The organism is Paenibacillus sp. VCA1 (assembly GCF_031583795.1).
In the GTDB taxonomy this organism is placed as follows: domain Bacteria; phylum Bacillota; class Bacilli; order Paenibacillales; family Paenibacillaceae; genus Paenibacillus_AQ; species Paenibacillus_AQ albilobatus.
On sequence record NZ_JAVLSX010000005.1, the window covers coordinates 403,700 to 459,638 of the forward strand.

Below are 55,939 nucleotides of genomic sequence, written 5' to 3' on the forward strand. Positions count from 1 at the left end.
CGGACGATGAAATCGCCGCCCGCCGCGGCATCGAAGGTTTGCATGCCGGCGATGCCGTCGCGAAAAACAAGCCGTTCATGGCCGACCCGAAACCGCAGGGAGGGCTCTTTCTCCAAAGCTTTGCGGGCGGCTTCCTCGCTGCTTAAATTCCGGCATGTGCCCGGATAAGCCGGGCCTTCCGAGGATAAGCCGTGGGGAGCGCGCGCCGCCGCAAGCAGGTCCGCCCGGCTGCAAAAGCAGCGGTACAAATATCCTTTTTCATCAAGCTGACTGAGCGCGTGTTCGTAATACTCCGTGCGTTCGCTTTGCGTATACGGGCCGAACGGGCCGCCGACATCCGGGCCTTCGTCCCAATCGAGCCCAAGCCAATATAAATCGTCGAGGATTTGTTTGGCGAGATGGGGTCTGGAGCGCTGGGTATCGATGTCTTCCATCCGCAATATGAAGGTCCCGTTTGCGCTTCGGATTTGCAGCCAGGAAAGCAGCGCCGTCCAGGCGTTGCCGATGTGCAGCTCGCCTGAAGGCGTAGGCGCGAATCTGCCTCGTACCGGACGTGGGTTCTGGCTCAAAGTCATCGTCTCCTTTATACGCGCTTTGTACATTTTAATCCAATCGGGCGTGGATATCCAGTACTCCGAGACTCTATAATGGAAGTAGACAACAACTTATGACGAAAGACATGGTGAGGGAAAAAATGAACGAATTACCGATACGGCGGGTGCTGCCGGAGCTGTTGGAGCGAATGCGTTCGGGCACGTCCGCCGTTCTTGTCGCCGAGCCTGGAGCGGGCAAGACGACGCAAGTTCCGCTTGCGTTTCTAAATGAGGCATGGCTGTCCGGGCGAAAAATCGTCATGCTGGAGCCGCGCCGCCTCGCCGCCCGCTCGGCGGCCGAATACATGTCCCGGATGCTTGGCGAGCAACCGGGGGAAACGGTCGGCTACCGCGTCAGAATGGATAGCCGGACAAGCCGCAGGACCAAAATCGAAGTCGTCACCGAAGGCATTTTGACCCGAATGCTGCAAAGCGATGCCGGTCTGGAAGACGTCGGCATGGTCATTTTCGACGAATTCCACGAGCGGAATCTGCAGGGAGATCTAGGCCTGGCGCTCGCTTTGGAATCGAAGGCCGTGCTGCGGGAAGATCTCCGCATCCTGGTCATGTCCGCGACGCTTGAAGCCGAACCCGTGGCGGCTCTGCTGGGCGATGCGCCGGTCGTGAACTGTCCCGGGAGGCAGTTCCCGGTCGAAACGGTTTACCGGCCGCCGGCCGCAGGGTTGGCGCTGGAGAAGCATATGGCGGCCGTCATCCGGGAGGCTTCGGCCGGCCATCCCGGCGACGTGCTTGCCTTTCTGCCGGGCAAGGGGGAAATCCGCAAGGTGCAGGCCGAGCTGGAGAGCGGAGGGGTTCCCGCCGGGTTCGTCATTCGGCCGCTGTATGGCCAGCTGCCGCAAAAAGAGCAGGATGCGGCCGTGCAGCCCGATCCGGAAGGGCGGCGCAAATGGATATTGGCGACATCGATCGCCGAGACGAGCTTGACGATCGACGGCGTCCGCATCGTCGTAGACAGCGGTTATATGCGTACGCAGCTGTTTTCGGCCCGGACCGGCATGCCGTATTTGGCAACGGACCGGGTGTCGCGGGCATCCGCGGACCAGCGCAGGGGGCGCGCCGGCCGCACGGCTCCCGGCATCGCGTACAGGCTTTGGAGCCATGAAGCGCAAAACCATCTGCGTTCGCGGAACGCACCGGAAATATTGCAAACCGACCTGACGCCGCTTGCGCTGGAATTGGCCGCTTGGGGCGTTCAAAACCCCGGCGGCATGGCTTGGCTCGATCCGCCGCCGGAAGCCGCTTATGAACGGGGCCGGGAGCTGCTGCAGCGTCTCGGAGCGGTTCGCCGGGACGGTTCCGTTACGGATAAAGGCAAACGCATGGCGGAGATTGGTTTGCATCCCCGCCTCTCCGCGATGATGCTTCAAGCGGAGAAGCTCGGACAAAGCGGGCTCGCGGCTGTGCTGGCGGCCATTTTGCAGGAGCGGGATATTTTCCGCTCCGGTGCCGGCGCCCCGCCGGACTCGGATATCCGGAGCCGGGTGCAGGCGGTCCGCTTGTGGGAGCAGAAAGGCTTCGCCGGCCCGAACGCGGATGAGGCCGGATTGAAACGGATCGTACAGGAAAGCCGCTATATGCAAAAGCAGCTTGAAGCGGAATTAAGCGGCCCGGGCGATATTGAAAAAAGCGGATTGCTGCTTTCGTTTGCTTATCCGGACCGGATCGGCCAAAGCCGCGGCGGCGGCAAATTTCTGCTGACCTCCGGACGGGGCGTGGAGCTGCCGCGGGAGCAGCCGTTAAGCCGCGCAGCTTACGTGACGGTCGCTGCGGTCGACGACAAAAAAGGCGCGGAAGGGAAGATTCTGCTTGCCGCTCCGTTAAGCCTGGAAGACCTGCAGCAGCATCATCGGGAGGACATCGTGGAGGAAACGACGGTCGAATGGGATCCGTCGCTCGGCGGGGTAAAAGCCCGCCGTCAAGTATGCCTCGGGGCGGTTGTCCTTCGCGAATCTCCCGCCGGTCAGCCGCCGGCGGAAGCGGTCGCGCGGGCTTTGCTTGACGGGATTCGGGCCGAAGGGCTTGGCCTCCTGCCATGGACCAAGCAAGCCGCACAGCTGCGCCAGCGCCTTCAGCTCATGCATGAGGCGGACCCGGATTGGCCCGACATGGGGGATGATGCGCTCTTAAGCCGGTTGGAAGAGTGGCTGCTGCCGTACCTCGACGGCTTGAAAAACCGCTCCGACCTGCAGAAGCTGCAGCTTGTTCCGATCCTGGAGCAGATGGTCGGATGGGATAAAAAGACCCGGCTCGACAAAGAAGTCCCTACGCATATCACCGTTCCAAGCGGCTCGAGAATTGCCGTGGATTACAGCGATCCGAAGCAGCCGGTGCTGGCCGTGAAATTGCAGGAAATGTTCGGGCTTCACGAAACGCCGAAAATCGGCATGGGCAGGATTCCGCTTACGCTTCATCTGTTATCGCCTGCGCAGCGGCCGGTACAGATCACCTCCGATCTGGCGAGCTTTTGGAAGCATGGGTATTTCGAGGTGAAAAAAGATTTGAAAGGCCGATACCCGAAGCATTATTGGCCTGATGATCCGCTCGAAGCCATACCGACGAGACGCACCCGGCCGCAATAAAACCTTAAAAGGCAAGGCCCCCGCTTTACGGCTGGGACCTTGCTTTTTTTAACTTACGGCTTTATCATCTGCCGTGCCTTGCGCGCCCATTTGATGTCCTCTTTCCACTGCTCCGAAGCGTCGCCGATCAGCCAACCTTTGTCCAGGCAGAGCTTGAGCAGCCGTTCTTCCAATTGAACGGAATAAGTCAAATGGAGCAGCAATTCGTCGCACAGCTTCCCGTCTCCTGCAAGGTTCAGGCAATCCGCCAGCATGTTCATGCGCAAGCGGTTATCCTGCAGCAAATCCTGCGCAATGAAGCGGTCGTTAAATGCTTTCATGCCCAAGAGGGTTTCCATCACGGGATTCAAGCGTCAACACCTCGCTTTATTCGCTTCCATAAAGATAGGAAACCTTCAGCCAAGAGTCAGGAGTTTTCGGCTCCGCCGTTCAGCAGCTCGAGCAGGTGTCGGTTCATACCCGCATATTCTGTCGTCATTTCCGCGAGCTCCGGGCAGGAGATCAATTGAAGGAACGTGCCGGATTTGACAATCCTCAGCGTTTCATGCCGCAGCAGTGCCTGCCATGTTATACGGCCCGCTTCATCTTGGTAAGGAAGTGAGACTTGCGGCGTCGTTTTTTCCATAAAAGCACTCCATTCCTCTTTCGGCATATTATGGGCGAAAAAGAAATGAATTATGAGGGTTGACTAAAACTTATATTTCGTGTATCTTTAAATCAAGATAATTAAACGCATAGGAGTGAAAACATGTTACGGTTATCAAAAGCATAGCGATTATTTTTTTGGATATATATCTTAATATAAAGTTAAATTAAACTGAGAATAATAAAAAATGGAGGAATAAAAATCATGATTGCTTGGGGTTTGTTGATTATACGTTTGGTCGTCGGTTTGATCTTTATGGGGCACGGGGCCCAGAAATTATTCGGTTGGTTCGGGGGACCCGGCATAAAAGGCACCGCAGGATGGTTCGCTTCCATCAACGTGAAACCGGCGCTGCCGATGGCCGTTTTGGTCGGTTTGTTCGAATTTGTGGGCGGACTGCTGTTTGCGGCGGGTTTCCTGACGCCGGTCGGGGCAGCGATGATCGCAGTGACGATGCTTGGCGCCATCTTTACGGTGCATATAAAAAACGGCTTTTGGAGCACGTCGGGCGGCATCGAGCTGAACTTGATCCTGCTTGCCGTCGTTGCGGGCGTTGCTTTGACCGGTCCAGGGGCTTATCATCTGTTCTGATGAAACACAGCTGACAATCCATTTCCATAAGGAGGGAATTGCCATGAGAATTCGTTTGTATACGCCCGTTATGCAGGGGAAGGGACATTTTGACGGGGGCCGCATCACGGAGCAGAAGCCCATCGGTTTTCCGGGGGAAGGTTCCGTGATCAACCGCATCGGCCCGTTGTATTACTGGGCATGGGCCTCGACGCCGGAAGAAGGTTACATCCCGCCTCATCCTCACTACGGCTTTGAAATTCTGACGTATGTGCTTCAAGGGACCTCGGAACATGGCGATTCCCTCGGCACACGCAGCACCATCGGCGAAGGCGGAGTGCAGGTAATCAAAGCAGGCAGCGGCGTCAGCCACGAGGAGCGCTTTTTGGGACCGGATATGGAAGGCTTCCAAATCTGGTTCGAGCCGGATCTGAAGCTGGAGGCGAAAAAACAGCCCGCTTACGAGCAGTATGAGGCTGACGAATTTCCGGTGCAAGCCCAAAACGGCAGCCTCGTCAAACAGATTCTGGGCGAAGGATCGCCGATCAATCTGACGGCGGAAGCGCGGATGTGGGACGTGCAGCTTCAGCCGGGGCATCGTTACGATCACGTCCTGTCCAAAGGCAAAACGCTTGCGGCACTCGCGGTAAGGGGAGCGGGCAGCTGGCAGGAGGGTGAGGCGCATGAGGAGGCGTTTCACGAACGCGATTTCATGCTGCTGACATCGGAACACGAGGAGCAAATTTCGCTGCATGCCGGGGACGAACCCGTCAGAATGATGCTGATCGAGGTTCCGGAGCGGGTAAGCTATGGTCTTCTTCCCAAAAAATATTAAAAACGTTTGTCAAAGAGCGCGCCGGATGCTATAGTCTGGCTGGCGCTCTTTTTTTTGCGCTTTTGCTTCGAATGCAATTCAAGGGTTATATATAAAAAACTATTTCTATGCCAAAGGAGGGCGCACATGCCGAAAAAAGCCAGAATCAATGAAATCGAACTGCTGCGCGGCTTGGCCTTTCTGGCCGTTGCGCTTCAGCATGCGATCGCCCACTACGGCGGCCTGAAGGAAGCCCGGATGGAAGACGGCGTGCTGATGACCATCCTGCTGCTCGCGGCCAAATTCGCCGTGCCGGTGTTCATTTTTATTACGGGCATGGTTTTGTTTTATAACTACGACGGGCAGCTTCGGTACGGCTCGTTTTTGCGCAAGCGGTTCAGCGATATCCTGGTCCCTTATATATTGTGGTCGGCGGTTTATTTTACGGTCGGTACAGGCTGGGGAGGAGATGTCGGGCAGCGGGCCGGAACCTGGGCGGCAAACCTTGTGACGGGCAAAAACAGCTATCATTTATGGTATATCGTTATGATTTTCCAATTTTATTTGCTGTTCCCGGTGCTGCGGTTGTTGATGCGCGCATGCGCCAAACGGGTGCCGTTTAAGTGGCGTGCCGCGGCTTTGGCGGGAGCCGGCCTGTTATGCCTGCTGCTTGTATACAATTTGTTCCGGATTTCGGGAATGATGGCGGATGCCGATATCCCGTTCCTGACCCCGTTTTTTACGGCGTATGCCGACCGTAATTTTTTGTATTTCGCTTTTTATTTCATTCTCGGCGCGGCGGCCGGAATGGCCCCGGAACGGTGGACTTATTGGCTGAGCCGGGGGAAGGCGGCGTATTTGGCCGTTTTCGCCGTTTTGTTCGGATATTATACGTATGTCACGGTGCACAGCTTTTCGTCCCCGGATGGACTGCATATTTCCTTTAACGGGCTCAGCCTGCTGCGGCCGCTGATGACGCTGTTTTTGACCAGCTCGATTTTCGTGTTTTATGCCTGGTCCAAAACTTGGACGGAAGCGGCGGGCCCGATCAGCCGTAAAGTGATGAATGGGCTTGGCCGGTATTCGTACGGCGCTTATTTGGCCCATGCGCTGATGCTTCGGCAAAGCTACAAGGTCGACGCTTGGCTTTTTGCCGGATGGAACGTCACGCTGCGGATGCTGATGTCATTCCTGATCTGCGCCGTTTTGTCTTACGGGGTGACCATCGCGCTATCCTACTTGCCTTTCGGAAAATGGACGGCCGGAATCTCTTCGCTTCCCGGAAAAAAACGAATGTCCGTTCCGGCGCAAGCCCAGCAAACGGTACGCCATTTCGACGGGAACTGACAAAAATCCGTTTTTGCCTCTGCTTTGTTGGAAGCTCCCCAAACGGGAACCGGTACAAGCAGGGGCATTTTTATGCGCAGATGTTGTATAATTTCAATACATGAAAAATTCATAATAGAAAACCCAAGCTTCGATGCGCATTGCCTGCTCACCCGCATTTCGCCTTGCTTCCAGGTTGGTTCTAACGGGAATATGGCCGGTTTGCAAGCTGTAGACGTTTACGTTTTTATGCCGCCGTTTCCATGAAGTCGTCAAGTCAAGCGTTTGCGCCAAAAGGGAGGCAGTTTTTCGTCGAATGTTTCATGTCATGCAATTTTGAAAATAGTTGTTTATAATGGTATCAATGCAAGATTTGAGGGAACAGGAGTAAGGGGGGAAGCGGCGATGGCTTTTATGATTGCCCAGCGCGCTTTTATTAAAACGTATTTGATCACGATGGTGGAGCAGCATCGGGGATACGGCTATCAGATGCTCGAAGAGATGAGGCAGGAATTCAAGTCATTCGGCTACTCGCCGCCGCAAAGCGAAATATACCGCGCGCTGCATGAGCTGGTGCAGGAGGGCGTTTTTTACCGGACGAAGCAGCTGAAGGGCAACGACCCCCGGGTGGATTTTCAGGAGATCGTGTTGTACCATTTTACCGAAGACGGCCATGAAAAAGCGAAGCTGTACAAAAAACAGGTGAAAGCGGACCTGGACCGCTGCCTTGGCATGCTGAACAAAGCGGTAAAAGATAATTATTGATCCGCTCGACAAGGCCGTTTTCGATCTGCGGCGCCGGATGCTCGACCATACCGTTCGTGGAGTTCATGTACCGCCTGCTTCAGAATTGCCGTCATTGCTGCCGGAATTGCCCGCGACAAGAGGTGCGGTTAACGGGGGTTCGGTATGAATAGGGCCGGGTCCAGCCAAAAAAACGCTTGCAGCATTGAAATTTCTTCCAAAAAAGCGTCCAACCATTTTCATCTTGGCCCAGGTTGTGATATAAAAATGAATGGGGAAGTATATAATGGAACAACGACGCCCCTTTTTTGAGTCGCAACCGATTTGGAGGTATAGGCAATGGATGAACATATGCAGCGCCGACTGGACAAACAGAGAAAGCTGTTTAAGCAGCTGGGGATACATTTAGATGCACTTTCGATTCACGAAAAAGTGTTCAGCACCAAGCTTAGAGGATACGATCCCGAAGAAGTGGATTCCTACCTGGATGAAATTATTAGCGATTATGAACGATTTTACGCAACGATTTCGGACCTGATGGACAAATGGCAGGAGCAGCAGGTTGCGCTGCGCGAAATGAAGTCGAGCTCCCGCCCCGAACCCGACCGGTTCGCGATCGATCCGAAGCAAATCGAGGAGATCGTGCTCAAAATGGAGTACAATCTCAGACAGCTGAAAACGAAGATCCGTCCGGAACCCGACTTTTTTGTAGAATAATCCTTAAAGCCCTACATACGTGTGTTATCATGCCCCCTAAGAAGCGGAAGCTTTTTGGGGGTTTTGTTTTGCAGCCCACAAAAATAAGAAGTGGGAAGGGCTGTTACATGGTGGTAAAATAAGGGCAGGTATTCTGCTTGAAGTGCAGGCGAATGAACGAAAGGATGGATTGCGATTAAACCGACCGATGATTTTATTGTACAGCAGGTGAACAAAGGCAAGAAAATAGCGCTGACGCTGATCGGTTCCAATCTGCTGCTTGTTTTGCTCGTGGAAATTTTGAGGCTGGCCCAAGGCATTTTCACAAATCTTCTTGGAACCGCCGTTTGGATTGTGACGATGATTTTAATCTATTGCGGCGTTAAAAAAGCCAAATGGGCGTTCGTCATCTTCACGGTATGGAATATCGCTATGCTTATCGCGGCATGGGCGGGAAAAGCAGTCATCTCCCCTTTACCGATGAATCTTTGGATTTTTGCGACGGCAGCTTTTTTGCTTCAAATCGCGACATCCGTCGTATTTGTCTTTTCATCCAGCGTCAGCGATTTTTTATATAAGCAGGGACATTAAAAGCGCGCTCAATCAACCAATCGTTATTTTGCCCAGAAGGAGACGGAGATTGATGGATGACCCAATTCTTATCGTGCAAGCAACCGTAAAAGACCTGGAGCAACTGGCTCCCGTATTCGACCAATACCGCGTGTTTTACAAACAAGCATCGGACCTGGAGGCCGCGAAGCAATTTCTGTTCGATAAATTCGAGCACCGGGAGTCGGTCATCTTTTTGGCGAAGCATCGGCCGTCGGACCAAATCGTCGGGTTTACGCAGTTGTACCCTTCCTTTTCGTCGATTTCCTTGCAGCGGACTTGGATTTTAAACGACTTGTTCGTATGCGCCGACTATCGGAAACAGGGCATTGCCACGAAATTGTTGAATCAAGCCAAGGAATTTGCCGCATTAACCAAAGCCAAGGGCCTCGAGCTAAGCACCGCAACCGACAATGCCGCGGCCCAAAAATGTTACGAGGGGCTGGGATACAAGCGCGACGACGAATTTTTTCATTATTTCCTAAAGGTATAAATTTACGGGAGAAGAAAGGAAACCGCGGGATGAACATTTTGTGGGATTTCGACGGGACGTTGTTTGATACATATCCGGCTTTTACGAATATTTTTTATGACATATTGGGCGGGGACATTTCGAAAGAGGAGATCTACTCCCATCTCAAAATCTCGATGACCCATGCGGCCCGGCATTTTGGATTTACGGAACAGCAGATTCGCGATTGGAGAAACAGGGAAACCGTTCATCCGGGCGAGACGCCGCCTTTTTCGGGCGTGGAAGAGGTTCTGCGGTTTGCGGATCTCAACGTCATCATGACGCATAAACCGCGGAAAGAAGTGCTCGAAATCCTTGAATATTATCGATGGGAGCGCTATTTCCGGCATATCGTCGCCGGGGACGACGGTTTCCCGCGCAAGCCGGACCCGGCATCGTATCGATTTTTGCATGACGAATATGGACTCGACCTGGCCATCGGCGACCGCGAGATCGACATTTTGCCAGCAAAAGCGATCGGCATCAGTACCTGTTTGTTCCAAAATCGGACGCCGGGAGCGGACTTCTATTTGGAGCGGTATGAGGATTTTTTCGAGGTTATAAAAGATTATGGATTCAGCGGGAAGAAATCAAAGGCAAAATCCTAGATATACATGTTGATGTTTTCGTAAAACGGCTTCAAGGAGGAACCGGGCATGAGAACGATCGAATTCGATTATCCGTTGATGCAAAAAACGTACAAGTCCGCAGGACATCGCGATCTGTCGCTGTATATTTTTTATCCCGAGGAACACAGCGCGGAATCGGAGAAGCCGGCGATTTTGTTTTTTAACGGGGGAAGCTTTGGGAAAGGTCCATTGACGCCGGCGCAGTTCCAGCATCAGGCGAAATACTTTTCGTCTATCGGGCTGGTCGCGATTTGCGTCGATTACCGCAACGGGCATGACGAAGGATTTACCCCGATCCAGGCCATCTGCGACGTCAAATCCGCCGTCCGTTGGGTGAGGGACCATCATGCGGAATTAGGCGTTAATCCGAATAAAATCGCCGTTTGCGGCGCTTCGGCGGGTGGATATATCACCGTTTCCTCCCACATGTTTCCGGAGATCGACGATGAAGATAACGATACGGATCATCGCGCCAACGCGTTGATCGTGTTTTCCGCCGTGATGGATGGGGTGGACATCATGACCCGCCGTTATCCCGAGCTGCTGGACATTGCGGAAAGCTTGTCGCCGCTTCATCATATAAAACCGTGTCTGCCCCCGACGCTTTGGATGTGCGGGACAGCGGACGAAGACTGCGAACAAGACCAGGCATTCACGGCGCGGATGAACGAAGCCGGGAATGAAATTCGCTTTCTTACTTATGAAGGCATGGAGCATGGCTTTTTTAATTACGGGCGGCATGAAAACGTTTATTTTGAAAAGACGAAGCGGGAGATCGAAGGATATCTAAGAGAGATACACTTTTTGTAGGATGGCATGATAACTTTAGAAGTTCAGCATCAAAAACCTGTTGGCAGCAACAGGTTTTTTTGTCGTCCGAAAACGCCCGCCTCCCTCCCGATCCTCTGAATCTATGGATGAGGACCGGCGTTTATAGTGCCGGACAACAGGTTGAGATTTCTAAAATTGTGGTTGGAATCGAAGATTTTATATCCGGCAAAAACCGGTATAGTTAATAAATAAAGCGCTTACCAAGCGTTGAGAGATTTGCAGAATGAACATCCAAAATCCAAAAAACGGGGGAGTAGGACATGAAATTTCGCAAACGATGGTTATCTTTAACGCTGGCGGCAATGATGCTGGCTTTGGCGGCCTGTGGCGGCGCAGGGAAGGATGAGCCGCAGGCAACCGGGGCGGCAGGAGGTACCGAAGCCAAAGGCGGGGACGTTACCCTGGAGCTGCTGTATTGGGGAGACGATGCGCAAAAACAGCTGGTGGAAAAGACGATCGAGAAATATACCGCGGAAACGGGGGTCAAGGTCCATGCCCAGGTGCTGCCTGCGGATGGCACGTTCGATACGTTCATTCAGACGCGGCTGGAATCCGGCGAACTGCCGGACATCAGCTACATGGGCGAAGGCGACATCCAAAAATATTACGAAATGGGCATTTTGGCGGATATCGGCGATCTGATGGATAACGGAACCATTCCGAAAAAGCTGGATGCCATCACGATCCATTCCCCGGACCAAAAGGTGATCGGCGTCGGGTTGTCCAACCAAATGGAACTGCTTTTCTACAGCAAATCCAAATTCGACGCGGCAGGGATTCCTTATCCTCCGACCAAGGTCGAAGACGCCTGGGATTGGGATACCTTCGTGAAATACGCGAAAGCCTTGACGACGGACACGGGCGGCAAAACGGCGGCCGATACCGGCTTTGAGGCGGCCAAAACGGAAAATTACGGGATTGGGTTCACGGCGGGCCGCGAGTTCCACCATTTCTGGGCGGCCAACGCAAACGGCGGAGGCGTCGTCTCGGCGGACGGCAAGCAGTTTTTATGGGATTCGCAGGCATCCATCGACGGCATTCAGAAGTTGGCGGACCTGGTCAATAAGGACAAGGTGGCTTCCAGCTTCACCTACACATGGAATTCGGGCATCGGTTCGGCGGTGGACGCTTTGAGCGGCGGTTACGCGATGGCCATCAGCGGCTCCTGGGATCTGGCGAACATCAACGGAAACGAAGACATCGGGGTAGGCGTATTGCCGAAGATGAAGCAGGCCGTCACGATGAACTGCGGCGCGCCGCTTGTCGTCTATAAATCTTCCAAGCATATCGAAGAAGCGAAGAAGTTTTACGCTTATATGGTGAATCCGGAAAACAGCCTGGATCTGTTGAAATCCGGGGCATGGCTTCCGAACCAGGCGGATTGGTACACCGATGCCGCGTTGGTCGATAAGTGGACGGCCGATTTGCCAGTCAGCGCCAAGGAAACGATTTTGAGCTATTCCAACGCCAAAGACGCCATCGTGCAATGGCCTGCTTATTACGTGCCCGCTTATCTGCGGATGAACACGGAATACGAAAAGGCAATCGACCAGGCGTTATCCGGCCAAAAAACGGTCAAGGAAGTGTACGCGTCCGTCATGCCGGCGATTAAAAAGCTGTGGGAAAGCGGCAAGGTTTCGGAGTAGCCGGGAGTCATTCACATTCAGTAAGGAAAGGGCTATTGGATATGGAGATCAAACGCAACACCAGCCAAAACATCGTTCCGAAGCATTCGCGTCTCAAAGGGAGCGCCAAAGAAGCCGTCGCCGGTTATTTGTTTGCCGCTCCCGCGATACTGGGATTTCTCATCCTTACCTTGTACCCGATGCTGGCGAGCCTGGTGTACAGCTTCCACAAAATCACGATCATGGGCGGCCATCAAGTCATGAAATGGATCGGGCTGGACAATTTCAAAACGATTTTTTACGGTCCCGGCTCCGAATTCGGCAAGTCCATCTCCGTTACTCTGATCTATACGTTCATCAACGTGTTTTTGGTGATCGTGTTTTGCCTGGCGGTCGCGCTGCTGCTAAACCGGAAATTCGTAGGCCGAAATTTGCTGCGCGCCGTATTTTTTCTGCCCTCGGTCATCCCGATGCTGGCCACGACCATCGTCTGGCAAATGCTGCTGCAAAATCAGGCCAAGGGCGGGCTCGTCAACTGGCTGCTGCTGAAGCTCGGGGCGACGCCGTTAGATTTTTTGAACGACGCGACCAACATCTTCGGCACGTTGTTTCTGATGAGCTTATGGACCTGCGGCGGGACGATCGTCGTGTTTCTGGCAACGCTGCAGGACGTGCCGGGCGAGCTGCTCGAAGCGGTCGAAATGGACGGGGGCAATGCCTGGCATAAATTTGCCAAGGTCACGTATCCGACGATCAAACCGGTGGTGTTTTTCCAGCTTATCATGTGCATGATGACGTCGATCCAGATTTACACCCAAAGCGTGGTGCTGTCGCGGAACGGCGCGCCGGACCGGATGACTTATTTCATCAACTTGATGATCTACGACCATTCCTTCGTGCAGACGGGCATGCGCGGGCTCGCGTCGGCCGAAGCCTGGCTCGTCTTCCTCATTACGATGGTTATTACCGGCATCCTGTTTTATTTTCAAGGAGCGCTAAAAAGGGATAAGTCGACGGTGCGAAACCGAAGGGGGAGAGCATAATGGCAGCGACAGCGATTCATGGAGCGGGCATCCGCCGAACCAAAGCGCGGAAAAAGACGATTCACCGTCTGTTGATTGTCCTCTCGATTGTTCTCGGGCTTGCGATGGCATTCCCTTTGTACTGGCTGCTGCGCGGTTCGTTTGTCAGCCATGCGGAAATATTGGCGCGTCCGCCGGTGTTTTTTCCGTCGGCATTCAGCATCGACAATTTCAAGCGGGCCATCGACCGGATCGATTTTTCCCGGCAGCTGTGGAACTCGGTTTCGATCGTCGTCCCTTACGTAGTTTTTAACGTGATTACGACCAGCTTTGCGGGTTATGCTTTCGCCAAATTGCGGTTCCCGCTCCGCGGCATGTGGTTTGCGCTCGTCATCAGCACGATGATGCTGCCCAGCGCCGTGACGCTGATTCCGCAATATTCCTTGTTTACGAGCCTAGGACTCGCCGGCAAACCGGCTTTGATCATTCCGGCCATATTCTGTGCAGGGGGGAATGCCTATTTCGTCTTTTTGCTGCGGCAATTTTTCATGACCATACCGGATGAGCTGCTGGAGGCGGCCAAAATCGACGGGGCCGGATATTTCCGCATTTATTTGAAAATCATGCTGCCTTTGATCCGCCCGGCATTGATCGTGGTGGCGCTGTTCAGCTTCATCAACAATTGGAACGACTTTTTCTACACGATGATTTATTTGAAAAAAGAGGCCGATTATACGCTGCCGATGGGGCTCTATATCGTCAACGGCATGCGGATTCCGAACTACGAGCAGGTGATGGCGCTTGCGCTCATCGTCACCGCGCCGTGCCTTGCGTTCTTTTTTATCGGCAACAAGTATTTTGTTGAGGGGATTGCGTTAACGGGAATCAAAGGATAAAGGAGGCATGGATACAGTGAAAACAGGCAAAACATGGCTTGGAAAAGGGGCGGCGGCCCTCATCAGCGTGGCGCTTGCGTCCGGCGGCGCGGCATCGACCGCTATGGCGAATTATACGACGGGATTCGAGGTCCCGGGCGTAGGGCATGATTTCGGAACTGCCACATGGGACAGCGGCAACAAATTTGCAAGCGAAGGCGTGGATTTCAGCAGCGAAACCGTGGGTCAAATGATGAAAACCATCGAAAACTTCGATTTTGAAGCGTTCAAAAAGGATCATCAGGATTTGCCTTGGCTCGATTCCCTGCTCGTCAACAAGGGCGTCATCCCGGACGACATCGACGATGAGGGCGGCGCCAACACGCTGTTCAGCCGCGGGAGCGCCTTGTTCATGAAAACCCAGGACAATGCGAAGCTGGGATTTGCCGGGCAGGTGTATTACGCGGATACGCTCAACCAGGACGTGATGTATTCGGTCAGCCTGTCCACCGGGGGCGTACGGGAAGACAAAAACGCGAGGAAAAATTACCCGAGCCATGAAGATCAGACGTATATGAGCGGACCGCTGCAGGTGCAGCAGAAAAAATTCATCACCTATTACAACTCGGCGGTAACGCTGTTGGACTTTCATAATCCGACTTCGGAAGACGTCAAGCTGACGATCAAGGTGCAATCGCCGTTTGCCGCAGTCGCGGAAGGGGACGAAATGGTCGGCAAACGGGTGGCCGCTCCGCTCATGATCGGCACCGACGGCAGCAAGTTCGTCAAGGCGATGTCCTATGTCGACGTACGCCTCAGCGGGAACGGCATGAAACCGGGCGATCAAGGACTGGTGAAGGAAATCGTCGTCCCGGCCGGCGGCTCCGCCTCGCAGAAAATTACGATGGGCTGGCTGGCCGACGAGATTCCGAAATCGAAAACGCAATACGAAGAATACAAAAAGATCACCGACAACGGCGAAGCCTTCGAACGTCAGGTAAAGGAATACAACCAGTGGTGGGCCGACAACATTCCGTACATCGACATTCCGGACGAAAACGTAAAAAAGGTGCTTTATTACCGCTGGTGGTGCAACCGGTTTAACCTGCTGGAAGCCAACATCCCGGGGAACGACTGGCAGTTCCCGATGAACATGGAAGGCGTGCTCGGATACAACAACGGCATTACCGTCAGCGTCCCATGGGCGATGCAGGACCTCAAATGGCTGCGCAACCCGGTGTATGCCTACGGCACCTGGCTCGCGCAAGGGGAATATTCGGAAAACAAAAATTACAAAAACAACCCGGGGCGTCCGAACATTTGGACCTGGGACATGATGCAAAACACCTCCCAAGTGGGTTGGGAAGCTTATAAAATCTACGGCGGCGGGAATAAGCTGCTGAAGAAGTTTGCCGACATTTCCGCGAGTGACGTCGCCGGAACGCTGGAGCACTTCAAGGGCACCAATCCATACCTTGTCTATTATAATCACGCCCCGATTACGGGCAACGACGGGGATACGGTATCGATGCATTGGAACGGCGGCGGCAATTACGCCCGTTTGGACGGCACCTCAACGACGTATGCCAACGCGGTTGCTGCGGCGGAGATGTACGGCGAGCTTGGGGACCAAAGCGCGGCCAACAAGGAACGCGAACTTGCGGGCAACGTCCGCAGCAGCATTTTGGGCGAGATGTGGTTCGACAGCGCGGATTTTGACGGCGACGGGAAAGCGGACACGAAGGGAGAAGGCAGCTTCCTCCACAAAAAAATCGTAAACGGCGCCGATACCTTCGTCCCTTGGCGGGACAACAACATGTTCGTGTTTAATTTCGGGGTCGTGCCGACGGCAAAGGAAAATGGTTATCAGTCCAAATATTTGACCCAGCTGGCCGATTACGGCGATCCGCAATATTATCCGATTTTTCCGTTTTTCACGGCGGATCAGCACAGCATCATGAAAAGGGTGCAGGCTTTTGTGGACGGTAAAACGGACGCTTACGGCACGGACCAATTCGCCTGGTGCAACTTCGGCAACTACATCAATACGATTAGGGCGTCATTGAGGCATTACCCTGTGGACAACATCAACGCAGACACTTACAAAAAGCTGTTCGAATGGGGTGCATGGCTGCATACCGTAGAACCGGGGAATACCGACCACCTGGACTCCAACGAGTTCTTTTGGCTGGAAAACTACTTCTTCGGCACGCAGTGGACGAAGGACAATCCGCCGAACCCGAGCGGGGACATGGTCAGATCGTGGATTCACCACGACACGCTCGGCATGATGAATTACACGGTCATGGAGGATATTGCGGGGATTCAGCCGAGAACCGACGACAAAATCGAGCTGTGGCCGATCGGCATCGATTACGACCATTTTGCGGTGGACAACGTGCGTTACCATGACGCCAACCTGTCCATCGTATGGCAGGACCCGGCCAAATACCAAAACAATCCGTATTACAAAGGCATTCCGGCGGGTTTTTCGCTCTTTATCAACGGGGAGCGCGTGTTGACGACAAGCGAAATGTCCCATGTTATTTACGATACGAAAACGGGAAAAGCGGAGCTGCCGAAATCGGACATCGAAGGCGCGGCGGGCAATAACGCGAGCACGCAGATCTGGTACGAGAAAAAGGGTAAAAAAGAACGCGTCGCCTCGGCGAAGGACACGTCGCTTGCCGACGAGCCGCGGGTGGTGGACCTGTTCAACAAAGCCGGAATCGATCTTCAGCATCAAGGCGAAAACCTGGCCATGGCTTCCGGAACGACGATTACGTCGACTTACGTGAGCCCCGAATCCGATATCCAGCGGTTGGCCGACGGATCGACGATCGCCTCGACCGACCATACCGCCAATACGGCTTTGCTCGGAGGAAGTCCGAATGCAACCGATGCGGTAACGTTCAATTTCGGGAAAAAGAAGCCGGTAAACAACGTCAAAGTGTATTTCTATAACGACCGGCTCGAGGGGGGCTACGGCACGCCTCAGCAGTTCCTGCTCGAATATTTGGACTCGGACGGCAAAACGTGGAGACCGATTCAGGGCCAAACCCGCTATCCCGAAACGATCGCCTCCAACTATAACAACGTCGAGTTCGAAACGGTGAAAACGCAGTCCGTTCGCCTAAAGGTGACGCATGCGCTCGATGCCCAAACAGGCATCAAGGAAGTGCAAATCTATGACAACAAGCTTAAAAACGTGGCCTCGGCGGCCAACCAGGCGCCTAAGGTGTACATTGGACAGACCGAACGGACGGCTGCGCAGGATGAAACCGTATCGATCCTGCCCGCCATATACGATGACGGATTGTCGGGCAAGGAGCTCAGCTATCGTTGGAGCAAAACGTCAGGAAGCGGCAGCGTGGAAGAAATGCAGACGGATCGGGCCGAATTGAAGGCTGTTTTCCATGACGTCGGCGCATATGTGTATACGTTAACTGTAAGCGATGGCGAAAAGGAAACGGCAATTGACGTGCATATTACCGTTTCCGTTCCGACCCAGGACATCGCCGATATGATTGCCGCCTATGCACCAAGGGACAACGGGAAAATCGTCCGGAACAAGGACGATTTCACGCCGGAATCCTGGGATGCGCTGCAAATCGCTTTGACCGAAGCGAAGGAATTGCTTGCGGGCAAGGATTTCACAAGGGAGCAGGTAGAGGCGGTTCGGGCGAAATTACGGCAGGCGGCTGAGGAGCTAAATGTTAAAAACGTCGGGCTGCTTGCCAAGGCGACGACTTCCTACGTATCGCCGTGGGAATCCATTGCCGGCGTCAATGACGGATACATCCCTTACACATCCGCAAGCATCGGCAAACCGGACGCCGAGGTGCAGTATGGCAACTGGGCCGACCCGGCCGAATCCCATTGGTTGCTGTACACCTGGGATCGGCCCGTGAAGCTGTCGGCAAGCTCGATCTACTTCTACGACGACGGCGGCGGCGTCCAGGTTCCGGCCGACTATGCCTTGGAATATTGGGATGAAACGGCGAAAGCCTTCAAACCGGTAACCGGCATGTCCGACAAAACGATGAAAAAGGACCGCTTTAATGACGTAACTTTCGACGATATTACGACGACCCAGCTTCGCCTTCATCTGATCCGGCAGCCGGGAGCTTGGACCGGCGTCAAGGAATGGCGCGTGCTCGGACCGGAGGCCGTTGCCGGAAATCCGGGAAATGCCGCAAACAAGCCTGTCTTGAGCGTCGAACCGGTTGAAGTCGAAACGGTCGTCGGCGTCGCGCCGAAGCTCCCGACCACCGTAAACGTCACGTTTGCGGACCAAACGAAAGGCACCAAACCCGTTACTTGGAACGAGGTTCCGTATAACGAGCTGACGACGGCACACTCCTTTGTCGTGCTCGGACGCGTGGAAGGCACCGAACAATCGGCCAACTGCCGGATCCTCGTCACGTACGACAAGTCGGAGTTGAAAGCTTTGATCGGCCAGGCGCGCGAGGTTTTGGATCATCAGGAGCAATATGGGGCAGCGCCGGAGCAGTGGAAAGCGTTAAAGGACGCTTTCGCTTCCGCACTGACCGTGGCAGACGACAAATCGGCGACCGAAGGAGATATAAAGGCGGCTGCAGAGCGCCTAAAAACGGCATTGGAAAACGTTCAAATTCAAAAATAGTTTTGATACGACTTAGGAGGAACATCATATGCATCACTCAAAAACGACGGAAACGATGCGGCAAGCGCATCTCTCCGATGTTAACATCGACGATCCGTTTTGGAGCTATTACCTCGATCTGGTCCGCAACGTGGTCGTACCCTACCAGTGGGAAGCGCTCAATGACAGGGTGAACAGCGCCGAACCAAGCGGGGCGGTGGCCAACTTCAAAATCGCTGCTGGCATGATGGATGGAGAGTTCTACGGCATGGTTTTTCAGGACAGCGATGTCGCGAAATGGCTGGAGGCCGTTGCCTATTTGTTGGATACGCGTCCGGACCCGGAGCTAGAAGGAATTGCGGACGGCATGATCGATATTATTGAGCTGGCCCAGCAGGATGACGGGTATGTGAACACCTATTTTATGCTGAAAGAACCTGGAGCCCGGTGGACGAATCTTGCGGAATGCCACGAATTGTATTGCGCGGGTCACCTGATCGAAGCGGGCGTGGCTTATTACCGGGCAACAGGGAAACGGAAGCTGCTGGACGTCGTGATCAGGTTCGCGGATTATATCGACAGCGTGTTCGGGACAGAGCCGGGCAAGCTGCGCGGTTATGACGGCCATCAGGAAATCGAGCTTGCGCTCGTCAAGCTTTACGAAGTAACCGGAAACGAACGTTATTTGAACTTAAGCGCGTATTTCCTGAATGAACGGGGGCAAAAGCCGAGCTTTTTCGAACAGCAGCTGCATGAACGCGGGGGACAAACGCATTTTCCGGGGCTGAATATGGCGACGGACCTGGAATATAACCAAAGTCATCTTCCTGTCCGCGAGCAGGATAAGGCGGTAGGGCACGCAGTACGGCTTGTTTATATGCTGGCAGGCATGGCTGACGTGGCGGCAAGGAAACACGATCAAGAGATGCTGGACGCATGCATGCGGTTGTGGGACAACATCGTATCCCGTCAAATGTACATCACCGGCGGCATCGGATCGATGGTTCACGGCGAAGCGTTTTCGTATGACTACGATCTGCCGAACGATACCGTTTATGCGGAAACCTGCGCTTCGATCGGCCTGATCTTTTTCGCTCACCGCATGCTGCAGACGACAAAAGACGCGCAGTTTGCCGACGTCATGGAACGTGCGCTTTATAACACGGTAATCGCAGGGATGTCGCGGGACGGAAAACATTTTTTCTACGTCAATCCGCTTGAAGTGAACCCGAAATCCTGCGGCGGCAAAAACAAAAATTACGATCACGTGAAACCCGTCCGCCAGGAATGGTTCGGCTGCGCCTGCTGTCCGCCGAATATCGCCCGGCTGCTTTCTTCCTTGGGCAGCTACATTTATTCGGTTCAGGAAGATACGATTTATCATCATTTATATATCGGGGGCGAAGCCAACCTAAAGGTGAACGGCACAAACGTGGTGCTGAAGCAGGAGTCCCGGTATCCTTGGCAAGGCGACATCAAGATCGAAGTGGTTCCAGAGCAAAAGCAGGACTTTGCGGTAGCACTCCGCATCCCGAATTGGAGCGGCGGGAATGCTTCGATATGCGTGAACGGCCGGGCGATTCCTGCGGAACGGCTGAAGGTCGTGAACGGATACGCCGTCATCCAACGCGAGTGGAGCCCTTCGGACGTCATCGCGTTGTCTTTGGAAATGCCGATCATGAGGGTTCACAGCCATCCTGCAGTTCAAGCGAATGCAGGCAAAGTCGCCATCCAGCGGGGACCTTTGGTTTATTGCCTGGAGGAGGCGGATAACGGAAAACATTTGCATCAGCTCGTTCTCCCGAAAAAGGGCGGCCTCAGCCTGCTGGAAGAAGAGCTGCTCGGCGGCATGATCGCAATTGAAGCCGATGCTTTTCGCTTGAACGAGGAGACTTGGGGCGGAGCGCTTTACAGCGAACGGGAATTGCCGGAATATCGTCCCGCAAAGGCCAAGTTCATTCCGTATTATGCTTGGGCCAATCGCGGCGAAGGCGAAATGAGGGTGTGGGTCAGGGAACAATAACGGATGTAAGCGGTATGGCAGGCGAAGAAGCCGGCCATGCCGCTTTTTTTTCAATCGTGATATGACATGGAGACCTTGCAAAGGTTACCTGGGTAAGGAACGCAGCCAACCTCTCTTTTTAGGGATGTCAAGCATGCGTAATGAATTTTCGCCGGAATTCGGAAGGAGAGATTCCTTCTTTTCGGGCAAAGGCCGAGGAAAAATACGAAACCGATTGATAACCGGCTTCTTCGGCGATTTTGGCAATCGTCCATGAGGTTTGCAGCAGCAGCTTTTTCGATTGCTCGATCCGGTAATGCTGCAAATATTCCATCGGCGTCATGCCGTATACCTTCAGCATGTTTTTGGCCAAGTAGTTGGGATGGTAATTAAACGCTTCGCGCAAGGACGAATTGCTGACCTGCTCTTTGTAATGCTGGCGGATGTACCATTCGATGTTGTCGGCGATTTGGATCGCGGTCGCGTCGGATAGCGATGTCAGGTCGCGGTCCAAATGCTGCAGCAGCAATTGAAAGGTCGATTGGCGCTTCCAGTTGCGCAGCGACTTGGGTTCCTGGTCCAGCCGGAAAAACTGCTCGATGTCCTCCAGCGCTTTATCCGATATTTTGGAATATTTCGGGATGAAGATCGAGTTGACGTCGCAATGGTTTAAGTAGGCGTTTTTCTTATGATTTTCGATGAGTCCGGGTTGGCCAGCCAGACATTCGTCCATGCTGCTTCCCTCCTGCCAGCTGCCGAAGGTTTGAAAATGAATCCATGTAATTTCCGTGGCTTCCGAGCATGGCGCCAGCCCGTAATGACGGCCGTCCGGCCTCAGCACGAGAATGTCTCCTTTCCGCACGATCCATTCTTTCCCGTCTTCGCCGACGGATAAGGTACCCTTCATGCCGACGATCAGGTCGAACACGCCGATGTGGCTGCGGCTGATATGTTTTTCGCCACAGGCAAACACAGCTTTGCCGCAATCGATGAAATAGGGGATCGGCGGGGCTATAAAATGAAAGATTGGCGTATCCATATGAGCTCCTTCTATCGTTGTTAGAGGTGGGCGCAACATAATGTAAGCGCTGCAATTCATATCATTGCCATTATATTATAATAAGTACGCAATGGAAGGGAAGAAGAAGGGACAGGAATACCGCAAATAAAAGCCAAGCTGGCCCAAATTGCTGTATGCAGCGCGGCCGTTCGAAAACGGTATAATGTCAACGTTCCCGGTTCATCCTGAAAAACCCCTGAGATATCATCCCCGGGGTTAATCTTATAGCCGTGGTTTTACTTAGGCCCAAGCTTGCCGAAAACGGCAAAATCGCATGTTATGTTTGCACTTGTTAAAACTTGACCAAGTCGTCGACGTTCACCGGGAGGCCGGTGCTCATCGAAACGTTGCCCGCAATGCCGGTCAGGATCGACATCGCTCCATCGATGTGGGATGCGGCGCGTTTGTACGGATCCTCCGCCGGCACCCCGAAAATGTCGTTCAGCATGACCGGATCGCCGCCGCCGTGGCCTCCTGCGCCTTCGACGATGTCCGCTTCGTACGCTTCTCCGAACATCGGGATGACTTTAATGCTTTTGGTTTGGAGCGCCCCTTCGTCTTCCTTTTTGCCGCCGGAGTTGACGTACGATTTCTCCACGATTTTCATTTCGATGCGCCCTTTGGAGCCGTTGATGTTGACCTGGAATCCTTCCCAAGGCATGTAGCAGTTCAGCGAGTAGGTCATGATCGCTTTGTTTTTGTAGCGCACGAGGACGCCCATCGTATCTTCGATGCTGATGCCGTCGCCAAATACGCTTTGGTCGCGGTAGTAGCCGTCTTCATGTTCCGCGTCCGCATACAACCCTTTGAGCTGCGGGCTTTTTTCCAGATCGAGCGCAAACGGGTCGTTTTTGGCGATTCCGCTGCCGCGGGTCCGGCTGTAGAACTCGGTGACCCCGCGTTTTTCCGCGTTTTCCTTGCCATAGAACATTAAGGAGCCTTGCGCGTAAACCGTCTGGGGCCGGGAACCGAGCCAGAAGTTGACGAGATCGAAGTGATGCGTCGATTTATGGACGAGCAAGCCGCCGCTGTTGCGTTTGTCGCGATGCCAGCGGCGAAAATAATCCGCGCCGTGCTCCGTATTAAGCAGCCATTCGAAATGAACGGAATGCACGTCGCCGATTGCCCTGTTCATGATGAGCTCGCGGATCTTGGTGTTGTGCGGGGCGTAGCGGTAGTTGAACGTGACGCGAAGCTGCTTGCCGGTCCGTTTGACCGCATCCAATATTTCCTGGCATTTCTCTTGGTCCACGGTCATCGGTTTTTCCGAAATGACGTCGCAGCCGAGCTCCATCGCTTTCACGATGTAGGTATGATGCGTCCGGTCGATCGTCGTCACGATAACGGCGTCCGGCTGCTCGCGCAGAATCATTTTCTCGAATTCATGGGATTTATAAGTCGGGACCTCAGGGTGATTGAACCGGTCTCGCAGCAGCTTGTTTGCGTAATCCATCCGCGTTTGGTTCGTGTCGCAGAAGGCGACGAGACGGGACGTCTCGCTGAAATCTTTGGCGAGTGCGCCGTAAAAGAAAATCGCCCGGCCGCCGGTGCCGATGAGCGCGTACTTTTTTTTCATGGGAAGCCTCCTTTTTTTCGGATTGAGTTACGTCTGTTTCTTCTACTGTAACGCAGCAAATAGAGTATAATCGTCTATAAACATTGCTCATTTCGCATCAAAAGTCGCAATTCTTGCACAACAACGGAGGCGCACGCATGAACATTTTCCATAACTCCGCAGGAACGATTCAGGTCGACCACGTGGAACGAACCGGCTTTTACAGCATGATCAACGAACACATGCATCAAGGATACGAGCTTTACTATTTGTTTAGCGGGGAGCGGGATTATTTCATTCGGGACCGGACGTACCGGGTGAAACGGGGAAGCTTCGTGTTTATCGAAAAGGAGGAGCTTCACCGGACGATCGACGCGGGGGCGCCGAAACATGAGCGGGTCGTGATCAATTTCGCCGCGCCGCTGCTCGAAGGATCGGGGTTAAACGGACGCAGCGGGGTCGTCACTCTTGCTCCGCAGGATCAGTATAAGGGAGAAGCGCTCGTGAGGGAATTGATCGCGGAAGCGAAGGGGGATGCGCCGGGGCGCGACATGATGCTGGAGTCGCTGCTGAAGCAGCTGCTGGTGCACGTATTTCGCGCGCAAACGGAGCAGCTGGAACCGGAGGCCCAGCCGTCTGCCCTGCATCGGACGATGTCCGAGGTGGCCGAATACGTCGGATCTCATTACCGGGAGGAACTGCACCTGAAGGATGTGGCGGAGCGTTTTTTCGTGAGTCCGTATTACCTGAGCCGCAAGTTTAAGCTGTGCACGGGATTCGGATTTGCGGAATACGTTCAGCTTGTACGCATTCGGGAGGCGCAGCGGCTGCTCAGGGAGACCAACCTCAAAATGATCGAGGTGGCGGAACGTACCGGCATCGGGACGATTGCGAATTTCCATAAGCTGTTCAGGAAAATGAACGGCTGTTCCCCGCTGCAATACCGCAAGCTTCAGCGGACCTTGCCGGCGAGCGCCAAGGAATCGTCGACATGACGGGTACGCCGAGACATCCTATAGCATAGCGGGCATTGTCGGAACGATGATCGGGCTCAGGTTAACCTTGTAAAAGGGCTGCCGATGCGGCAGAGGATATCATTAAATCGTCGTTAATCGCCCTAAGCGACGCCGGCAAAGCCCGATGGATTTTTCCGATCCATCGGCCTTTAGTGTTTGTTTGCGGACATTAGGGTTCCGACATCCCGTAAAACGTGGAATAAAGTAGGAGCACATGCTGTAAATATGATCTTGAAAATCGAATATTTGTATTCTATAATTCAATTAATTAATTGAATATTATACTAAGGACGTGATCAAGACTTATGCCGAAGAACATGGGAAGAGACCTGGCCGGCTCCGCCAGTCAGCCGGAACATTCGCTGGCAACTTTGCGGCAGCTTCAAAGACGGACGCTGCTTATCGTCGTGATTGCGCAAATTTTTGCCGGCGCGGGGCTGGCGGCAGGCATCACGATCGGGGCGCTGCTGGCTCAGGATATGCTCGGAACGGACCGTTTTGCCGGCGTACCCTCCGCTCTCTTGACGCTTGGCTCGGCCGCCGCGGCTCTAATCATCGGCAGGCTTTCGCAACGTTTTGGCCGCCGCGCGGGACTGGCGGCTGGTTTTCTGACAGGAGGGCTCGGCGCTGCAGGCGTCGTCGTTGCGGCCGTAGCGTCGAATATTCCATTATTGTTTGTTTCGTTATTTATTTACGGCGCGGGTTCGGCTTCCAACCTGCAAGCGCGCTACGCGGGCACCGACTTGGCCAAACCGGGCGAGCGTGCCAAAGCGATCAGCATCATTTTGACTTCGACGACCTTCGGAGCCGTTGCCGGTCCAAACCTCGTTGATGCCATGGGACGTGTTGCGACCCGGATCGGCGTTCCCGCGCTGGCGGGTCCCTTCCTGCTTGCGGGAGCCGCGTTTATTGTCGCGGGTTTGGTGCTCCTGGTATTTCTGCGGCCGGATCCATTCCTGATCACCAAAGCGATGGCAAAAACGCCGCAAGCGAATCAACAGGTCGGCATTGAAAAGGATCAACCGCAGTCCATAAACTACCGGAAGACGGTTGTCGGGGCGACGGTCATGATTTTAACCCATGTCGTGATGGTGGCCATCATGACCATGACACCCGTTCATATGCAGCATCACGGGCATGGTTTGACGGAAGTCGGTTTGGTCATCGGCATCCATGTTGCGGCCATGTATCTGCCATCCTTAATTACCGGCGTGTTGGTCGATAAGTGGGGAAGAACGGTTATGGCCTATGCTTCAGGCGTTACCTTGCTCGCGGCAGGCCTTTTGGCTGCTTGGGCGCCGGCCGGTTCCTTGGCGCTCCTCATCCTTGCGTTGGCATTGCTGGGGCTCGGTTGGAACTTTGGTTTGATCAGCGGAACGGCGATCATCGTGGATGCGACGCCTGCGGCGGTCCGCGCCAAAACCCAAGGAACCATCGACGTGTTGGTCGCTTTGACGGGGGCTTCCGGAGGCGCTATGTCCGGAATGATCGTTGCGAATTCGAGCTACGCGACGCTCGCTTTAGCGGGAGGGCTGTTGTCCCTGCTGCTGATCCCGGTGGTCATCTGGTCTCGCCGGCGCTCCGTACAGCGGAAAGACACTCTGCCACTTGGGCCGCGCCAATCATTGGATCGGGAAGCTTAAGCCATGCAGCACTACTCAACGAATGAATAGGAAAATTGTTTCGTGTCCAGTCCCTTTGTATAATTGATTGAACGAACTTGAAAGGGCGGAGGAAGGGTGGAAAGTTTACCTTCAGCGAGAGAATTCAAAGACGAACTATACCGGCAATATGCGCGGATCGGAAAATGTTTGTCCAGCGACAAGCGGCTGGAAATTTTAAGCTTGCTTTCCCAAGGGCCCAAATCGGTGGAAAGACTGGCGCAGCAGTCGGAAATGAGCGTAGCGAACGTGTCCCGTCATTTGCAAATTTTGCTGGATGCCCGGCTAGTCAAGTTTCACAAACAGGGAACTTACGTCATCTATTCGCTGAGTTCCCCGGAGATTGCGGATTTTCTGCTTGCCCTATGGCGTGTTTCCGAGAGCCAGTTGGCGGAAATAACCCGAATCAAAGAAGACTTTTTGCAGCATTCCGATGATATGCAGACATTGTCGCTGGATGAAGTGATGGCGAAGTTGGAAGCCGGAACGATTATTTTGCTGGATGTGCGTCCCGCGGGAGAATACGAGGAAGGACATTTTCCGGGAGCGATTTCGGTTCCCATCGATGAAATTGACGCCTATATCCAAAATCTTGATCCGGATGTGGAAGTAGCCGCTTATTGCAGAGGACCTTATTGCGTATATTCGGCGGAGGTTGTCAAAAAATTGCAGGAAAAGGGATTTACGGCATACCGGCTTGCAGAGGAGTACCGGAACGGCGCGAGCATGGTGAAATAAGGTCACAAGGGGCTTCGCAAAGCGGAGTCCCATTTTCATTTCAGGTTCGTTGACCTCCGTCGGACGAAGACACCCGGCAATTAACTTTAAAGGCTGTCGAGTTCCCGACAGCCTGGGTAAGATGATTTCTAATGATCTGCGTATTTCAAATGTAATATAGGATAAGGGCGGCCTGCGCTGTCGGTCGCATCCTCGCGGATCACCTTAAAGCCGCTTTTCAAGTAAAATCTTACCGCATTCCCGTTTTGTTTATTGACGTCAATGGTTTGGATATGAAAATCGCGGATCAGGGAATGCAAAATTTGCCGTCCGTACCCTTGGCCGATTTTGCCAGGATCCAGGAACAGCATTTCCAAGTGGTTGTTGTTGATGCCGGAAAATCCGATGCAGGCGCCATTGGCGTACCACAGACGGACATCCACATGAGGCAAATACAAAGGGATTTCTTTTCTTATTTCCTGCCGGTCTTCGACGCTCAAAAAATGATGGGTCGCCATGACGGACCTTTCCCAAATATCGATAATCAGGCTAACGTCATTGGCGGTTGCTTTTCGGTTTTGCATTTTGGTATGCTCCTTTTTTTAGATTGATTATCACGCTCCTTTCGATTGCATATCAAAGATGGTAATGGTATATCTCCAATCCGCATAAATGTTCATATCCACCACTCATTTCCATGTCGGTGTCCGTAAGCGAGCAGACATCCATTTCGTTTAACAGCCATTATATCAGTAACTGTGGGGAGAGGGAATAAAACAAATGATCCAAGCCGTATTGTTTGATTTGGATGGCATCATCAGCAACGAATTCGGACGCTTTCAGATGAATAATGTCCATGGTTTGGGGATCGGGCATTATTTTGACGAAATTTTGATCTCCGAAACGGAAGGGATTCGGAAGCCCGATGCCGAAATATTCCAGATCGCATTGCAGCGTTTGGGAGTCAAACCCCATGAGGCGATCCGAGCAGCTAATAAAATACATAAAAACGATGAAGACTCAAAACCACTTGATACGCTGCATGGCGCAATAGGCCATCCATGGTCGCTGAAGACCGATTCCTTGGCGGGGGCGGTCTCATTTTCTTTTTGTACATCGTAAAACGCATACAAACCGAGAACCCGACCTTCTACATCCGAGATTCAAGGCCGGGTTTCGTAGTTTATGCCGTTCATGATCGGAAAGGAGGGATCTTCGGTGATCTTATTGCTCGTCGTCGTGTTGATCATCGCTTTCGCCGGAGTGATCGGAAACCAGTATTCCGGACTTCGACGAATGGAAGAGATGCAAAAATCATTGGATCAGATCAACCAAACTTTAAAAGAATTGAAAAAGGGTTAGGGGGTCGGATCTATGGAAAGCAAAATCGAAGCGGTGTTTATCGACCGTGATGGAACCATCGGCGGGACGGGCCATTTTGTTCACCCGGACGACTTTACGCTATATCCGAATGCGCAATCGGCGATTGATCTATTGAAGGCAAACCGCATCAAGGTGTTTGCTTTTACGAATCAACACCGGATTTCCCGGGGAGAAGCCACGATCGAACAATTTGAAAACCAGTTTAAAGAATTGGGATTTCATGGCGCTTATATTTGCCCGCACGGGATGTCGGAAAAATGCGAATGCAGAAAGCCGAAACCGGGGATGCTGCTTCGCGCCTCGGCAGAACATGGCCTGGATTTATCGAAATGCGTCGTGATCGGGGATGTGGGGGACACGGATCTGCTTGCCGCACATCAAGTGGGAGCCCAAAAAATATTGGTAAGAACAGGCTGGGGCGAAGGCTCATTGGGCGCTTTCCGCGACCGCTGGAAAGAAACGGAGCCGGATTTTGTGGCCGCGGATATTTTGGAGGCCGTTCAATGGATCGTAGGACGGACGAAGGACTAAACAGGAGGCGTAAATATGGGATATATCATGGACCTCAGAAAAACGGTCGGAAGCCGCCCACTCATCATGGCGGGAGCATGCGTGTTGTTGCTTCAAGATCACCATCTGCTGCTGGAGCTTCGGGAGGATAACGGATGCTGGGGGTTGCCCGGAGGTTCCCTCGAGCCCGGCGAATCGATGGAAGAAGTGGCCAAAAGGGAATTGTACGAGGAAACGGGCCTACTGGCTGAGGAGCTTGAACTGCTCGCCGTATTTTCGGGGCAGGAACTTTATTACAAATATCCGCATGGGGACGAGGTCTACAATGTCGTTGCAGCTTACGTTTGCAGCCGTTATTCCGGAGAAATTGCCGAAGACGGACAGGAAGTCGAAGAGTTAAGATTTTTTGGATTGGACAGCCTTCCGGACTCGATCAGCCCGCCGGATCGGCCTATCATCCAGAGGTTTCTGGAAATGAGGCGTGAACTAGTGCGATGAATGATGCGAAACTTTTGCAGCAAGCATCAAATTTTTTATCATAAAAATACGAGAGCCCAAATAGATGATCCTGTATGTATAAAGGCAGAATGGAGCAGACAGATGGAACAAGTCAATATTTCCGAATATAACCCGCATTGGGCTTTGGAATTCGAGCAGGAAAAGATGAAAATCGCCGAGGCGCTGGACGGAACCGTGCTTGGGATCGAGCATATCGGAAGCACTTCCGTTCCGGGCTTGGGGGCAAAACCGATCATCGACATCATGGCCGGCGTTTCTGCTCTGGACGAAATAACTCCTATGCACCGGGTCCGATTGGAACGGATCGGATACCATTTTGTCGATCATCCGCATTTTCCGGAAAGAAGGTTTTTTCGCCGGGGCGAGTGGCGGGCGGGGACGCATCATTTGCATGTCTATCGGCACGAGGGCGAACATTGGAACACGCAGCTCTTGTTTCGTAATTATTTGATCCGCCATCCGGAGGCTTTAAAGGAATATTTTCGATTGAAACAGCATCTCGCGCGGCAGTACCCGCATGACCGGGTGAAATATACCGAAGCGAAGGGTTCGTTTATCCGCAAAATCATCGAGTTGGCACGGACTGAAAATGAAAATTAAATCATCGAGGTGTTCGATATGAGTAAAGCTGTCCTTAAAAAATTGGAGCATATGCAAATTCCGGTAAAACATGTATCCGAAGCCGCTGAATGGTACGTTTCCCATCTCGGCTTTCAAGTGCTGGGCGTCTCCGAAGAACATCGCCATGCGTTTCTAAAGCTCCAAGAAGGGCCCATGCTCATGTTATGGGAGACAAATGACGAAACCGGCGCGAATTTTTCGGTGAACGGCCAAACGATGCCGGTTTTGCTGTATAACACGGACCAAATCCACGTTTTGCATGACCATCTGCATGAACTCGGCGTCGAAATTACGTTTTACCGAAATGAAGGTTTTGGATGGGTGCTAAAATTTATCGATCCAAGCGGAAACATGTGGGGCGTCATTCAACCGAATAACTAGGAATGGGGGAAATGCATATGGGATCGAGAGTGATGCATTACTGCATTTCAACGCTGCTGGCCCAGGAACTGGGCATCGATGACGATCAGTTTTTGCTGGGCGGCATCGCGCCGGACGTCCATAAATACATGAATGCACCGAAAAAGGATTCCCATTTCATCATTCTCCAAACGGAGTCAGAATTTGCCTGCGATTACCGCGGTTTTTGCCAAAAATATGAGCATCACATGAAAGATCCCTTTTTTCTCGGTTATTTTTATCATTTGATCTCGGACGACATTTGGGTGAAAGAGATCTATTACAAAAAAATCAAATGGCTGCCCCAGCCGGAAAAGAAAGAAGCGCAGGGGAAATATTACAGGGATTTTTGGCGGCTGAACGGAAAGCTAATCGACCGTTATGCCTTGACCTTGAAGCCGCTTGATGCGGAAGCCGTCCGAATGGATGAAATTGACTATACGTATCTTCCGGAATTGATCCGGGATTTAAAATCCGATTTTGCGATGAAGGATGAAGCCAAAGACGAGGCATTGGAAATTCTACGATTTGACGAGGTGATTGAGGTGCTGGAGAGCTCGGTGAAAGCATGCCTCGACGAGTCTAACGTGTAATGGATTTGAAGATGCTGAGCTTCTTATAAATGAGTCGGGCCGTTCCTAGTAGCATGGCAGGGACGGTTTTTTTTTGCCGTAAAGGCGCTGACGAGGGCACGAGACGCTTTAAATATAATTGTTCTTTATTATCTTTAGGATTGAAAATGGAACTAAAATATGAAATAGAGCCGTCATATTTTAAAAGAATCGGGGCGTTCATATGGAGAAACTTGAAAAAATAAAAGAAGCCTGGAATCGTTGGTCGGATACCGATTTTGCAAAATACCGCTCGGACGAACGGATTGCGAAGCTGATTGCCAACCCGGAATCCGCTTTTCATCATACGACCTATGACATGCTTCGGGAAATGATGCCTGACCTGCGGGGAAAAAGGGTTTGCGTTCCTTCCAGCGGGGATAACCATGCCGTTTTTGCGTTTCATCTGATGGGAGCGAACGTGACTTCGGTGGACATTTCGGAGCGGCAGCTCGAAAACGGCGCTTCGATCGCGCGAAAACATGGCTGGGGTATTGAATTTATCTGTGACGACACGATGGCATTAAGCAAAATCCCAAGCGGCGAATACGATTTGGTCTATACCTCCAATGGCGTACATGTATGGATTCACGACTTGGGTTCCATGTACCGGAATATAGCGAGAATTTTAAAGCCTGAGGGACATTATCTGATGTACGATGTACATCCGTTTACTCGTCCATTCGGAGATCGCACGGACGTGATTACCGTCGTCAAGCCGTACGATGCCATCGGCCCTTTCGGGGAAATTCCTACGTATGCGTGGCGTATGCAGGATTTCATGAATGCGCTGATATCGTCCGGGCTAAACATGAAAAGAGTCGAAGAAATGTATGCGGAATACAATACATACTGATTTGAAGTCAGCGGCGAAAGAGAGAACATGTCCCAAGAAGAGATCGACAAATTATACCAGTGGGAGCATAATCCTTTGGCTGCCATCCCTCAGTGGTTATCGATTCATGCGGTAAAAGGCGCCGGAAATTGACGTAAGATCATTTTCCAATCCGTAGTAAAGCTAATAGGTGATATGGTTCTCTCCAGTGCTTGATAAACCTCAAGCACTTCTTTAGCGTGTCTTTTTTTTTTCAATATAAACGAGTGATGATTAAAAATGTGTTGCAAATGGAGCGATGTTCCGTTTATAATCGGAACGCGGTTCCACTTAATTTTGTCTTTAGCGCACAAAGGCGGCGCCAGCCAAAAAAAATATTCATATCTCCTAAAGAAGGGAAGGAACATTATTATGGAATTGAAGATTAATACACCCTCGCCAATCGTCTCGGTGAAGCCGATCGTGTTATCAGCCCCGGGTCGTGGTGAGGATCTGCAAGTGAAAGTATCGGCGCCGACGACCGGTCGTAACTTACCTATCATTGTTTTCTCACACGGCTCCGGCTCATCGTTGGAGGGCTACGGCCCCTTGGTTGACTATTGGGCTGCACACGGCTTCGTGGTCATTCAACCCACCCATCTCGACTCGAGGACAGTGGGCCTTCCTCAGGACGATCCCCGCACACCACGGATCTGGCGTTTTCGAGTCGAGGATATGAAGCGCATCCTCGATCAGCTTGATTTCTTAGAAGCTGCCGTTCCCGGCCTCAGCGGGCGCCTTGACCGAAGCCGCATCGCCACAGCCGGACACTCCTTCGGCGGCCAAACGGCGGGCAATCTTTTGGGCTTGCGAGTCCTCAACCCGGAGACCAAGAAGGAGGAGGACCTGTCCGACTCGCGCATCAAAGCGGGCGTGCTGTTCGCCACCGCTGGGCAAGGCGGGGACAGCCTGTCACCGTTCGCGGCCGAGAACATGCCGCACCTGAACGTGAGCTTCGCACACATGACCACGCCCACCCTCGTGATCGCCGGAGAACAGGACGACGTCCCGCGTAAGTATCAGCTGACCGTCCGCGGGCCGGAATGGATGACCGACCCCTACTACCTCAGCCCGGGCGCCGAGAGCCTGCTCACCCTCTTCGGCGCAGAACACTCACTGGGCGGAATCGCCGGTTACGAGGTTAAGGAAACAACGGACGAAAACCCGGAACGAGTCGCCTTGATCCAGCGGGTCACATGGGCTTACCTTCGCCATGCACTCGATATTGAGCATGCCAGCTGGTCGGCAGTGCAAAAGATGTTGTCGGAGAGTGCCAACCCGATTGGCCGACTTGAATCCAAATAAAGTTCTATAAATGACAGTGCGCTCCCTCACCGGCATCGGCCGATGAGGGAGCGCACTGTCGAGTTCTGATTATTTCGTTATAGACAACCTCCGAGCACTTGGCGAGGCGTTAGCGGTTCGCGCGGTATCGCAATCCATCTACGAGCAGAGCTACAATATGTTGTGCATGAACAGTGTCGCCGTCGTGTACTGCCGTACAGAGGCTCGCGACCGCCCACAGCAATTCGTCCGGTTCGACATCGGCACGTACCTCACCGGCAGCTGTCGCTGCTTCAAGCAAGGTATTCAGTGCGGGACTTAGTTCCTTTACAAAGCAGACAGGCAAAGTCTCGTATGCGGGATCGTTTGAATGCAGAGCCGCGGCGAGTCCGCGTTTTGTCGCTATGAAGTCCAGGTAACGCTGCATCCAACGCTCCAGTGCCTCAACGGGTTCATATTTTGCGGCTAATTCTCCCGCAGCGTCAGCGCAAGCATCGATCTCCTGACGGAAGACTGCTTCGATCAAGTCCGAGCGTTGTGGAAAATGGCGGTACACCGTGCCGACGCCGACGCCGGCCTTCTCCGCAATCTCCCGAACCGGAGCATCTACTCCCGAAGTCGCGAACACAGTCATTGCGGATTGGAGCAAAGCATTAATGTTGCGCTGTGCATCGGCGCGCACGAACCGAACCGTGTGGTCGCGAGGCTCCGAGCCTTCACTGCGGTCTTCGGTTTTGTCGTTCATTAAGCAGCATCCCCCATAAGTTAATCACCAATTTACAAGAACGGAATCCTCCATTACTGGATTCCCGCACAATTATACTATTAACATAAATATGACTCAACCGTATAATCCGATTTCAACTCATTGTGTAGGGGGCAACCATACTTTCCGAAGATCCGGAATTGTAACGGGAACCCGAAAGCTCCATCCGTAGAACTCCCGGGTTTTTTCGTTATACTGCTTTGGTTTCGCCGGTTTTGCTGCGCTGCGGCCTGCCTTTGAACATGAGCGCTTTCAACGAATCCAGGTTGACGGCGACAATGCCGACGATAATCGTGATGCCGCCGATCACGGACAAAACGGAAATCGGCTCGCCGTACAAAACGGCGCCAAGGCAAAGGGCGATGAGCGGCGACACGTAAAGCCAGGTGGACGGGAATACGGGGTTCGTTTTGGCGATGAGCCAGTAGAAAATCGTATGGCCCGTCATGGAGCCGGCAAAGATCAAATAGAGCAGCGACAACACAGCTTTCGGCGCAAGCATGGGACCGATATCGACCGGTTCGGCGAATAAGGACAACACCAGAAGCATTGCTCCGCCATACATCATTTGGGCTGCGTTCAAAGCGATGGGGGACGTATCCTCAAACCGTTTTACGACACGGCGCGAATAGACGGTACCGGCCGAGTAAAACACTTGGCCCACCAACACGGAGATACATCCAAACACCCACAGTTTGCTGAAGTTGACTGTCAGGCCGGGCAGAAGCAGCAAAACGACGCCAACCGTGCCTATGAGACAGCCGGCGAGGGCGTGGATGGAAAGCCGCTGCCTCGCCATGGCGGTTTGAAGCCCCAAAATCATCAGGGGGGCGGTTGCCGACAAAATGGCGGCAATGCCTGAGCTTATATGCTGTTCCGCCCAGTATAGGGTGGCGAACGTGCCGAAGGTCAGCGCCGTTCCCGTCAAAAACATTTCCTTGCGAAACAGCAGGGACAACTTTGCTTTTCGTTTAATGACCATGTATGTCAAAAGGATGCTCCCTGCCAAAAGAAAACGGAGACCCGCAGAGAAAAAAGGCGGAGCCCCTGCGTCGATCCCTACTTTAATAGCCAAAAACGTCGTCCCGAACACGAGACACATCAGCGCATAATTCATAAATATCATGTCCATTCCTCCTTGTATTGCTTTATCATAAAAGAAACGGAATAGAACAGATGATATTTAACAGAACAGATAAAGGACGTATTTGATAAGATATAGCTAAAGGGAGGGAGTCTTTTGAAGAGCGGGATGCTTAAGGATGTCCATCCGGAAAAGCGGTTTGAACAAGTGTATGACTATATTTTGGAACGAATCCGCCGGGGGGAATGGAAGGAGCATGAGAAACTTCCTTCGATCCGCATGCTGGCGGCGGAATTCGGCGTGCACCGGTTGACCGTGTTCAGAGCCTACCAATTGCTGAAACAAGAGAATAAGGTGTATGTCAGGGACAAGTCCGGTTATTATGTTCAGCCGGGGAGCCTGCTGTCCCCTGCTGCGCAGCAGGACCCGATCGTCTCCGCTTACGTTCATGAAAGCCATCTTTCCGAAATTCATCAGGTGGAGGCGGCTTATCAATTTTCCAAAGCGCTGCTCGACCCGAATCTGCTGCCGAACCGTTATTTTTCCGAATATGTGAAAAACGTGTTTGATCTGTATCCCAAAGTGCTGGGCACCTACTCGACCACGCAGGGGGACTTGGAGCTAAGGGAGGCGCTAACCCGCTATTTTACGAAACGGTATCGCTTCGATCTGACCCATGACGAAGTGCTGATTACTTCCGGTTCGCAGGAAGCGATCGATCTTATCGCTAGAGTGTTGGTCAGGCCGCGGGATTCCGTATTGATTGACAGGCCGACCTACAGTCCGGCGATTGACGTGTTTCGGAGGCAGGGAGCCCATTTGGTGCCGATCGGGATTGGTCCGGACGGATACCGGCTGGATCAGGTGGAAGAGCTAATGAAGAAGCATAAACCGCGCCTTTTTTATCTCAACCCGACCTTTCAGAACCCGACGGGGTACACCGTGCCTGCGGAGCAGCGGAAGCGGCTGGCGGATCTCGCGGCCGAGTATCGGTGCTTGCTGATCGAGGACGACCCCTGCCCGGATATCTATTTCGGACACGAACCACCGCTTCCGTTTTTCGCATACGATACGGCCGGGATGACGATATATATCCGCAGCTTCAGCAAATATGTCGCGCCGGGCCTAAGCATTGCCATGATAGCCTGCCGCCCCGGTCTGATGAGCTATTTGGTGAAGGCAAAATCGCTGTCGGACAGCGGAACGCCGCTTTTGAATCAGAAGATCTTTTTGCATTATTTTTTTTCGGAGCGGATGCAGCGGCATTTGGAAAAACTTCGGACGGCGCTTGCGATCCGCAAGGACGTTATGGAGGAAGAACTGGCCGGAACGGGCTGGGAGTGGAAGAGTCCTGAAGGCGGTTTTAATTTGTGGATCAAATTGCCGGAATCAACCCCGATGGAGCGCCTTCTCGTGACAAGCAGGGAGCAATCCATCAGCTTCGTCCCGGGCTCGATCTGCGACCCGCTCAGGGAGTTGAAGTCTTGGATCCGATTGAGTTATTCCTTTTTGAACGAGCAGCAATTGCGGGAGGGATTGCGGCGATTTGCGGGGATTTATCGGGAGCTGACTACAGGAAGTAACGAAGGTTGAATATTTTTTTCAGGAATGAAAAGAAAGCCCCTTTCAGGTTCATGAAACTTGAAAGAGGCTGTTTTTATCCATGTTGCGCCTTCGTTTCCTTGCTCCCGTTTTATCTTCCCGCAGCTTTATTTCCGCGAAGAATCATGCAGGTGCTGGTTGTGCATGCAACAAGGCTTCACAAGAAATATCAAGAAAAATAAACCAATTCCTCATATTATTAAAATGTAGGAGTGAGACAATTGAATGAACAAATATAGCTTATGATGGATTGGATCGAAGTAAATTTTAAAAATAAGTTTTCATTAGATGAACTATCAAATTATGAATGGGGAGTGGTATAAAATGAATACTTCTAAAAAAATCGAAGTCGAAAAATTGCGCCATAATAGAAGTGAATTGTTTGACAAAGACGTATTGCATATTTTAAATGGTCAGGTTATGTATGAGGAATTTAAAAATAACAGATTGATGGGCGATTCTGATTATGCTCCATTTAATGAAGCGATGTGCGTGAATGCGACTACGGACCAAATATTTGATAAAGAATTTATACATATTCGGGCTGCGGGTCATCATGAATCGGTAGAGGGATATATTGAAAAGGTTATCGCTCCTTTAGCCCATCTTTTTAATAAAGAGTATAAATGTATCGTATTATGGTTTGGTGAAGACATGTTTTGTCAAATGAACCTGCTTACCCTGCTTTCCTATCTTGAACAGTCAGGTTATGAGGGGAAAGTGTTTTTAAATAGTTTCAGGGAGGATGAATTTAAAGTTAATCAAACCGAACTTAAATTAGGTCATTATGATTCAGTATATAAAGAGGTATTGGTCAATCATACGAAACCATCGAATGAACTAATTCCGGTTATGTATCAAGCAATAAACATCTATTTAGATATGCTAAGCGAAGATAATAAAGTGGTAAAATATATAAATAAAAACAGAAATCTGCCAACAAAAGAATTAATCAAGAGGTTGTTTGAACGTTTCCCGACGGTAGGTTACGGGGATTTACAATATATGGAGCTAATTAATAAAATAAGATGAAAATCCCTTGGAGAGGTAACGTGTCAAGCAATTGACGAATCCACATTTTTTCTTCTGTTTCCGTAGCAAAGTTAATGCGCGTTAAAAAAAGAAATGGAAACCAAATCAATTTGAAAGGAAAGTAAAACCAAATGTTTAGAGCCGAAATAGATGAACATACATACCTGTCTATTCTCGAGGAGAGGCATGCCCAGGAATTATTTGATTTAATTAACGAAAGTCGTGATTCGATAAGAAAATGGCTTGAATTCCCCGATAAAACGATCGCCGTCGACGATACGAGGGCTTTTATTCGCCGATCTTTAAGCAGATTTGCCGATAATAACGGATACTGGGCAGGGATTTGGCATCGTGGACAAATTGCCGGATCGATAGGTTTTTTGTGGATCGACCGGGATGCTAAAAGGACAGAAATAGGTTATTGGTTAGGTTCGAAATTCGAAGGGAACGGACTGATGACAAAAGCTTGCCATGCTTTTATTACTCATGCCTTCAATGAATTGCATTTGCGAAAAATCGAGATTGGGGTAGCCACGAACAATATCAAGAGCAGGGCAATTCCGGAACGTCTGGGATTTACTCAGGAAGGGATCATTAGAAACTATGAGCGGCTGCATGATCAATACCTTGACCGGGTGATTTACGGTCTTATTAAAGATGAATGGCATCGTTAAGGGGAGGCGTTCAATAAGCGAAGGGAAAATACGCTTGAGCTCTATTTAGTAGTATAAATCAGAGGAAAAGAGGAGTCTATAACTTTTGGGGGATATCATGTAAAGTGGTTATACCCGGCCGGGAGTTTGTGAACGCGGAGGTTCGAGAATGGTAACCCCAGAAATGTTGTCCAAAGCAGCAAAATCGTTTGCGTTTGATGTTAGCACACTTCGATTGATCAGCAACTCAACGAATGCGGTATATCGTTTTACCAAAAATAGTGAAAGCTTCATCTTGCGGTTATCCGAAAAACCCCCAGCCTATGCTGAAAAAATAAGGGGAGAACTCGATTGGCTGCAATTCTTGGGACAAAACGGGATACGCGTATCGCTGCCGGTAAGAACGATCGATCATGACATCATGGCTGTTTTTGCTGAAAATGAAACGTGTTTTATCGCAACGGTTTTTGAACCTGCACCCGGAACGTTTTTTGACAAAAATGATCCTCTTTTGTGGGGGGAAGCCGTCTTTAAACGGTGGGGAGAGACCATGGGGAAGATGCATCGGCTCTCTAGACACTTTAAACCTTCTAATGATGCTGAGAAGCGGGAGGACTGGAGCAGGTGGAAAATAGGTAACCCGTATCTGCGGCATGGCAAGTATGCTGTACTGCTCGAAAAATTAAGAAAGCTTGAAAATATCATGGATTCCCTTCCCCGTGAAGGAAACGCATACGGACTGATCCATAATGATTTTCATCCCTATAATTTTCATATCGACGGGGATTTGATGACGGTATTTGATTTTGATGACTGCCTTTACGGATGGTTTTCGCTGGATATTGCCATCGCGGCAGCGCATGCCGTTTGGTGGGGATCTCCGAAAGAGGATCGGAAGTCCAAAAACGAATTCGCCAAAAAGTTTCTGAACGATTTTCTTGAAGGATATTTCAAGCATTATCATCTCGATCGAGATTGGATTCAACGGATTCCGATGTTTATGGACTACAGGAATATATGCTCGTTTTTTTGGTGGCTCCATCATTGGAACGGGGATGAAAACAATTTAAACGACGCGCAGAAAAAAGCCATCGATCAAGCCGTACGTTTAATCGAAAACGGCCGATCTTTTGACGGCTGCGAGTTTCGGATATAGCAAACATGGGAAGGAACTGACACGATCAGATATCCAATCGGATCAAGCAGGGGGTGCTGCTTGGCGGGGATTCGCGGCTCATTTTTTGTCATTAAAGGAGATTGAGAAAGGGAGACGGGAGAAAGGAGAAAGGGGCCGATTGTTCCAGCCCCTCTTTCATGATCAACGAATTGTTTAGCGATGTTGAACAATTCGTTGATCGCAAGAAAAACATCCGTTAAACGCGGTCTGTCTTCTGTGAAAGTACATCGATAGACGTTTTTGTTATTTCTTTTTCTCCAACTCCGCTTTTAATCTTGCATTCTCTTCCAACAGCTTCTGTACGTCCGGGATATCCTTGCCGGAAACCCAGCCATACAAATCGTCTCTTGCTGCATACTTCGGCAATTGATCACGAAGCACCATTTTAATGTGCCGTACATCATCGACATAATAGATAGGGATTTGTTCCATAACCGTTTGCTTAAACGCTTGAAACTCCTGATAGTGTTCAATGGCTGAGAAATCGTATGGCAGTTGTCTTAACCTTTCATCTGTGAGAACAAAAGCAAATCTAGGTTTTCCCGTTTCTCCGGCATACTCGTATTCCCATTGCGTATAGCTTTTGGATTCATCATCAGGGAGCGTTAAACCATAGAATCCACCGAGAATCAGGATATATACGTCGGACTCGTCGATCCATCTCTTCCTAATGTTCATTGGACTTTCATTGAAAAATTGCTCGACTCCAGCAGGGATATGACCGGCTCGAAGGATGGATTCAACAGTGGCATGTCTTTCCTCAATAAGATCGTAGTAAGTAGCCGACATATAAATTTGTAATTTTTTCTCATAAGCCCACCCGTATGAAAGAATTAGTATAGATAGAATCTACTACTTTCCCGCTTCATTTGTCAAAATTTACTGGTAGTTTCATGTCAGTCTGCCCCCGGGAGTCTCATTCTGGTAGCATCTGGCTACAGCAGTTCCGGTAAATGAGCTAAGAATGTTGACGGCTAAGCACCGTGACGGATTTTTCGCCGATAGCTCCAATTAAGCGAACCGCCATAAGCAGTGTAACAGTTGGGTTTTTAGCCTAAATATATGGTCTAGAGTCTGATGTAGATGTTAGTTCGTTGTTGATAGGACTAAAACCTAATCGTTCAAGCAGGTCCGAGCCGAAGGGATGATCGATGACGTAACGCCAGCTGCCGTCCGATTGTTTTCGAACGATTTCTGAAGTATGGCCTTCCAATAGATTCTGACGTCCGTCCGGACCCTCATATAGAAGGGTGAAATGTGCCCGGAGCAAAGCGATGTTTTCAAAAGGGATGCAGTAAATATTGCGAGAAGTCATGTTCCCTTTTAATTGCAGCAGTTCCTCCAGTGTTTTTCGGATATTTTCGATGCCGTTTACTGTTCCGCCGACCGTATTAATAAGAATGCCATCGGGTTCGTACAGGGAAAGCAGGTTGTTAATATCGCCAGAATTGTAGGCTTCGGCAAATGCTGAATTCATTGCTTCGGGGTTGGATACGGAGCTGCTCTGAATCGATGGTTTCATTCGATCGCCTCTTTCTTTTCGTATTACATATTAGTTTAGACGGGTATTGTAAATAGATAAAGTACGCATAAAATGATGACATGGTCACAAAAAAATGACTTAGGGAGGTAGAAGATGCCTTATCAGGATGACGTTTTCGGTTGCCCGGTAGATGTTGGGGTTCACATGATCAGCGGTAAATGGAAACCTCGGATTCTGTATGAACTGTTCCAACAGACACGGCGTTTCGGTGAACTCTATCGGCAAATTCCCGAGGTTTCCCGGCAAGTTCTTACTGCACAGTTGCGTGAACTCGAGGAGGGCGGCATAGTGCGCCGAACCGTATATTCGACGGTGCCCCCGAAGGTGGAATACTCATTGACTGAATTCGGTAAAAGCTTGGAACCCATTCTGGAGCAACTTCTAAAAGCGGGCGAGCAATATATATCTTTTCAAAAAGAGAAGCAATAAAATTTGCCTTTACAGTCAGCACGCCCTGCCCCAAGTGATGGCGATAAAAAAGTTTTGGGCATCGTGGGAGATGGTGGCGAGCGTGTGGAAATAGAGTGGATTTGTGCTGTACCGTAAAATAGAAACCGCCCGAGTCCGAACCGCATAGCGCGGCAGGATTCGGGCGGTTTTTTCGGCATTTCTTCTTCTGCGATACGTGGCCTCTCATAACACAAGGACCTTCATGTAGGAAGACGCGGAAGCGAAAAAATGTTGTTATGGGAGCATGAACTTACTTTAGCAACTCTTCCAACTGTTCGTCGGTCCCCGAGTTTTCGAGCGGCGTAAACACCCTTATGGCAAAAGCGCTGCTTTCAGAGATTGTAAGCGTATGGTAATGGAAAGTCAGCAGGCCAGCTTGGGGTAGACGAATGATTTGATCCCCCTCCAAAGTACCGGAAACGTCTTGTCGGGCCCATAACGTCCTAAACTCCTCGTTCCTGTCATATAACTTGTCGAATAGCTCTTGATACCATAAATCGTTCATGTTCCGGGCAAACCGACTTCTGAAATGAGCCACCATCGTAGAAGCGACATTCTCCCAGTTCACGATGCGAGACTTGTTGTCCTCCACCTCGAAGACGCGCCAAAGCATATTTCTTTCAAGCTCCGGGGCTCGGCTTAAATCACCGCACAACGTACCCGATATTTGGTTCCATGCGAGAACGTTCCAGCGTTTGTCGATCATGTAGGCCGGATAGGTTCCTAACCTGTCCAGAATCTGCTGCAGGGAAGCGGGGGCGGAATCATTCTCTTTGGTCTGAGGAAGCGATGAAGGATTGGCCAATGCGAGTAGATGGTTGCGCTCGTCGCTGCTAAGCCGCAATGTTCGTGCCAAGCTCTCCAAGACTTGTTCAGACACACGAATGTCCCGGCCTTGCTCCAGTGCGGTATACCACGGCAAAGAAATGCCTGATAAACTTGCCACTTCCTCTCGTCTTAACCCCGTTGTGCGACGGCGCGATGTTCCAACCGGCAACCCCGCCTCTCTCGGGGAGAGCCGCAAGCGGCGTGAACGGAGAAAGTCAGCCAATTGTTTGCGTCTTCTTTTATCAATCATCATGAAGTTACCTCTTCCTACGGTGATAGAATTTATAGCAGTATCCATGATAATACTGTAAATGCTGACCTGTTTGTCCTTTTTATGACTCATTATAATCGGATTATCGTCCGTCGTGAAGGAGAGTCGGAGATGAAACAAGCTGTACCGAAATTCCCGCATGGATTAGCCGTTTGCGGCTGATGAGAATCGAATTGCAAGGTCAATCCAGTAACCGAATACGAAGGAGGATGATATGGTGAAAACAAAACAGATCGAACGTGAGTATAGTTTCAAGGGCAAACGTGTTGTTGTTCTTGGAGGTACGTCCGGAATCGGGTTTGCGGCAGCCGAAGCGGCTGCACGGGAAGGGGCATCCCTGGTCGTCGTGTCCAGTCGAAAAGAAAAAGTTGACCTTGCCGTTTCGCGTTTGATCGAAGGTACCGAGGGGTATGCGGTTGATCTGACGGATGAGGAACAGGTTCGTCAATTTTTCAGCGAAATCGGGGAATTCGATCACTTGGTCTTTACCGCGGGCGACCCGCTGATGGTCGAAAGTCTTGACGACACCGACATCGATGCAGCGCACCGATTGTTTAACGTTCGATATTGGGGAGCGTTTATGGCGGCCAAATACGGTAGCCGAAACATCAGACAGGGTGGTTCGATCACGTTGACTTCCGGCGTTGCCGGAGTTCGCCCGCAGAAGGGGTTTACTGTCGCAGCCAGCATATGCGGCGCTGTCGAGTCGCTCACCCGGGCGTTGGCCGTCGAGCTGAGTCCACTTCGCGTCAATGCCGTTTGCTTCGGCCTTATGCGTACCGAGCTGTGGGACGGCATTCCTGAGGAACACCGGAACGCGATGTATGAAAATGCCGGGAAATCGTTGCCGGTTGGGCGAATCGGCGAACCGGAGGACGGTGCCGAGGCGTTTCTCTACTTCATGCGTCAGAAATACGCCACCGGGCAGATCGTTGTCGTGGATGGCGGTTCTACTCTGGTTTAATTTTCTTACCGCCGGTTACGTTTGCGATGCACTCTTTTTTAAAGTACGCGGATCCCGATGAAGGCAAAAGCATTCATGCATTTAAATCCCTCCAATTCATTTGGAATTTACAAGATCTCATAAATGTTTTTGTAATCCACGAACCCTCATGTAATGACATATTTAGCGAATGGTGATACAATTCAAAAGGGAACATTTGTTCTTTTTCGTGATGGACAAGAAATTTCGCCATGCTATTTATAGGAGTGAAAAAATGCGAAGTCGAATGAACGTACGAATTGAGCCTTGGTCAGATGCCGACCTAGCTTTACTCTATCGCCTGAATGTACCAGATATGCTGGAACATTTGGGCGGCCCGGAGACCGAGGAACAGATCCTTGCACGACACAAGCGGTACCTTGAGGTTGGCACGAAGGGAACTGGACGTATGTTCAGCATCGTCCTCCTCCCGGAATTCGAAACGGTCGGCAACATCGGGTATTGGGAACGCATCTGGCAGGAGGAAACCATTTGCGAAATCGGCTGGGGCGTCTTGCCGCCTTTTCAGGGCAGAGGTATAGCTGCTGCTGCCGCTGCGGCTGCGCTCGCAAGTGCCAAAGCGGAACGTAAACATAGGTACATTCACGCATTCCCGTCAGTCGATAATCCGGCGTCAAACGCCATTTGCCGGAAGCTCGGCTTCTCGTTTATCGCAGAGTGCGCGTTCGAGTACCCGCCAGGGAACATGATGCGATGCAACGAATGGCGCATAGATCTTTATGAAAAATTCTAGAATAGCATGTCAGCATAGCAGCTTAGCAGGTAGCTCTATTCTAATTTGAATTTCTTCCATAGAGGATTGCCGCAGGTGAAGAGTTCACTTTACTTCCTAAAATGAAGCCCAAGAGCAAGTTGCTCGCTCTTGGCCTCTTTTTTAGCGGGTGTTGATATCGTCAATCTATTAAAAGGGATGCCCCTGCAGCATAAGCTGCTTTGGGCATCCCTTTTATTTAGAACGGTACGAGCGTTCGGTCGTTTATGGAAGAATGTTGCCTGCCGCGCGGTAAATTTCGTACCATTCTTCGCGGGTCAGCGTAATTTCGCTTGCTTTCACGCAGTCTTTCAGACGTTCGATGTTCATCGTGCCGATGACCGGCTGCATGTTGGCCGGATGGCGCAGCAGCCACGCGATGGCGATCGTGGTATTGCTGACGCCGTATTTGGCGGCGATTTCATCGATTTTTTGGTTCAATTCCGGGAATTTGTCATTGCCGAGGAATACCCCTTCGAAAAATCCGTATTGGAAAGGGGACCACGGCTGGATCGTAATGTCGTTCAAACGGCAGAAATCAAGCACGCTTCCGTCGCGGTTCACGGCGGACGCGTTTTCCATGTTCACGTTGATGCCGCTGGAAATCATCGTCGCATTCGTGATGCTGAGCTGCAGCTGATTGGCGACGATCGGCTGTTTCACCGCTTTTTTCAGCAGCTGGATTTGCATCGGATTTTGGTTGGACACGCCGAAATGGCGCACTTTGCCGGAGCTTTCGAGCTGATCGAACGCTTCCGCCACTTCTTCCGGTTCAACGAGCGCATCCGGACGGTGCAGCAGCAGGACGTCCAAATAATCGGTTTTCAGTCTCTTCAATATGCCGTCGACCGAATTCAAAATATGCTCTTTGGAAAAATCGAACATCCCTTGGCGGATGCCGCATTTGGATTGCAGAATGATGTTTTCGCGGATGTCGCTGTTCATATGTATCGCGTCCGCAAAAATTTCCTCGCAGGCGCCGCCGCCGTAAATGTCGGCATGGTCGAAGAAATTCGCGCCCAATTCGAGGGATGTTTGCACGAAACGCTCCGCGCCGTTTTTGTCGAGCGAGTTGATGCGCATGCAGCCTACGGCTACGACAGGGACTTCCAGTGTGCTGCTTCCCAGCTTGATTGTTTTCATGAATGCTGTCCTCCCAGACTCATAATAGGATGATGTTTCTGCTCCGCGGCGGTATTGCCCCCGGGAGTTTGCGGTCTTGTGTGCGTTTACGCTTGATGAATAAGCAAAGCAGACAGTCTCCAATTCATTTTTGCACGTACCCGGAAAGGATTCAAGTTTATTTTATCAGCGAGAGCATCACTTCGACGGTATGATCGACAAAAGAACGCTCCGGACGGGCTTTCATCATGACGGTGAGTCCGATCAACGAAACGACAAGCGTTTGCGCCAAAGCTTTGGCATCCACTCCGGTTTGAAGTTCTCCTGAACGCCTCCCCTTTTCAAGCATCTCCTGAAAAATCGCCGCCAGATACATTTCATGCTCCCTGGTAAGGATTTCGAACTTGGCGTCATGCGGCGCCAGCTCAACCATCGTATTGATGCAGAAGCAGCCCCGGTTGCCTTCCCCCGCATATTCTTCTTCCACCAATCCTTCAAAGAAACGGCGAAACGCTTCTTTCACCGACGGATGATGCTGCAGCTTCGCGCGGATGCCGGCGGCGTGGACTGAAGTATACCGGCGCAAAGCCGCTTCAAAAAGCTCCTTTTTATCCCCGAACGTGGAGTATATGCTTGGCCGCTGGATTCCCATGGCCGAGGTCAAATCGCTTAACGACGTCGCTTCGTACCCCTTTTCCCAAAAAAGCTGCATGGCCGCGTCCAACGCTTTTTCAACATCAAATTCCCGCTGCCGAACCATGATGGCACCTCTTTTCATATCGATCAGTATAATATGATTTTAGCCGATGTCATGCTGCAATGTCAAAAAAAGTTATGCACGGGCTGAGCCGAAAAGCTGTTTATAACAGCAAATACAACTACCCATCCGATTTCTTCCGGACTTTTTTGGTCCTCCTTCTCTTGACAGTTTTCTTGAAAGAAGGTTATGTTTATCTCATCATAACATACTGATCGGTATAATATACTTTTTGGTATGAAATAGAAGGAGGTATTTGATGAACACGGAGGTTATCGAAAAACAAAAAGAAACCGCAGCCGCGCAATCCCGTGAACATGGCGGGGAAGGCGCGGGAGGAAAGGGGGCCGCATTTTCGATCTCGCGTCGGATGGCCCTGCTGTTTGCGGTGGCTTGCGGGTTATCCGTCGCCAACATTTACTACGCGCAGCCGCTGCTGGATGCTTTGGCCCGCGAATTCGGGCTTCCGCATTCCTCCGTCGGCATCGTCATTACGGTAACCCAGATTGGTTACGCGCTCGGATTGTTCCTGCTTGTCCCGCTGGGCGATCTGCTGAATCGGCGAAAACTGATCCCGGGCATGATGCTGTTATCCGTGATCGCTTTGATCGTGGCCGGTACGGCAAGCAATACCGCCGTTTTATTCGCGGGGTTGGCGGTGGTCGGGCTGCTTGCCGTCGTGACGCAATCGCTGGTCGCGTATGCTTCAAGCTTGGCGGCACCTTCCGAACGCGGACAAATCGTCGGTTGGGTGACGAGCGGCGTCGTCATCGGCATTTTGCTCGCCCGTACCTTCGCCGGGGTGTTAACCGATATCGCCGGTTGGCGCTCCGTTTACCTGTCTTCGGCCGTGCTGCTGTTCTTCGTGGCCTGCATCCTGCTGCACTCGCTGCCCCGCGAACATCGGGATCAACCCCGGTTAAACTATTTGCAGCTGCTGCAATCGGTGCTCGCCTTGTTCATGCAGGAGAGGATTTTGCGCATTCGCGCGATTTTGGCGCTGCTCATTTTTGCTTCGTTCAGCATATTGTGGACTTCGCTTGTCCTGCCGCTTAGCCGTCCGCCGCTTTCCCTTTCCCACTCGGCGATCGGTTCGTTCGGTCTCGCGGGGGCCGCAGGGGCGCTTGCGGCGGCAAGGGCGGGCCGCTGGGCCGACCTCGGGTTTGGCCAAAAAACGACCGGCATCGCGCTTGCTCTTTTGCTGTTATCATGGCTGCCGATCGGTTTGCTCCATCATTCCCTGCTTTTGTTGGTGCTTGGCATCCTTCTCCTGGACATGGCCGTTCAGGCGGTGCACGTCACGAATCAAAGCTTGATTTTTAACGTGCGCCCCGAAGCAAGAAGCCGGCTGACCGCCGGATATATGATTTTTTATTCGATCGGCAGCGCCGCCGGCTCGATTGCATCCACGACCGTATACTCCTATTTTGGATGGACCGGGGTTTGCACGTTGGGTGCGTCCGTAAGCGCGCTGGCTCTGCTGTTTTGGGCTTGCACCCGACGGGGCTGAGCGCGGAAGCAGTCCCCGCCATGAAATGGTTCATTTGGACCGGCGGGGATTTTTTCATTAAAGAAAAATGAACATCGAACCACTGATTTAAATTGAGATATTTAGAAAAACGTGGTTTATTGGTAGAATAAATTCAACCTATGATGACATAGAGTGATATGCAAATCAAAAGATTTTAGGAGGCGGTTGGCGTGCAAGCCCAGGGACTCATTCCGATTTTTCGCATGTTTGACGAAAGGAAAGCAAAAGAATTTTATATCGATTACCTCGGTTTCAAGCTGGATTGGGAGCATCGTTTCGAACCGGATCTGCCGTTATACGCGCAAATTTCCCTGCATGACGTCACGATCCATCTCAGCGAACATTACGGGGATTGCAGCCCGGGAGCCGCCATCCGCGTCGAAATGAAAGGCGTCGAAGAGTTCCACCGGCAGCTGATCGGCAAGCAGTATAACTATTCAAGACCCGGATTGGAGATGACGCCGTGGCACACCAAGGAATGCAACGTGGTCGATCCGTTCGGCAATAAAATCGCGTTTTACGAGAACGCGGAATAGGATTGCAGTGCAAGTTGTACATGTCTGTACGCTGCCAACGAATATGGAAAGGAACATGCCGATGAAAACGGAAGCCGTTATTTTCGACCTCGACAACACGTTGATTAACCGGAAGCTTGCCTTTCGCGCTTATTCGGAGCATTTTATCGATCGATTCGTAACAGCCCGGGATGCCCGGCAAAAAGAAGAATTCATCGAATTCATGCGGGTGTCGGATCGGGACGGATACCGCGACAAACGGGAAATGGTTCAGGAATGCCTGGCCGCTTTGCCGATGAAAAATCAGGACATGACCGCCGAGGAACTGCTCAACCACTGGTTCGCCGAATTTTATGGCTATACCGTTCTGATGGACGGAACTTTGGATGTTTTGGACCGCCTGAAACAGAAGCATATCAAACTCGGCCTGATTACGAACGGTTCGTCGCATGCCCAAAATTCCAAAATCGATAAGGCGCAAATCAGGGATTATTTTGACACGGTCATCGTATCGGGCGAAGCGGGGTTCCATAAGCCGGATAAACGCATATTTGAGCTGGCCTTAAGACAATTGGAAGCCAAACCGGAGAATAGCTGGTATGTCGGCGACCATCCTCGGAACGATATTTTCGGCGCAGCAAGCGCCGGATTAAACGCCATTTGGCTGCAGGGCTTTATGGAATGGCATAGCGATCTAGAGGAACCTAAGCATCGAATCGGCAGCTTGAACGAAATCATCGCATTGATCGACAATACATAGAAAGGTGATGAGCATGCAACAACCATCCCTAAGCCCCGGCAATCCATTATTGGAGACGGAACGGCTCGTTTTAAGGAAATTGACGGCAAACGATGTCGGCGACGTGTTCAAATACTGCTCCGACGAGGAAATTTCGAAATATACCACATGGCATTCGCATCAAACGATCGAGGATTCCAGACAGTTCGTTGATCATGTCCTCGGTTTGTACGAACAAAACAATCTAGCGCCATGGGGAATCGAACACAAGGAAACCGGTGCCGTTATCGGCACGGTCGGTTTTGTCTATTGGCATCCCAAACAGGCAAGGGCCGAATTGGCTTATGCGCTTTCCAGAGCATATTGGAATAAGGGACTGATGAGCGAAGCTGCGGGAAAAGTGGTCCGGTTCGGATTCGAAGCGATGCAATTGGTGCGGATTGAAGCCCGCTGCCATCTGCTTAACATCGGCTCCAGCCGGGTGATGGAAAAATGCGGAATGGAATTCGAAGGCATTTTGCGAAAACATATTTTTGTAAAAGGCAAATTCGAAGATTTGAAGCTGTATGCCATCATTCATGAAGATAACGCCAGTGCTCACGAAGGGGGATGGAGATGAAAAGGAAATATGTGTTCGCGCTTTTATTGATTTTTGCTGCATTTTCGCTGCTAACAGGATGCGTTCCCGGAGACGGCACAAATACTCCTGAGCGTACCGCAGGTTTTTTCTGGGGAATTTGGCATGGCTGGATCGCACCTATTTCATTAATTATAGGATTGTTTAAACCCCACATCAGGGTGTATGAAATGTATAATTCCGGTTGGTGGTATGATGTGGGTTTCTATATTGCGGTGATTAGCGGATTCGGAAGCATTTCCATTTTCCGGAGAAAAAAATCAAACAGGGATTAAGCCGCAAAGCCTTATAACGATGGAAACGCGGATGCAGATTGGATGAGCTACAAGCAAGCTGAACAGGAAGGCAAAATTCCGTTAAGAATGGAGCGCAATCCATTGGTCTTTTTCAACATTTTTTGGATGATCATTTTCGCTGCGGTTATCCTTTCGGTGATCGGCCTTATTTTCCGGAAAAGTGTTTTGCTTTACCTGTCCGCGGTGCTGCTGCTTCCATTAGCGTTATATTTGTCGGCAACGCCGCGGTTTCTGTTCTGGGGGCTCGTATTTCCGCTTTTATTCGCAGGTTCGGCCATTTTGATCCAAAGGAAGCGAAGATGGCTTGCGGTCATGCTGTCGGTACCTGTGTACCTGCTTGTGGCCTGGTTGATGTACGCCGTATGGAACCAGTAAAAGTAGTGCTTCCAAGCGATGACTAAGACTGGAGGAAATGTCATGCCCTATGATGCGAAAATCACGTCCGCGGAGCTGGATCGGCTGCTTCCTTTTTTGAATGTTCTTCAAGATCCGAACCAGCCGTTGTCTGCTGCGTCCGGCGGTTACCGCTTTGAAACGGAGGTTATCCGGAATTTTGTGCAAGAGCTGTCCGACACGGGTTTCATGATGGTATTCGATTGGAGTTCGTGGGTCGCGGAGCATGAAATCTATCGAGACATCGACCGGGACATCGCAGACCATTTGATGCAGGCGGATTTGGAGACGCTAAGAAAACTTGTCACAAGTTACGTGCGCGGGGACCGGTTTACGGAAGGGGTATGGATTCGGGTCCTTGAAAACGGCAAAATGACGCAAATTCTAAAAAGGCTGAAAATGCTTCGGGAAGAGATGCAGGAGTAAGCCAGGGAAAGGTGCGAACCCGATATGTATGCCGTCGTTCTCCACTTCGATCAAAAGACGGAACAAACGCTTAAACGGATCTGGGAAGAAATACGTGATCAGGGCATCTCGGGATACGTGGCTGAGGTCCCAAACCGGCGGCCGCATTTGACGCTTGCGGATTATTCGAATCCGGATGAGGCGGAGTTCATGGAAATGTTTGATCATTTTTACAACGCAAGGCCGGGCTTTTCGTTAAACTTCGGCATGCTGGGCACGTTTATCGGGTCGGGTACGCTTTTTCTGGCCCCCAATCCGGCGGCCGAGCTGTTGGAACTTCATGCCGAACATCATCAATATTTTAGCCGGTATGCGAACAAAGCCAATCCGCTCTACGCTCCTAACGCATGGGTGCCGCATTGCACGATCGCTAGCAGGCTTGATGAACGGAAACTGCCGGAAGCTTTGCAATATTGCACGGGCAGCATCCAAACATCATTTCGCACCGAGATTCGGGAAGTGTCCCTGATCAAACTGAAATACCAAAATAACCGCTGCACGGATTGCTCCGCCATGTTGACGAACCGTTGATATGATTCTTAACGCAGAAAGAAGACAAACAAGATTTTACGAAAACAAAAGACAGAAAGCAGGATGGTTATGACCGAAATCAAACACATTGCCGAATCGGATCTTCCGGCGCTTGCCCGGCTGTACGAAGAGCTCATGGGAATCCCGACGAACGGGGACAGGATGCTTCAGGTTTTCCGAAGCGCCGAAAGCAGCGGAAACTATCATATTCTGGGCGCGTTCCATGAAGGGGAGCTCGCCGGATCGCTAATGGGAATTATATGCCTTGATTTTGTCGGAAGCTGCAAACCGTTTATGGTGATCGAAAACGTCATCGTTTCAAGCCGCATTCGCAGGCAAGGCATCGGAAAGAAGCTGATGGAAGCCATCGAGCAAATCGCGAGGGACCATAATTGCGGCTATATCATCTTCGTGTCCGGAGAACAGCGCAAGGAAGCGCACCAATTCTACGAGAAGCTCGGTTACCGCGACGAACAAGTTGAAGGATTCAGGAAGCTACTGTAGAACACGTACCGAAGCCGGCATCCGGGAAGGAACAAGCCTCTCATAATTTAGATCAGGATTTTGCAAAATTCGATTCCGGTCGCTCCCGGTACATTATGAGAGGAACGAAACCGCTTCGCTCTATATATTGCCGATTGAAGGTCGCTCCTTGGATTTTTGCAAAATCCTCAGATATATCGACCATTCGTTTCCCATATACATAGCTGTGGAGAAATGAATTTTACGCCCATTCAAGGTTCAAGGAGGGGAGACATGAGCGGTTCAGCAGTCGGAAAAAGCGTTCCGAGAAAGGAATCCTGGCAAAAAGCGACCGGAACGGCCCGCTATGTGGACGATATCGCAAAACCGGGGATGTTGTATGCCAAACTCGCGGTCAGTCCCCATGCCCATGCCAAAATCATATCGATCGATTCCTCGCAGGCCTTAAGCATTCCCGGCGTACGGGCGGTAGTGACAGGGCAACATTTTCCGGTGTTGACCGGGTCTCCGCTGGAAGACCGGCCGCCGCTCGCCATCGATAAAGTCAGATATTACGGCGAGCCGGTGGCTTTGGTCGTCGCCGATTCGGAATATATTGCCCAAATGGCCGCTTTACGGATTAAAGCCGAATATGAACCTCTGCCCATCGTACATTCCCCGAGCCAAGCTTACCAAAAAGATGCCCCGCTTATCCACGAACGTCTCGCAACTTACCATGGAGATGAAGAGGTTTATCCCGAACCTGGAACGAACGTCGCCAACCGAACCCGAATCCGCAAAGGCAATATGGTTGAAGGCTGGAAGCAATGCACCCACACCGTCGAGGTTTATGTCCGTTTGCCGCAGTCCGACCATGCCGCCATGGAAACGAGGTGCAGCATCGCCGAAATCCGGCCGGACGGCATCGTCATCATTCATTCCGCTTCGCAATCTCCCTACATCATCCGAAAGCAGATCAGCCATTATTTTCACGTCCCCCTTCAAAAAGTTCAGGTCCATACCCCGTTGGTCGGGGGCGCATACGGCGGAAAAGCTGCCGTTCAATTGGAGTTTCTCGCCTTTTTGGCGTCCAGAGCCGTTGGAGGAAGACCCGTAAAACTTGTGAATGCCAGGGAAACGGATATGGTTTCGTCTCCGGTTCATATAGGCCTCGAATCCAGAGTTCGGCTGGGCTGTACCCAGGACGGCAAAATCGCCGCCGCCGAAATTTTGCATTTGTTCGACGGTGGCGCCTATTCGGACCGGGGAGTGATCATGAGCCGGGCCGGAGCCACCGATTGCTCGGGCCCGTACCGCATCGACAACCTTCATTGCGACTCGTTATGCATGTACACCAATCATCCTTATTCAACATCGTTTCGGGGATTCGGGCACTTGGAGCTGACCTTCGCGATGGAAAGGGCCATGGATGCCTTGGCCGAAAAAGCGCAAATGGACCCGCTCGAGTTTCGTTTCCATAACGCGATCGGGCCGGGCGATACGACGCCGACGCAGGTGTTGCTAAATCGAAGCAATGTGGGCGATTTGTCCAAATGCATTGCCAAGCTGTACGACATCATCCAGTGGGATCAGAGGAGCCGCGTGCAATCGAGCGGCCATCTCGTGAAGGCGACAGGGGTGTCTTGTTTCTGGAAAAATTCGAATACGCCGGCAGACGCGGGGGCGGGAGCCGTCGTCATTTTTAATGCGGATGGCAGCGTAAACGTGCTGTGCGGGGCCGTAGAGATCGGTCAAGGCACCCGCACGGCGCTCACGCAAATGCTGGCCGAACGGCTGAAAATAGATGGGCGCAGGATTCATATCGCAACCGATGTCCGTACCGAATCCGATCCCGAGCTGTGGAAAACCGTCGCAAGCCGAAGCACCTTTCTGGTCGGGAACGCGCTCATGACGGCGGCCGACGATGCGATTGCCCAGCTGAAGCGCACGGCTTCCTTTGTTTTGAAATGCCCGGCGGACAGCTTGGAAGTGGGCGGGGGAAGGGTCTACTGCAGGAATGACCATGCCGCCGGAATCGGCATCGATGCCATCGCCCACGGATACAAGCTACCGGACGGACGTTTCATCGGCAGCCAGATCATCGGCCGCGGAAGCTACACGATGCGCGGAATTACGGAGCTCGATCCGGAGACGGGAAGGGGGAATCCCGGGCCGGAATGGACCGTCGGCGCCCAGGCGGTCGAAGTGGAATTCGACACGAGGGACTTTACCTACCGGATCGTCAAGGCGGCTACGGTCATCGATGCCGGCAAGGTGATCAATCCGGTGTTCGCACGCGGTCAACTTACGGGGGGCATGAGCATGGGCCTTAGTTTGGCCAGCAGGGAAACATTTCTGTTCAACGATCGCGGCGTTGTATTAGATACGCAGTTTCGAACCTATAAGCTGATTCGGTACGGGGAGCAGCCGTCGTATTTCGTTGATTTCGTCGAAACTCCGCATCTGGAAGCTCCTTACGGACTGCGCGGAATTGGCGAGCATGGCGTGATCGGCATGCCTGCCGCCTTGGCGAGCGCCTTGTCGGCCGCTGCCGGCGTCGAACTAAACCGGCTGCCCTTAACGCCGGAGAGAATCTGGAGGGCGGTCCATGATTCCGTTTGATTTCGATTATTACCGGCCGGCTTCCGCCACGGAGGCGGTAGAGTTATATATGAAGCTGCATTCGCATGGGAAAAAACCGATGTATTATTCGGGCGGGACAGAAATCATTACGATGGCCCGAAGAAATTCCATTCAACCTCAAGCGGTGGTGGACATCAAGTCCATTCCGGAATGCGGCATACTCGAATTCGATAAGGACCGATTGGTTATCGGTTCCTGCATCACGTTATCGGCATTGTCCGCGGCAAATCCGTTTCCGCTGCTCAGCGCGGCGTCGCAAGGCGTCGCCGATCAAACATCGCGAAACAAAATCACGCTCGGAGGAAACATCTGCGGAAAAATCCATTACCGTGAGGCCGTTCTTCCCTTGTTGCTGGCAGACAGCCGCATGGTCATCGGAGGACCGGAGGGGAAGCGGGAGGTTTCAATCCATGAAGTGTTCGCGGAACGGATCAGATTAAAGCCCGGAGAGTTCCTTATGCAGATCATTACAGATCGCAAATACGTATCCTTGCCGTATTATCATGTCAAAAAACGTCTGATCGGGAACGTCGCTTACCCTCTCGTCACATTGGCTGCCCTAAAGAAAGACGGTCTAATTCGTACTGCGTACAGCGGCGTTTGCGCTTTCCCTTTTCGATCTTCCGCAATCGAGCAGGTGTTGAACGATCCGTTGCTGCGTCCCGAGGAAAAGGCGAACCGGGCCATCCAAAAGCTGCCGGCTCCAATCCTGTCGAATGCGGAAGGATCCGCTGCGTACCGGCAGTTCGTGCTGAAACAAACGATCGAAGAAGCCGTGAATTCTTTGGAAGGAGGGTGAGCATGCAAATGAACGTTCCGAAACTTTATCCGATCGAGCTGCAGGTTAACGGCGAACAGAGGACGGCAAGGGTCCGAGCGGCGGAAACCTTACTGAATGCCCTTCGGGATCACCTCGGATTAACCGGATGCAAACCCGGTTGCGAGAATGGGGATTGCGGGGCATGCACGATCATTATGGGGGGCCTGCCGTTCAAATCCTGCATTATGCTTGCGGTGGAAGCGGAGGGACATCAGATCACCACCATCGAAGGGTTGTCCGGTTCCCCTATGCAGCAAGCTTTTGTTCATAAGCAAGCGTTCCAATGCGGTTATTGCACGCCCGGATTTATCATGAACGGCCAAGGACTGCTGGATGCCCATCCGGAAGCGGATGAAGAAACCATCCGGTTATGGCTTGAATCGAATATTTGCAGATGCACCTCATATGAAGAAATTCATGAAGCGGTCAGAGCTGCTTTTACTTCCAAAAACGCGGAGAAACCGCCAACCGGCAGGCTGGGGAAGGAGGATGGGATTGGAAGAGATTCATCGCATTCTGGAAGCCGTTGAAAGAAGCGGCCGGCGAAGCGTATTGGCTACCGTTGTCCATGTGGAAGGAAGCGCCTACCGAAAAGAAGGGGCGTCCATGCTGTTTTTCGAAGACGGAACGCAAACCGGAATGCTGAGCGCGGGCTGTATCGAAGCCGATCTGGCGGCGCGCGTGCCGGAAATGTTGGAGACGGGGGAATCCCGCGTCTATGCATTCGACATGCAGTCTTTCGATCCCTTATCCTGGGGCGAAACATCGGGATGCGGCGGAATCGTTCACGTAGCGATGGAGCCCGTCAACGATGTTTTCGCCGGTCATCTGCGTACGTTGAAGGGATATTTGGATCAGGCTTGCGAGGTTGTCCACATCAAAACATTCAACCCGGACCGTTCGGTTTCCGGGTATGGCTTTTTTGCCGCCGATCGGCAGCT

At 51.7% G+C, this 55,939-nt stretch carries 59 protein-coding genes and 1 pseudogene (2 of these 60 cut by a window edge); 47 read left to right on the forward strand and 13 right to left on the reverse strand.

Annotated elements, in window-relative coordinates; translation table 11 throughout:
- On the reverse strand, positions 1-569 hold the 5' portion of the coding sequence (gluQRS, locus tag RJP21_RS13750; RefSeq protein WP_310859742.1) for a tRNA glutamyl-Q(34) synthetase GluQRS. The gene continues 427 nt to the left of window position 1, outside the view; only the first 569 of its 996 coding nucleotides appear in the window; the start codon lies at positions 567-569; its stop codon lies beyond the left edge, outside the window.
- Positions 570-694: 125 nt separating this feature from the next.
- On the opposite strand from gluQRS, the gene hrpB reads away from it, so the two are divergent.
- Entirely contained in the window at positions 695-3,193 is a 2,499-nt protein-coding gene (gene hrpB / locus RJP21_RS13755; RefSeq protein WP_310859743.1) for an ATP-dependent helicase HrpB, read from the forward strand.
- Positions 3,194-3,246: 53 nt separating this feature from the next.
- Here hrpB and RJP21_RS13760 read toward each other — a convergent pair whose 3' ends face one another.
- Both RJP21_RS13760 and RJP21_RS13765 read right to left on the reverse strand, forming a co-directional pair.
- Positions 3,247-3,513, reverse strand: coding sequence for a hypothetical protein (locus tag RJP21_RS13760; RefSeq protein WP_310859744.1), 267 nt, complete (start codon positions 3,511-3,513; stop codon positions 3,247-3,249).
- An 86-nt stretch (positions 3,514-3,599) separates the two neighbouring features.
- Positions 3,600-3,818, reverse strand: a complete 219-nt coding sequence (locus RJP21_RS13765) for a hypothetical protein (RefSeq protein ID WP_160037496.1) — start codon at positions 3,816-3,818, stop codon at positions 3,600-3,602.
- Positions 3,819-4,043: 225 nt separating this feature from the next.
- Between RJP21_RS13765 and RJP21_RS13770 the strand changes: the two genes are divergently transcribed.
- The 14 genes from RJP21_RS13770 (at position 4,044) to RJP21_RS13835 (ending at position 20,738) form a co-directional block, all read left to right on the forward strand.
- Positions 4,044-4,430, forward strand: coding sequence for a DoxX family protein (locus tag RJP21_RS13770; RefSeq protein WP_201452086.1), 387 nt, complete (start codon positions 4,044-4,046; stop codon positions 4,428-4,430).
- 43 nt (positions 4,431-4,473) lie between these two features.
- Positions 4,474-5,244, forward strand: a complete 771-nt coding sequence (locus RJP21_RS13775; protein ID WP_310859745.1) for a pirin family protein — start codon at positions 4,474-4,476, stop codon at positions 5,242-5,244.
- 126 nt (positions 5,245-5,370) lie between these two features.
- Entirely contained in the window at positions 5,371-6,570 is a 1,200-nt protein-coding gene (locus tag RJP21_RS13780) for an acyltransferase (RefSeq protein ID WP_310859746.1), read from the forward strand.
- A gap of 384 nt (positions 6,571-6,954) precedes the next feature.
- Positions 6,955-7,314, forward strand: a complete 360-nt coding sequence (locus tag RJP21_RS13785; RefSeq protein WP_036707143.1) for a replication termination protein — start codon at positions 6,955-6,957, stop codon at positions 7,312-7,314.
- Between the two features lie 318 nt (positions 7,315-7,632).
- Complete coding sequence (locus tag RJP21_RS13790) at positions 7,633-8,010, forward strand: DivIVA domain-containing protein (protein ID WP_310859747.1); 378 nt, start codon at positions 7,633-7,635, stop codon at positions 8,008-8,010.
- A gap of 207 nt (positions 8,011-8,217) precedes the next feature.
- Positions 8,218-8,580, forward strand: a complete 363-nt coding sequence (locus tag RJP21_RS13795; protein ID WP_310859748.1) for a hypothetical protein — start codon at positions 8,218-8,220, stop codon at positions 8,578-8,580.
- A 52-nt stretch (positions 8,581-8,632) separates the two neighbouring features.
- Complete coding sequence (locus RJP21_RS13800; protein WP_310859749.1) at positions 8,633-9,091, forward strand: GNAT family N-acetyltransferase; 459 nt, start codon at positions 8,633-8,635, stop codon at positions 9,089-9,091.
- A gap of 29 nt (positions 9,092-9,120) precedes the next feature.
- Positions 9,121-9,717, forward strand: a complete 597-nt coding sequence (locus RJP21_RS13805; protein WP_310859750.1) for an HAD hydrolase-like protein — start codon at positions 9,121-9,123, stop codon at positions 9,715-9,717.
- Positions 9,718-9,765: 48 nt separating this feature from the next.
- Positions 9,766-10,548: an alpha/beta hydrolase gene (locus RJP21_RS13810; RefSeq protein WP_310859751.1), complete on the forward strand. Its 783-nt coding sequence runs from the start codon at positions 9,766-9,768 to the stop codon at positions 10,546-10,548.
- A gap of 281 nt (positions 10,549-10,829) precedes the next feature.
- The gene (locus tag RJP21_RS13815) at positions 10,830-12,215 is read left to right on the forward strand and encodes an extracellular solute-binding protein (RefSeq protein ID WP_310859752.1); all 1,386 of its coding nucleotides are present in this window, start codon (positions 10,830-10,832) and stop codon (positions 12,213-12,215) included.
- Between the two features lie 41 nt (positions 12,216-12,256).
- Positions 12,257-13,237 carry a carbohydrate ABC transporter permease gene (locus RJP21_RS13820; RefSeq protein WP_310859753.1) on the forward strand — a complete coding sequence of 327 codons (981 nt, stop codon included), beginning with the start codon at positions 12,257-12,259 and terminating at the stop codon, positions 13,235-13,237.
- Positions 13,237-14,112, forward strand: coding sequence for a carbohydrate ABC transporter permease (locus RJP21_RS13825; RefSeq protein ID WP_310859754.1), 876 nt, complete (start codon positions 13,237-13,239; stop codon positions 14,110-14,112). Before RJP21_RS13820 ends, RJP21_RS13825 begins: the two co-directional genes overlap by 1 nt.
- Positions 14,113-14,119: 7 nt before the next feature.
- Entirely contained in the window at positions 14,120-18,736 is a 4,617-nt protein-coding gene (locus tag RJP21_RS13830; RefSeq protein WP_310859755.1) for a discoidin domain-containing protein, read from the forward strand.
- Positions 18,737-18,764: 28 nt separating this feature from the next.
- Complete coding sequence (locus tag RJP21_RS13835; protein ID WP_310859756.1) at positions 18,765-20,738, forward strand: glycoside hydrolase family 127 protein; 1,974 nt, start codon at positions 18,765-18,767, stop codon at positions 20,736-20,738.
- A 127-nt stretch (positions 20,739-20,865) separates the two neighbouring features.
- On the opposite strand, the gene RJP21_RS13840 is transcribed toward RJP21_RS13835, so the two are convergent.
- Both RJP21_RS13840 and RJP21_RS13845 read right to left on the reverse strand, forming a co-directional pair.
- Entirely contained in the window at positions 20,866-21,756 is an 891-nt protein-coding gene (locus RJP21_RS13840) for an AraC family transcriptional regulator (protein WP_310859757.1), read from the reverse strand.
- Positions 21,757-22,069: 313 nt separating this feature from the next.
- Positions 22,070-23,353, reverse strand: coding sequence for a Gfo/Idh/MocA family protein (locus RJP21_RS13845; RefSeq protein WP_310859758.1), 1,284 nt, complete (start codon positions 23,351-23,353; stop codon positions 22,070-22,072).
- Between the two features lie 137 nt (positions 23,354-23,490).
- On the opposite strand from RJP21_RS13845, the gene RJP21_RS13850 reads away from it, so the two are divergent.
- The 3 genes from RJP21_RS13850 to RJP21_RS13860 all read left to right on the forward strand — a co-directional run bounded on the left by RJP21_RS13850 (position 23,491) and on the right by RJP21_RS13860 (position 26,747).
- Complete coding sequence (locus tag RJP21_RS13850; protein ID WP_310859759.1) at positions 23,491-24,327, forward strand: AraC family transcriptional regulator; 837 nt, start codon at positions 23,491-23,493, stop codon at positions 24,325-24,327.
- A 338-nt stretch (positions 24,328-24,665) separates the two neighbouring features.
- Positions 24,666-25,991 carry an MFS transporter gene (locus RJP21_RS13855; RefSeq protein WP_310859898.1) on the forward strand — a complete coding sequence of 442 codons (1,326 nt, stop codon included), beginning with the start codon at positions 24,666-24,668 and terminating at the stop codon, positions 25,989-25,991.
- Between the two features lie 96 nt (positions 25,992-26,087).
- Positions 26,088-26,747 carry an ArsR/SmtB family transcription factor gene (locus tag RJP21_RS13860; protein ID WP_310859760.1) on the forward strand — a complete coding sequence of 220 codons (660 nt, stop codon included), beginning with the start codon at positions 26,088-26,090 and terminating at the stop codon, positions 26,745-26,747.
- A 128-nt stretch (positions 26,748-26,875) separates the two neighbouring features.
- On the opposite strand, the gene RJP21_RS13865 is transcribed toward RJP21_RS13860, so the two are convergent.
- Positions 26,876-27,310, reverse strand: a complete 435-nt coding sequence (locus RJP21_RS13865) for a GNAT family N-acetyltransferase (protein ID WP_310859761.1) — start codon at positions 27,308-27,310, stop codon at positions 26,876-26,878.
- A 196-nt stretch (positions 27,311-27,506) separates the two neighbouring features.
- Between RJP21_RS13865 and RJP21_RS13870 the strand changes: the two genes are divergently transcribed.
- From RJP21_RS13870 to RJP21_RS13910, 9 genes are all read left to right on the forward strand, one after another.
- Positions 27,507-27,848, forward strand: a complete 342-nt coding sequence (locus RJP21_RS13870) for an HAD family hydrolase (RefSeq protein WP_310859762.1) — start codon at positions 27,507-27,509, stop codon at positions 27,846-27,848.
- A 96-nt stretch (positions 27,849-27,944) separates the two neighbouring features.
- Positions 27,945-28,088 carry a hypothetical protein gene (locus RJP21_RS13875; RefSeq protein ID WP_201452065.1) on the forward strand — a complete coding sequence of 48 codons (144 nt, stop codon included), beginning with the start codon at positions 27,945-27,947 and terminating at the stop codon, positions 28,086-28,088.
- A gap of 12 nt (positions 28,089-28,100) precedes the next feature.
- Entirely contained in the window at positions 28,101-28,640 is a 540-nt protein-coding gene (locus RJP21_RS13880; RefSeq protein WP_310859763.1) for an HAD-IIIA family hydrolase, read from the forward strand.
- 15 nt (positions 28,641-28,655) lie between these two features.
- Positions 28,656-29,117 (forward strand): NUDIX hydrolase, encoded by a 462-nt coding sequence (locus RJP21_RS13885; RefSeq protein ID WP_310859764.1) that lies wholly within the window; start codon positions 28,656-28,658, stop codon positions 29,115-29,117.
- Positions 29,118-29,219: 102 nt separating this feature from the next.
- Positions 29,220-29,738: a GrpB family protein gene (locus RJP21_RS13890; RefSeq protein ID WP_310859765.1), complete on the forward strand. Its 519-nt coding sequence runs from the start codon at positions 29,220-29,222 to the stop codon at positions 29,736-29,738.
- 18 nt (positions 29,739-29,756) lie between these two features.
- A complete protein-coding gene (locus RJP21_RS13895) occupies positions 29,757-30,140 on the forward strand; it encodes a VOC family protein (RefSeq protein ID WP_310859766.1) in 384 nt (127 codons plus the stop codon).
- A 17-nt stretch (positions 30,141-30,157) separates the two neighbouring features.
- Positions 30,158-30,751: a hypothetical protein gene (locus tag RJP21_RS13900; protein ID WP_310859767.1), complete on the forward strand. Its 594-nt coding sequence runs from the start codon at positions 30,158-30,160 to the stop codon at positions 30,749-30,751.
- Positions 30,752-30,953: 202 nt separating this feature from the next.
- On the forward strand, positions 30,954-31,625 hold the full coding sequence (locus tag RJP21_RS13905; RefSeq protein ID WP_310859768.1) for a class I SAM-dependent methyltransferase: 672 nt from the start codon (positions 30,954-30,956) through the stop codon (positions 31,623-31,625).
- A 390-nt stretch (positions 31,626-32,015) separates the two neighbouring features.
- Entirely contained in the window at positions 32,016-32,948 is a 933-nt protein-coding gene (locus tag RJP21_RS13910; protein ID WP_310859769.1) for an alpha/beta hydrolase family protein, read from the forward strand.
- Positions 32,949-33,057: 109 nt separating this feature from the next.
- Here RJP21_RS13910 and RJP21_RS13915 read toward each other — a convergent pair whose 3' ends face one another.
- Together RJP21_RS13915 and RJP21_RS13920 are read right to left on the reverse strand one after the other, a co-directional pair.
- Entirely contained in the window at positions 33,058-33,672 is a 615-nt protein-coding gene (locus tag RJP21_RS13915; RefSeq protein WP_310859770.1) for a TetR/AcrR family transcriptional regulator, read from the reverse strand.
- Positions 33,673-33,883: 211 nt separating this feature from the next.
- Positions 33,884-34,819 carry a DMT family transporter gene (locus tag RJP21_RS13920; protein WP_160037523.1) on the reverse strand — a complete coding sequence of 312 codons (936 nt, stop codon included), beginning with the start codon at positions 34,817-34,819 and terminating at the stop codon, positions 33,884-33,886.
- A gap of 126 nt (positions 34,820-34,945) precedes the next feature.
- On the opposite strand from RJP21_RS13920, the gene RJP21_RS13925 reads away from it, so the two are divergent.
- The 4 genes and pseudogenes from RJP21_RS13925 (at position 34,946) to RJP21_RS13940 (ending at position 39,220) form a co-directional block, all read left to right on the forward strand.
- A complete protein-coding gene (locus tag RJP21_RS13925) occupies positions 34,946-36,370 on the forward strand; it encodes an aminotransferase-like domain-containing protein (RefSeq protein ID WP_397386219.1) in 1,425 nt (474 codons plus the stop codon).
- Between the two features lie 321 nt (positions 36,371-36,691).
- Positions 36,692-37,411, forward strand: a pseudogene (locus tag RJP21_RS13930) (AraC family transcriptional regulator); the annotation flags it as partial.
- A gap of 131 nt (positions 37,412-37,542) precedes the next feature.
- Positions 37,543-38,085 carry a GNAT family N-acetyltransferase gene (locus RJP21_RS13935; protein WP_310859772.1) on the forward strand — a complete coding sequence of 181 codons (543 nt, stop codon included), beginning with the start codon at positions 37,543-37,545 and terminating at the stop codon, positions 38,083-38,085.
- Between the two features lie 163 nt (positions 38,086-38,248).
- Complete coding sequence (locus RJP21_RS13940; protein ID WP_310859899.1) at positions 38,249-39,220, forward strand: phosphotransferase enzyme family protein; 972 nt, start codon at positions 38,249-38,251, stop codon at positions 39,218-39,220.
- A gap of 264 nt (positions 39,221-39,484) precedes the next feature.
- Here the strand turns inward: RJP21_RS13940 and RJP21_RS13945 are convergent, their stop codons facing one another.
- Entirely contained in the window at positions 39,485-40,030 is a 546-nt protein-coding gene (locus RJP21_RS13945) for a DUF4062 domain-containing protein (protein ID WP_310859773.1), read from the reverse strand.
- Positions 40,031-40,295: 265 nt separating this feature from the next.
- On the reverse strand, positions 40,296-40,763 hold the full coding sequence (locus RJP21_RS13950; RefSeq protein WP_310859774.1) for a YybH family protein: 468 nt from the start codon (positions 40,761-40,763) through the stop codon (positions 40,296-40,298).
- A gap of 114 nt (positions 40,764-40,877) precedes the next feature.
- On the opposite strand from RJP21_RS13950, the gene RJP21_RS13955 reads away from it, so the two are divergent.
- The gene (locus RJP21_RS13955; protein WP_310859775.1) at positions 40,878-41,213 is read left to right on the forward strand and encodes a winged helix-turn-helix transcriptional regulator; all 336 of its coding nucleotides are present in this window, start codon (positions 40,878-40,880) and stop codon (positions 41,211-41,213) included.
- A 271-nt stretch (positions 41,214-41,484) separates the two neighbouring features.
- Here RJP21_RS13955 and RJP21_RS13960 read toward each other — a convergent pair whose 3' ends face one another.
- A complete protein-coding gene (locus RJP21_RS13960; protein ID WP_310859776.1) occupies positions 41,485-42,315 on the reverse strand; it encodes a helix-turn-helix transcriptional regulator in 831 nt (276 codons plus the stop codon).
- 232 nt (positions 42,316-42,547) lie between these two features.
- On the opposite strand from RJP21_RS13960, the gene RJP21_RS13965 reads away from it, so the two are divergent.
- Positions 42,548-43,297, forward strand: a complete 750-nt coding sequence (locus RJP21_RS13965) for an SDR family oxidoreductase (protein WP_310859777.1) — start codon at positions 42,548-42,550, stop codon at positions 43,295-43,297.
- A gap of 253 nt (positions 43,298-43,550) precedes the next feature.
- Entirely contained in the window at positions 43,551-44,069 is a 519-nt protein-coding gene (locus RJP21_RS13970) for a GNAT family N-acetyltransferase (protein ID WP_310859778.1), read from the forward strand.
- A gap of 243 nt (positions 44,070-44,312) precedes the next feature.
- Here the strand turns inward: RJP21_RS13970 and RJP21_RS13975 are convergent, their stop codons facing one another.
- Both RJP21_RS13975 and RJP21_RS13980 read right to left on the reverse strand, forming a co-directional pair.
- A complete protein-coding gene (locus tag RJP21_RS13975) occupies positions 44,313-45,230 on the reverse strand; it encodes an aldo/keto reductase (protein WP_160037542.1) in 918 nt (305 codons plus the stop codon).
- Positions 45,231-45,387: 157 nt separating this feature from the next.
- Positions 45,388-45,969 (reverse strand): TetR/AcrR family transcriptional regulator, encoded by a 582-nt coding sequence (locus tag RJP21_RS13980; protein ID WP_310859779.1) that lies wholly within the window; start codon positions 45,967-45,969, stop codon positions 45,388-45,390.
- A 367-nt stretch (positions 45,970-46,336) separates the two neighbouring features.
- Here RJP21_RS13980 and RJP21_RS13985 point away from each other — a divergent pair, with 367 nt between their 5' ends.
- The 13 genes from RJP21_RS13985 to RJP21_RS14045 all read left to right on the forward strand — a co-directional run.
- Entirely contained in the window at positions 46,337-47,476 is a 1,140-nt protein-coding gene (locus RJP21_RS13985; RefSeq protein WP_310859900.1) for an MFS transporter, read from the forward strand.
- A 191-nt stretch (positions 47,477-47,667) separates the two neighbouring features.
- Complete coding sequence (locus RJP21_RS13990; protein ID WP_310859780.1) at positions 47,668-48,033, forward strand: glyoxalase superfamily protein; 366 nt, start codon at positions 47,668-47,670, stop codon at positions 48,031-48,033.
- 55 nt (positions 48,034-48,088) lie between these two features.
- On the forward strand, positions 48,089-48,772 hold the full coding sequence (locus RJP21_RS13995) for an HAD family hydrolase (protein WP_310859781.1): 684 nt from the start codon (positions 48,089-48,091) through the stop codon (positions 48,770-48,772).
- 13 nt (positions 48,773-48,785) lie between these two features.
- Complete coding sequence (locus RJP21_RS14000; protein ID WP_310859782.1) at positions 48,786-49,370, forward strand: GNAT family N-acetyltransferase; 585 nt, start codon at positions 48,786-48,788, stop codon at positions 49,368-49,370.
- Positions 49,367-49,663 (forward strand): hypothetical protein, encoded by a 297-nt coding sequence (locus RJP21_RS14005; RefSeq protein ID WP_310859783.1) that lies wholly within the window; start codon positions 49,367-49,369, stop codon positions 49,661-49,663. The genes RJP21_RS14000 and RJP21_RS14005 overlap by 4 nt, the downstream gene beginning before the upstream one ends.
- Before the next feature lie 42 nt (positions 49,664-49,705).
- Positions 49,706-50,059 carry a hypothetical protein gene (locus RJP21_RS14010; RefSeq protein WP_310859784.1) on the forward strand — a complete coding sequence of 118 codons (354 nt, stop codon included), beginning with the start codon at positions 49,706-49,708 and terminating at the stop codon, positions 50,057-50,059.
- A gap of 42 nt (positions 50,060-50,101) precedes the next feature.
- A complete protein-coding gene (locus RJP21_RS14015; protein ID WP_310859785.1) occupies positions 50,102-50,503 on the forward strand; it encodes a DUF6508 domain-containing protein in 402 nt (133 codons plus the stop codon).
- A 24-nt stretch (positions 50,504-50,527) separates the two neighbouring features.
- Positions 50,528-51,073: a 2'-5' RNA ligase family protein gene (locus RJP21_RS14020; protein WP_310859786.1), complete on the forward strand. Its 546-nt coding sequence runs from the start codon at positions 50,528-50,530 to the stop codon at positions 51,071-51,073.
- A 69-nt stretch (positions 51,074-51,142) separates the two neighbouring features.
- Complete coding sequence (locus tag RJP21_RS14025; protein WP_310859787.1) at positions 51,143-51,577, forward strand: GNAT family N-acetyltransferase; 435 nt, start codon at positions 51,143-51,145, stop codon at positions 51,575-51,577.
- A 252-nt stretch (positions 51,578-51,829) separates the two neighbouring features.
- The gene (locus tag RJP21_RS14030; protein WP_310859788.1) at positions 51,830-54,157 is read left to right on the forward strand and encodes a xanthine dehydrogenase family protein molybdopterin-binding subunit; all 2,328 of its coding nucleotides are present in this window, start codon (positions 51,830-51,832) and stop codon (positions 54,155-54,157) included.
- A complete protein-coding gene (locus tag RJP21_RS14035; protein WP_310859789.1) occupies positions 54,144-54,977 on the forward strand; it encodes an FAD binding domain-containing protein in 834 nt (277 codons plus the stop codon). The genes RJP21_RS14030 and RJP21_RS14035 overlap by 14 nt, the downstream gene beginning before the upstream one ends.
- Before the next feature lie 8 nt (positions 54,978-54,985).
- The gene (locus tag RJP21_RS14040) at positions 54,986-55,528 is read left to right on the forward strand and encodes a (2Fe-2S)-binding protein (RefSeq protein WP_310859790.1); all 543 of its coding nucleotides are present in this window, start codon (positions 54,986-54,988) and stop codon (positions 55,526-55,528) included.
- Positions 55,494-55,939 carry the start of an XdhC family protein gene (locus RJP21_RS14045; RefSeq protein WP_310859791.1) on the forward strand. The gene runs 592 nt beyond the window's last position, so only the first 446 of its 1,038 coding nucleotides appear in the window; the start codon lies at positions 55,494-55,496; the stop codon falls past the right edge of the window. The genes RJP21_RS14040 and RJP21_RS14045 overlap by 35 nt, the downstream gene beginning before the upstream one ends.

Excerpts from the sequence above, each read along its gene's own strand:
- hrpB (WP_310859743.1), top strand. The coding sequence starts at position 695 with ATGAACGAATTACCGATACGGCGGGTGCTGCCGGAGCTGTTGGAGCGA.
- RJP21_RS13760 (WP_310859744.1), bottom strand. The coding sequence starts at position 3,513 with ATGAAAGCATTTAACGACCGCTTCATTGCGCAGGATTTGCTGCAGGAT.
- RJP21_RS13765 (WP_160037496.1), bottom strand. The coding sequence starts at position 3,818 with ATGGAAAAAACGACGCCGCAAGTCTCACTTCCTTACCAAGATGAAGCG.
- RJP21_RS13770 (WP_201452086.1), top strand. The coding sequence starts at position 4,044 with ATGATTGCTTGGGGTTTGTTGATTATACGTTTGGTCGTCGGTTTGATC.
- RJP21_RS13775 (WP_310859745.1), top strand. The coding sequence starts at position 4,474 with ATGAGAATTCGTTTGTATACGCCCGTTATGCAGGGGAAGGGACATTTT.
- RJP21_RS13780 (WP_310859746.1), top strand. The coding sequence starts at position 5,371 with ATGCCGAAAAAAGCCAGAATCAATGAAATCGAACTGCTGCGCGGCTTG.
- RJP21_RS13785 (WP_036707143.1), top strand. The coding sequence starts at position 6,955 with ATGGCTTTTATGATTGCCCAGCGCGCTTTTATTAAAACGTATTTGATC.
- RJP21_RS13790 (WP_310859747.1), top strand. The coding sequence starts at position 7,633 with ATGGATGAACATATGCAGCGCCGACTGGACAAACAGAGAAAGCTGTTT.
- RJP21_RS13800 (WP_310859749.1), top strand. The coding sequence starts at position 8,633 with ATGGATGACCCAATTCTTATCGTGCAAGCAACCGTAAAAGACCTGGAG.
- RJP21_RS13805 (WP_310859750.1), top strand. The coding sequence starts at position 9,121 with ATGAACATTTTGTGGGATTTCGACGGGACGTTGTTTGATACATATCCG.
- RJP21_RS13810 (WP_310859751.1), top strand. The coding sequence starts at position 9,766 with ATGAGAACGATCGAATTCGATTATCCGTTGATGCAAAAAACGTACAAG.
- RJP21_RS13815 (WP_310859752.1), top strand. The coding sequence starts at position 10,830 with ATGAAATTTCGCAAACGATGGTTATCTTTAACGCTGGCGGCAATGATG.
- RJP21_RS13820 (WP_310859753.1), top strand. The coding sequence starts at position 12,257 with ATGGAGATCAAACGCAACACCAGCCAAAACATCGTTCCGAAGCATTCG.
- RJP21_RS13825 (WP_310859754.1), top strand. The coding sequence starts at position 13,237 with ATGGCAGCGACAGCGATTCATGGAGCGGGCATCCGCCGAACCAAAGCG.
- RJP21_RS13830 (WP_310859755.1), top strand. The coding sequence starts at position 14,120 with ATGGATACAGTGAAAACAGGCAAAACATGGCTTGGAAAAGGGGCGGCG.
- RJP21_RS13835 (WP_310859756.1), top strand. The coding sequence starts at position 18,765 with ATGCATCACTCAAAAACGACGGAAACGATGCGGCAAGCGCATCTCTCC.
- RJP21_RS13840 (WP_310859757.1), bottom strand. The coding sequence starts at position 21,756 with ATGGATACGCCAATCTTTCATTTTATAGCCCCGCCGATCCCCTATTTC.
- RJP21_RS13845 (WP_310859758.1), bottom strand. The coding sequence starts at position 23,353 with ATGAAAAAAAAGTACGCGCTCATCGGCACCGGCGGCCGGGCGATTTTC.
- RJP21_RS13850 (WP_310859759.1), top strand. The coding sequence starts at position 23,491 with ATGAACATTTTCCATAACTCCGCAGGAACGATTCAGGTCGACCACGTG.
- RJP21_RS13855 (WP_310859898.1), top strand. The coding sequence starts at position 24,666 with ATGGGAAGAGACCTGGCCGGCTCCGCCAGTCAGCCGGAACATTCGCTG.
- RJP21_RS13865 (WP_310859761.1), bottom strand. The coding sequence starts at position 27,310 with ATGCAAAACCGAAAAGCAACCGCCAATGACGTTAGCCTGATTATCGAT.
- RJP21_RS13870 (WP_310859762.1), top strand. The coding sequence starts at position 27,507 with ATGATCCAAGCCGTATTGTTTGATTTGGATGGCATCATCAGCAACGAA.
- RJP21_RS13880 (WP_310859763.1), top strand. The coding sequence starts at position 28,101 with ATGGAAAGCAAAATCGAAGCGGTGTTTATCGACCGTGATGGAACCATC.
- RJP21_RS13885 (WP_310859764.1), top strand. The coding sequence starts at position 28,656 with ATGGGATATATCATGGACCTCAGAAAAACGGTCGGAAGCCGCCCACTC.
- RJP21_RS13890 (WP_310859765.1), top strand. The coding sequence starts at position 29,220 with ATGGAACAAGTCAATATTTCCGAATATAACCCGCATTGGGCTTTGGAA.
- RJP21_RS13895 (WP_310859766.1), top strand. The coding sequence starts at position 29,757 with ATGAGTAAAGCTGTCCTTAAAAAATTGGAGCATATGCAAATTCCGGTA.
- RJP21_RS13900 (WP_310859767.1), top strand. The coding sequence starts at position 30,158 with ATGGGATCGAGAGTGATGCATTACTGCATTTCAACGCTGCTGGCCCAG.
- RJP21_RS13905 (WP_310859768.1), top strand. The coding sequence starts at position 30,954 with ATGGAGAAACTTGAAAAAATAAAAGAAGCCTGGAATCGTTGGTCGGAT.
- RJP21_RS13910 (WP_310859769.1), top strand. The coding sequence starts at position 32,016 with ATGGAATTGAAGATTAATACACCCTCGCCAATCGTCTCGGTGAAGCCG.
- RJP21_RS13915 (WP_310859770.1), bottom strand. The coding sequence starts at position 33,672 with ATGAACGACAAAACCGAAGACCGCAGTGAAGGCTCGGAGCCTCGCGAC.
- RJP21_RS13920 (WP_160037523.1), bottom strand. The coding sequence starts at position 34,819 with ATGATATTTATGAATTATGCGCTGATGTGTCTCGTGTTCGGGACGACG.
- RJP21_RS13925 (WP_397386219.1), top strand. The coding sequence starts at position 34,946 with ATGCTTAAGGATGTCCATCCGGAAAAGCGGTTTGAACAAGTGTATGAC.
- RJP21_RS13935 (WP_310859772.1), top strand. The coding sequence starts at position 37,543 with ATGTTTAGAGCCGAAATAGATGAACATACATACCTGTCTATTCTCGAG.
- RJP21_RS13940 (WP_310859899.1), top strand. The coding sequence starts at position 38,249 with ATGTTGTCCAAAGCAGCAAAATCGTTTGCGTTTGATGTTAGCACACTT.
- RJP21_RS13945 (WP_310859773.1), bottom strand. The coding sequence starts at position 40,030 with ATGTCGGCTACTTACTACGATCTTATTGAGGAAAGACATGCCACTGTT.
- RJP21_RS13950 (WP_310859774.1), bottom strand. The coding sequence starts at position 40,763 with ATGAAACCATCGATTCAGAGCAGCTCCGTATCCAACCCCGAAGCAATG.
- RJP21_RS13955 (WP_310859775.1), top strand. The coding sequence starts at position 40,878 with ATGCCTTATCAGGATGACGTTTTCGGTTGCCCGGTAGATGTTGGGGTT.
- RJP21_RS13960 (WP_310859776.1), bottom strand. The coding sequence starts at position 42,315 with ATGATGATTGATAAAAGAAGACGCAAACAATTGGCTGACTTTCTCCGT.
- RJP21_RS13965 (WP_310859777.1), top strand. The coding sequence starts at position 42,548 with ATGGTGAAAACAAAACAGATCGAACGTGAGTATAGTTTCAAGGGCAAA.
- RJP21_RS13970 (WP_310859778.1), top strand. The coding sequence starts at position 43,551 with ATGCGAAGTCGAATGAACGTACGAATTGAGCCTTGGTCAGATGCCGAC.
- RJP21_RS13975 (WP_160037542.1), bottom strand. The coding sequence starts at position 45,230 with ATGAAAACAATCAAGCTGGGAAGCAGCACACTGGAAGTCCCTGTCGTA.
- RJP21_RS13980 (WP_310859779.1), bottom strand. The coding sequence starts at position 45,969 with ATGGTTCGGCAGCGGGAATTTGATGTTGAAAAAGCGTTGGACGCGGCC.
- RJP21_RS13985 (WP_310859900.1), top strand. The coding sequence starts at position 46,337 with ATGGCCCTGCTGTTTGCGGTGGCTTGCGGGTTATCCGTCGCCAACATT.
- RJP21_RS13995 (WP_310859781.1), top strand. The coding sequence starts at position 48,089 with ATGCCGATGAAAACGGAAGCCGTTATTTTCGACCTCGACAACACGTTG.
- RJP21_RS14000 (WP_310859782.1), top strand. The coding sequence starts at position 48,786 with ATGCAACAACCATCCCTAAGCCCCGGCAATCCATTATTGGAGACGGAA.
- RJP21_RS14005 (WP_310859783.1), top strand. The coding sequence starts at position 49,367 with ATGAAAAGGAAATATGTGTTCGCGCTTTTATTGATTTTTGCTGCATTT.
- RJP21_RS14010 (WP_310859784.1), top strand. The coding sequence starts at position 49,706 with ATGAGCTACAAGCAAGCTGAACAGGAAGGCAAAATTCCGTTAAGAATG.
- RJP21_RS14015 (WP_310859785.1), top strand. The coding sequence starts at position 50,102 with ATGCCCTATGATGCGAAAATCACGTCCGCGGAGCTGGATCGGCTGCTT.
- RJP21_RS14020 (WP_310859786.1), top strand. The coding sequence starts at position 50,528 with ATGTATGCCGTCGTTCTCCACTTCGATCAAAAGACGGAACAAACGCTT.
- RJP21_RS14025 (WP_310859787.1), top strand. The coding sequence starts at position 51,143 with ATGACCGAAATCAAACACATTGCCGAATCGGATCTTCCGGCGCTTGCC.
- RJP21_RS14030 (WP_310859788.1), top strand. The coding sequence starts at position 51,830 with ATGAGCGGTTCAGCAGTCGGAAAAAGCGTTCCGAGAAAGGAATCCTGG.
- RJP21_RS14035 (WP_310859789.1), top strand. The coding sequence starts at position 54,144 with ATGATTCCGTTTGATTTCGATTATTACCGGCCGGCTTCCGCCACGGAG.
- RJP21_RS14040 (WP_310859790.1), top strand. The coding sequence starts at position 54,986 with ATGAACGTTCCGAAACTTTATCCGATCGAGCTGCAGGTTAACGGCGAA.